58 protein-coding genes (2 of these 58 only partly in view) are annotated in these 56142 nt (G+C 56.9%); 29 read left to right on the top strand and 29 right to left on the bottom strand.

All coding sequences use genetic code 11. The features are described 5' to 3' along the window. Positions 1–835, bottom strand: the 5' portion of a protein-coding gene (locus U5K34_RS03125) for a histidinol-phosphate transaminase (RefSeq protein WP_322567063.1). The gene continues 167 nt to the left of window position 1, outside the view; only the first 835 of its 1002 coding nucleotides appear in the window; the start codon lies at positions 833–835; the stop codon falls past the left edge of the window. Between the two features lie 181 nt (positions 836–1016). Here U5K34_RS03125 and U5K34_RS03120 point away from each other — a divergent pair, with 181 nt between their 5' ends. Together U5K34_RS03120 and U5K34_RS03115 are read left to right on the top strand one after the other, a co-directional pair. Beyond that, positions 1017–1451 carry a hypothetical protein gene (locus U5K34_RS03120; protein ID WP_322567062.1) on the top strand — a complete coding sequence of 145 codons (435 nt, stop codon included), beginning with the start codon at positions 1017–1019 and terminating at the stop codon, positions 1449–1451. An 8-nt stretch (positions 1452–1459) separates the two neighbouring features. Beyond that, positions 1460–1960 (top strand): hypothetical protein, encoded by a 501-nt coding sequence (locus U5K34_RS03115; RefSeq protein ID WP_322567061.1) that lies wholly within the window; start codon positions 1460–1462, stop codon positions 1958–1960. Between the two features lie 194 nt (positions 1961–2154). Here U5K34_RS03115 and csrA read toward each other — a convergent pair whose 3' ends face one another. Beyond that, positions 2155–2364, bottom strand: a complete 210-nt coding sequence (gene csrA / locus U5K34_RS03110; protein WP_322567060.1) for a carbon storage regulator CsrA — start codon at positions 2362–2364, stop codon at positions 2155–2157. 392 nt (positions 2365–2756) lie between these two features. On the opposite strand from csrA, the gene U5K34_RS03105 reads away from it, so the two are divergent. Next, positions 2757–5327 carry an ATP-binding protein gene (locus U5K34_RS03105; protein ID WP_322567059.1) on the top strand — a complete coding sequence of 857 codons (2571 nt, stop codon included), beginning with the start codon at positions 2757–2759 and terminating at the stop codon, positions 5325–5327. A gap of 39 nt (positions 5328–5366) precedes the next feature. On the opposite strand, the gene U5K34_RS03100 is transcribed toward U5K34_RS03105, so the two are convergent. Further along, positions 5367–6299: a crotonase/enoyl-CoA hydratase family protein gene (locus U5K34_RS03100; protein ID WP_322567058.1), complete on the bottom strand. Its 933-nt coding sequence runs from the start codon at positions 6297–6299 to the stop codon at positions 5367–5369. 447 nt (positions 6300–6746) lie between these two features. Then, the gene (locus U5K34_RS03095) at positions 6747–7190 is read right to left on the bottom strand and encodes a universal stress protein (protein ID WP_322567057.1); all 444 of its coding nucleotides are present in this window, start codon (positions 7188–7190) and stop codon (positions 6747–6749) included. Positions 7191–7713: 523 nt separating this feature from the next. On the opposite strand from U5K34_RS03095, the gene U5K34_RS03090 reads away from it, so the two are divergent. After that, positions 7714–8100, top strand: coding sequence for a PilZ domain-containing protein (locus tag U5K34_RS03090; RefSeq protein WP_322567056.1), 387 nt, complete (start codon positions 7714–7716; stop codon positions 8098–8100). 63 nt (positions 8101–8163) lie between these two features. On the opposite strand, the gene U5K34_RS03085 is transcribed toward U5K34_RS03090, so the two are convergent. Next, complete coding sequence (locus tag U5K34_RS03085; protein WP_322567055.1) at positions 8164–10992, bottom strand: AMP-binding protein; 2829 nt, start codon at positions 10990–10992, stop codon at positions 8164–8166. A 485-nt stretch (positions 10993–11477) separates the two neighbouring features. Between U5K34_RS03085 and U5K34_RS03080 the strand changes: the two genes are divergently transcribed. Together U5K34_RS03080 and trhA are read left to right on the top strand one after the other, a co-directional pair. Then, entirely contained in the window at positions 11478–12833 is a 1356-nt protein-coding gene (locus U5K34_RS03080; RefSeq protein ID WP_322567054.1) for an ATP-grasp domain-containing protein, read from the top strand. 135 nt (positions 12834–12968) lie between these two features. Next, the gene (trhA, locus tag U5K34_RS03075; RefSeq protein WP_322567053.1) at positions 12969–13583 is read left to right on the top strand and encodes a PAQR family membrane homeostasis protein TrhA; all 615 of its coding nucleotides are present in this window, start codon (positions 12969–12971) and stop codon (positions 13581–13583) included. A gap of 76 nt (positions 13584–13659) precedes the next feature. On the opposite strand, the gene U5K34_RS03070 is transcribed toward trhA, so the two are convergent. After that, a complete protein-coding gene (locus U5K34_RS03070) occupies positions 13660–14112 on the bottom strand; it encodes a host attachment protein (RefSeq protein ID WP_322567052.1) in 453 nt (150 codons plus the stop codon). Positions 14113–14334: 222 nt separating this feature from the next. Between U5K34_RS03070 and U5K34_RS03065 the strand changes: the two genes are divergently transcribed. The 11 genes from U5K34_RS03065 (at position 14335) to U5K34_RS03015 (ending at position 23357) form a co-directional block, all read left to right on the top strand. Further along, a complete protein-coding gene (locus U5K34_RS03065; RefSeq protein ID WP_322567051.1) occupies positions 14335–14646 on the top strand; it encodes a DUF3301 domain-containing protein in 312 nt (103 codons plus the stop codon). Between the two features lie 702 nt (positions 14647–15348). Continuing rightward, the gene (locus U5K34_RS03060; RefSeq protein WP_322567050.1) at positions 15349–16188 is read left to right on the top strand and encodes a hypothetical protein; all 840 of its coding nucleotides are present in this window, start codon (positions 15349–15351) and stop codon (positions 16186–16188) included. A 21-nt stretch (positions 16189–16209) separates the two neighbouring features. Beyond that, positions 16210–16692: an adenylyl-sulfate reductase subunit beta gene (gene aprB / locus U5K34_RS03055; RefSeq protein ID WP_322567049.1), complete on the top strand. Its 483-nt coding sequence runs from the start codon at positions 16210–16212 to the stop codon at positions 16690–16692. Further along, positions 16692–18560: an adenylyl-sulfate reductase subunit alpha gene (gene aprA, locus U5K34_RS03050; RefSeq protein WP_322567048.1), complete on the top strand. Its 1869-nt coding sequence runs from the start codon at positions 16692–16694 to the stop codon at positions 18558–18560. Before aprB ends, aprA begins: the two co-directional genes overlap by 1 nt. Before the next feature lie 193 nt (positions 18561–18753). After that, complete coding sequence (locus tag U5K34_RS03045) at positions 18754–19089, top strand: hypothetical protein (RefSeq protein ID WP_416224005.1); 336 nt, start codon at positions 18754–18756, stop codon at positions 19087–19089. Positions 19090–19150: 61 nt separating this feature from the next. Continuing rightward, positions 19151–19675: a hypothetical protein gene (locus tag U5K34_RS03040; protein ID WP_322567046.1), complete on the top strand. Its 525-nt coding sequence runs from the start codon at positions 19151–19153 to the stop codon at positions 19673–19675. A gap of 29 nt (positions 19676–19704) precedes the next feature. Continuing rightward, positions 19705–20118 carry an HIT family protein gene (locus U5K34_RS03035; RefSeq protein WP_322567045.1) on the top strand — a complete coding sequence of 138 codons (414 nt, stop codon included), beginning with the start codon at positions 19705–19707 and terminating at the stop codon, positions 20116–20118. Positions 20119–20202: 84 nt separating this feature from the next. Continuing rightward, positions 20203–20364, top strand: coding sequence for a hypothetical protein (locus U5K34_RS03030; protein ID WP_310694128.1), 162 nt, complete (start codon positions 20203–20205; stop codon positions 20362–20364). A 276-nt stretch (positions 20365–20640) separates the two neighbouring features. After that, a complete protein-coding gene (locus tag U5K34_RS03025; protein WP_322567044.1) occupies positions 20641–21492 on the top strand; it encodes a hypothetical protein in 852 nt (283 codons plus the stop codon). Between the two features lie 75 nt (positions 21493–21567). After that, positions 21568–21906 carry an antibiotic biosynthesis monooxygenase gene (locus U5K34_RS03020; protein ID WP_322567043.1) on the top strand — a complete coding sequence of 113 codons (339 nt, stop codon included), beginning with the start codon at positions 21568–21570 and terminating at the stop codon, positions 21904–21906. A gap of 275 nt (positions 21907–22181) precedes the next feature. Then, positions 22182–23357 (top strand): mechanosensitive ion channel family protein, encoded by a 1176-nt coding sequence (locus U5K34_RS03015; protein ID WP_322567042.1) that lies wholly within the window; start codon positions 22182–22184, stop codon positions 23355–23357. Positions 23358–23450: 93 nt separating this feature from the next. Here U5K34_RS03015 and U5K34_RS03010 read toward each other — a convergent pair whose 3' ends face one another. Next, entirely contained in the window at positions 23451–24413 is a 963-nt protein-coding gene (locus tag U5K34_RS03010; RefSeq protein ID WP_322567041.1) for a magnesium transporter CorA family protein, read from the bottom strand. Positions 24414–24533: 120 nt separating this feature from the next. Between U5K34_RS03010 and U5K34_RS03005 the strand changes: the two genes are divergently transcribed. The 3 genes from U5K34_RS03005 to U5K34_RS02995 all read left to right on the top strand — a co-directional run bounded on the left by U5K34_RS03005 (position 24534) and on the right by U5K34_RS02995 (position 29620). Continuing rightward, complete coding sequence (locus tag U5K34_RS03005; RefSeq protein WP_322567040.1) at positions 24534–25385, top strand: flagellar protein MotY; 852 nt, start codon at positions 24534–24536, stop codon at positions 25383–25385. 436 nt (positions 25386–25821) lie between these two features. Beyond that, positions 25822–27039: an argininosuccinate synthase gene (locus tag U5K34_RS03000; RefSeq protein ID WP_322567039.1), complete on the top strand. Its 1218-nt coding sequence runs from the start codon at positions 25822–25824 to the stop codon at positions 27037–27039. A 214-nt stretch (positions 27040–27253) separates the two neighbouring features. Further along, positions 27254–29620, top strand: coding sequence for a bifunctional diguanylate cyclase/phosphodiesterase (locus U5K34_RS02995; RefSeq protein WP_322567038.1), 2367 nt, complete (start codon positions 27254–27256; stop codon positions 29618–29620). A gap of 12 nt (positions 29621–29632) precedes the next feature. Here U5K34_RS02995 and kdsB read toward each other — a convergent pair whose 3' ends face one another. The 16 genes from kdsB to metG form a co-directional block, all read right to left on the bottom strand. Next, complete coding sequence (gene kdsB / locus U5K34_RS02990) at positions 29633–30403, bottom strand: 3-deoxy-manno-octulosonate cytidylyltransferase (protein WP_322567037.1); 771 nt, start codon at positions 30401–30403, stop codon at positions 29633–29635. Then, entirely contained in the window at positions 30400–31488 is a 1089-nt protein-coding gene (locus U5K34_RS02985) for a glycosyltransferase family 9 protein (protein ID WP_322567036.1), read from the bottom strand. The genes kdsB and U5K34_RS02985 overlap by 4 nt, the downstream gene beginning before the upstream one ends. Before the next feature lie 16 nt (positions 31489–31504). Next, on the bottom strand, positions 31505–31999 hold the full coding sequence (locus tag U5K34_RS02980; protein WP_322567035.1) for an HAD-IIIA family hydrolase: 495 nt from the start codon (positions 31997–31999) through the stop codon (positions 31505–31507). Further along, positions 31992–32990, bottom strand: coding sequence for a 3-deoxy-7-phosphoheptulonate synthase (gene aroF / locus U5K34_RS02975; protein ID WP_322567034.1), 999 nt, complete (start codon positions 32988–32990; stop codon positions 31992–31994). The genes U5K34_RS02980 and aroF overlap by 8 nt, the downstream gene beginning before the upstream one ends. Then, positions 32987–33994 (bottom strand): CBS domain-containing protein, encoded by a 1008-nt coding sequence (locus tag U5K34_RS02970; RefSeq protein WP_322567033.1) that lies wholly within the window; start codon positions 33992–33994, stop codon positions 32987–32989. Before U5K34_RS02970 ends, aroF begins: the two co-directional genes overlap by 4 nt. A gap of 307 nt (positions 33995–34301) precedes the next feature. Beyond that, a complete protein-coding gene (locus U5K34_RS02965) occupies positions 34302–35096 on the bottom strand; it encodes a DNA-binding domain-containing protein (RefSeq protein WP_322567032.1) in 795 nt (264 codons plus the stop codon). After that, on the bottom strand, positions 35080–35937 hold the full coding sequence (locus U5K34_RS02960) for a DUF692 domain-containing protein (RefSeq protein ID WP_322567031.1): 858 nt from the start codon (positions 35935–35937) through the stop codon (positions 35080–35082). The genes U5K34_RS02965 and U5K34_RS02960 overlap by 17 nt, the downstream gene beginning before the upstream one ends. 18 nt (positions 35938–35955) lie before the next feature. Further along, the gene (locus U5K34_RS02955) at positions 35956–36324 is read right to left on the bottom strand and encodes a hypothetical protein (RefSeq protein WP_322567030.1); all 369 of its coding nucleotides are present in this window, start codon (positions 36322–36324) and stop codon (positions 35956–35958) included. A gap of 389 nt (positions 36325–36713) precedes the next feature. Next, positions 36714–37349, bottom strand: a complete 636-nt coding sequence (gene nth / locus U5K34_RS02950) for an endonuclease III (protein WP_322567029.1) — start codon at positions 37347–37349, stop codon at positions 36714–36716. Positions 37350–37607: 258 nt separating this feature from the next. After that, the gene (locus tag U5K34_RS02945; RefSeq protein ID WP_322567028.1) at positions 37608–38300 is read right to left on the bottom strand and encodes an electron transport complex subunit E; all 693 of its coding nucleotides are present in this window, start codon (positions 38298–38300) and stop codon (positions 37608–37610) included. Beyond that, positions 38297–38950, bottom strand: coding sequence for an electron transport complex subunit RsxG (rsxG, locus tag U5K34_RS02940; RefSeq protein ID WP_322567027.1), 654 nt, complete (start codon positions 38948–38950; stop codon positions 38297–38299). The genes U5K34_RS02945 and rsxG overlap by 4 nt, the downstream gene beginning before the upstream one ends. Next, positions 38947–39978 carry an electron transport complex subunit RsxD gene (gene rsxD / locus U5K34_RS02935; protein WP_322567026.1) on the bottom strand — a complete coding sequence of 344 codons (1032 nt, stop codon included), beginning with the start codon at positions 39976–39978 and terminating at the stop codon, positions 38947–38949. The genes rsxG and rsxD overlap by 4 nt, the downstream gene beginning before the upstream one ends. After that, a complete protein-coding gene (gene rsxC, locus U5K34_RS02930; protein ID WP_322567025.1) occupies positions 39975–41570 on the bottom strand; it encodes an electron transport complex subunit RsxC in 1596 nt (531 codons plus the stop codon). Before rsxC ends, rsxD begins: the two co-directional genes overlap by 4 nt. Beyond that, a complete protein-coding gene (gene rsxB, locus U5K34_RS02925) occupies positions 41567–42136 on the bottom strand; it encodes an electron transport complex subunit RsxB (RefSeq protein ID WP_322567024.1) in 570 nt (189 codons plus the stop codon). Before rsxB ends, rsxC begins: the two co-directional genes overlap by 4 nt. A gap of 9 nt (positions 42137–42145) precedes the next feature. Beyond that, entirely contained in the window at positions 42146–42727 is a 582-nt protein-coding gene (gene rsxA / locus U5K34_RS02920) for an electron transport complex subunit RsxA (protein WP_322567023.1), read from the bottom strand. Between the two features lie 172 nt (positions 42728–42899). After that, the gene (metG, locus tag U5K34_RS02915) at positions 42900–44930 is read right to left on the bottom strand and encodes a methionine--tRNA ligase (protein WP_322567022.1); all 2031 of its coding nucleotides are present in this window, start codon (positions 44928–44930) and stop codon (positions 42900–42902) included. A 203-nt stretch (positions 44931–45133) separates the two neighbouring features. Here metG and apbC point away from each other — a divergent pair, with 203 nt between their 5' ends. From apbC to U5K34_RS02900, 3 genes are all read left to right on the top strand, one after another. Continuing rightward, the gene (gene apbC, locus U5K34_RS02910) at positions 45134–46225 is read left to right on the top strand and encodes an iron-sulfur cluster carrier protein ApbC (RefSeq protein ID WP_322567021.1); all 1092 of its coding nucleotides are present in this window, start codon (positions 45134–45136) and stop codon (positions 46223–46225) included. 447 nt (positions 46226–46672) lie between these two features. Next, positions 46673–47239 carry a dCTP deaminase gene (gene dcd / locus U5K34_RS02905; protein WP_322567020.1) on the top strand — a complete coding sequence of 189 codons (567 nt, stop codon included), beginning with the start codon at positions 46673–46675 and terminating at the stop codon, positions 47237–47239. 80 nt (positions 47240–47319) lie between these two features. Then, a complete protein-coding gene (locus U5K34_RS02900; protein ID WP_322567019.1) occupies positions 47320–47604 on the top strand; it encodes a hypothetical protein in 285 nt (94 codons plus the stop codon). A gap of 158 nt (positions 47605–47762) precedes the next feature. Here U5K34_RS02900 and U5K34_RS02895 read toward each other — a convergent pair whose 3' ends face one another. From U5K34_RS02895 to purM, 3 genes are all read right to left on the bottom strand, one after another. Further along, on the bottom strand, positions 47763–48470 hold the full coding sequence (locus U5K34_RS02895; RefSeq protein ID WP_322567018.1) for a DUF3108 domain-containing protein: 708 nt from the start codon (positions 48468–48470) through the stop codon (positions 47763–47765). Between the two features lie 190 nt (positions 48471–48660). Continuing rightward, positions 48661–49332, bottom strand: a complete 672-nt coding sequence (gene purN, locus U5K34_RS02890; RefSeq protein WP_322567017.1) for a phosphoribosylglycinamide formyltransferase — start codon at positions 49330–49332, stop codon at positions 48661–48663. Continuing rightward, the gene (gene purM / locus U5K34_RS02885; protein ID WP_322567016.1) at positions 49329–50390 is read right to left on the bottom strand and encodes a phosphoribosylformylglycinamidine cyclo-ligase; all 1062 of its coding nucleotides are present in this window, start codon (positions 50388–50390) and stop codon (positions 49329–49331) included. Before purM ends, purN begins: the two co-directional genes overlap by 4 nt. A 154-nt stretch (positions 50391–50544) precedes the next feature. Here purM and U5K34_RS02880 point away from each other — a divergent pair, with 154 nt between their 5' ends. Genes U5K34_RS02880 through hda form a run of 4 tightly spaced genes read left to right on the top strand, consistent with a single transcriptional unit; the run spans position 50545 to position 53988 of the window. Beyond that, positions 50545–51678 carry a DUF2066 domain-containing protein gene (locus U5K34_RS02880; RefSeq protein WP_322567015.1) on the top strand — a complete coding sequence of 378 codons (1134 nt, stop codon included), beginning with the start codon at positions 50545–50547 and terminating at the stop codon, positions 51676–51678. Beyond that, on the top strand, positions 51675–52238 hold the full coding sequence (locus U5K34_RS02875) for a CDP-alcohol phosphatidyltransferase family protein (RefSeq protein WP_322567014.1): 564 nt from the start codon (positions 51675–51677) through the stop codon (positions 52236–52238). Before U5K34_RS02880 ends, U5K34_RS02875 begins: the two co-directional genes overlap by 4 nt. Continuing rightward, entirely contained in the window at positions 52235–53302 is a 1068-nt protein-coding gene (locus U5K34_RS02870; protein ID WP_322567013.1) for an AI-2E family transporter, read from the top strand. Before U5K34_RS02875 ends, U5K34_RS02870 begins: the two co-directional genes overlap by 4 nt. Then, entirely contained in the window at positions 53299–53988 is a 690-nt protein-coding gene (gene hda, locus U5K34_RS02865; RefSeq protein WP_322567012.1) for a DnaA regulatory inactivator Hda, read from the top strand. Before U5K34_RS02870 ends, hda begins: the two co-directional genes overlap by 4 nt. Here the strand turns inward: hda and U5K34_RS02860 are convergent. Genes U5K34_RS02860 through arsC form a run of 3 tightly spaced genes read right to left on the bottom strand, consistent with a single transcriptional unit; the run spans position 53939 to position 55294 of the window. Beyond that, on the bottom strand, positions 53939–54334 hold the full coding sequence (locus U5K34_RS02860) for a DUF2069 domain-containing protein (protein WP_322567011.1): 396 nt from the start codon (positions 54332–54334) through the stop codon (positions 53939–53941). The two genes, hda and U5K34_RS02860, sit on opposite strands and share 50 nt — an antisense overlap. Positions 54335–54338: 4 nt before the next feature. After that, positions 54339–54947, bottom strand: a complete 609-nt coding sequence (gene wrbA, locus U5K34_RS02855; RefSeq protein WP_322567010.1) for an NAD(P)H:quinone oxidoreductase — start codon at positions 54945–54947, stop codon at positions 54339–54341. Then, positions 54944–55294 (bottom strand): arsenate reductase (glutaredoxin), encoded by a 351-nt coding sequence (gene arsC, locus U5K34_RS02850; RefSeq protein ID WP_322567009.1) that lies wholly within the window; start codon positions 55292–55294, stop codon positions 54944–54946. The genes wrbA and arsC overlap by 4 nt, the downstream gene beginning before the upstream one ends. Before the next feature lie 120 nt (positions 55295–55414). On the opposite strand from arsC, the gene U5K34_RS02845 reads away from it, so the two are divergent. Both U5K34_RS02845 and U5K34_RS02840 read left to right on the top strand, forming a co-directional pair. After that, complete coding sequence (locus U5K34_RS02845) at positions 55415–55732, top strand: DUF4398 domain-containing protein (RefSeq protein ID WP_322567008.1); 318 nt, start codon at positions 55415–55417, stop codon at positions 55730–55732. A gap of 156 nt (positions 55733–55888) precedes the next feature. After that, a protein-coding gene (locus tag U5K34_RS02840) for a LysM peptidoglycan-binding domain-containing protein (protein ID WP_322567007.1) crosses the window boundary here: on the top strand, positions 55889–56142 show its 5' portion. The gene runs 205 nt beyond the window's last position; only the first 254 of its 459 coding nucleotides appear in the window; it begins with the start codon at positions 55889–55891; its stop codon lies off the right edge, out of view.

The following is a 56142-nucleotide window of genomic DNA, read 5'->3' as shown; positions in this document are numbered from 1 at the left end:
CGGCGAGAAAGAAATACGTCTGTGTCGGATAGGTGCGTACGCCCAGCGCGCGCAGTTCGCTGGCGAGTGCCTCGGTCCACTCGCGCAACTGCGCCACGCGCGTGCGGATCTTGTCCTCGTGTTGCAGGGTGGCCAGCGCCGCCGCGTGGCTGGGCCGCGCCAGCGGGTAGGCGTCGTTATGTGTATTGAGATCCTCGGCCAGGGGTTCGGGCAGGATCGCATAGCCGACGCGAAACCCCGCCAGGCTGTGCGCCTTGGACAGAGTGCGGGTCACCAGCAGGTTGGGATAGTCAGGCACGAGCCGCGCGACCGACTCGCCGGCCAGGCCGATGAAGGCCTCGTCGACCAGAAAGTGCGTGTGCGGATAACGACGCAGCAAATCGGGCAAGGGTGCCATGTCAAAGCTGCCGCCGTCGGGGTTGTTGGGATTGACGATGACCGCGAGCGTGGTGTCGTCGGGGAGCGCCAGTTCCCCCAGGTCGAAGGCAAAATCGTTTTCCGGTAGCAGGCGGGTCTCGGTGTAGCGCCGGGCGATCTCCGGGAACAGCGGATAGGTCGGTGTCAGCAGATGTACCTGTTGACCCAGCCGTTCGAACAGCTGGCGCAGGATCAGCTCCGAGCCCGCGTTGATGTGCACCAGCCGCTCGGGCACGCCGACACTGTCGGCGATAAAACGGCGCAGCGGCGCCGAATAGGGCTCGGTATAGTAATTGCTGCGCGGCACCTCGCTCTGGGCGGCGGTAATCGCCTCGTCCAGCGGCGGCAAGGGGTTCTCGCACAGCAGCAGCTTGATGCCCTCGAACGTGCTGCCACCTTTTTCCAGTATTGATGTCATCCTGTCTGGCTCCGGGAATTTATCCATGCAAGGCCGTTATTCGAATACGGGCTATTATGGTGGTCAATTCCCTGGCTGTTTACTCTGCGCGTGCGCAGCGTTGCCCGAAATCATCAACATCGTACTGTCTTTTGAACATGACAAATTTAATTGTAGACTGATGAGAGGAATAACGCAGGCAATGCAGATGCCGGAACACCATTTTAGCCACAGTCTCAAGAAGACAATCCGGGCATTTATCAATCTTCTGCCCGTCATCATCGGCATGCTGCTACTGACCAGCCTGGCGGTGAGTCTGTTTCCACAACAGCTGGCGGCCGATCTGTTCGGAGGTAATGCCATGCTGGACGCCACGGTCGGCGCGTCGGTCGGCGGTATAGCGGCGGGACATCCGATCGCCAGCTATGTGCTGGGCGGGGAATTAAGCCAGGCCGGGGTGAGCCTGATCGCTGTTACAGCGTTTATCGTCAGCTGGGTGACAGTCGGCGTGGTACAGCTTCCCGCCGAAGCGCTGATGCTGGGAATGCGTTTTGCCCTCTACCGTAATATTGTTTGCTTTTTAAGTGCTATCGCGATCGCGTTTCTGTGTGTCTACACGTTGCGACTTTTTAATTAGACCGGTCGATGAAACGTGTGAATAAAAAGCGGGGTTTGGGCGGCTGGTTGTTTCTGTTACTGGTGGTGGCTGCCTATGGTGTTGTCGCGCTGGTCGATGTCAATACGGCTGGCAGGGCAGTCGGCCACTTCGAGAAAGTGATGGGGAAGGTGTTGCCGGTACTGGCCATAGTGTTTGTCCTGCTCCTGCTAATCGATCTGTTGTTAAAACCGGAATGGATTAAACGCCAACTTGGCAGGGAAGCGGGCGTTAAAGGCTGGATGATTGCCGCTTTCAGTGGGATGCTGGCCGCCGGACCGATCTACCCGTGGTACGCTCTGCTGCATGAGCTTCGCGCAAACGGGATGTATGCGCCTCTGGCAGCGGTGTTCCTCTATAGCCGGGCTATCAAATTACCGCTGCTGCCATTTATGATCCATTACTTCGGCCTGGCTTATACCATTACACTGTGTGCGTACTTGCTGGTTTTTTCTGTGATCAGTGGATTATTAATGCGACGACTGTCATAAAAGGAGGCTGTAATAAACGATTCTCATTTGTAACTATCTGTTTTTGCGCTGCAGGCGTTCATACGAAACTCACGGTTAGAGAACAGTCAGTACTAATATTTAGAGAATACTGCGCCCTGACACCGGTTTAGATGATTCATATCCACAGCCCGAGTAGTGTTATACCTGCTTTTTTGAGAATCATTTGCGCTGAATTATTTCCTGGTACCGCTTTCGGCGCTCTTGCTTCCGGTTTGTTGTGTTTCCTTTTCAATGCGCTGATAGATTTCCTCGCGATGAACCGGGATATCCTTTGGCGCATTGACGCCGATGCGCACCTGGTTACCTTTGACGCCCAGCACGGTGACGGTTACATCGTCGCCAATGACCAGGGTTTCACCCACACGGCGTGTTAGTATCAGCATCGGTTGCCTCCTTGTTTGCATAATCTGTTCCCTGGTTTTCATGGCGGAAGGAACATGAAATCCTTTTAGACTATAATTTACCAGTTTAATACCATTTCACGAAAATCATAGTCTGATATCAATATTAGCAACCTCTGAATCTCAATAAAATCAGGCAATTATGATATGTGGTTGTACAGTGGCGCTTTATTTTTACCCACTCTCTCTCCGGTTTTATGTCCGCCTCTGGCACAGGCAGGATTCAAAAAATCGGATACATTTAAAGATAACTTCCCAAGGTTCGTTAAAGAAGACATAATTATTCCAACTATGTGAAATCCATTGCTGTTATTTCAGGTTCTCCTGATAGTCGATGGCAACCGCTGTAACCCAGGACTCGGTGGGGAGGTGTAATGATGAAATTGTATAAATGGGCAGCCTCCGCCGACTGGCCGGATCCCGCGGACCCCACCATCCTCACCCGGGAGCGGGGCCAGGCAATTGTCCGTATTGCCATCAGCGTGATTTTTCTTGTTTATCTGACGGGAATGGTCTATCCGATCAAGCTGGAGCAGGTAATACCGGTTTGGATTCCCTATCTGACAGGTTTTGTTGTATTTTCGCTGGTCGTCGCCTGGCAAATAAAGCGCTCGAGCCGCTCCCCGGGGATACGGCGTCTCACTACCAACATCGCGGACATCGGGACAGTCAGCTTTTTGATGATCACCAACGGCGAAAGTGGTATCCCCCTTTTCGTTCTTTATTTATGGATTACGCTGGGCAATGGTTTTCGGTTCGGTGTGCCGCCACTGATTGTCAGTACTGTGTTAAGCGTCATCGGTTTTAGTTTTGTTATTGGCCTGTCACCGACCTGGCAAGCGCATCCTCCGCTGATCGGTGGGGTGATGCTGGCGATTATTGTTTTGCCGCTTTATACCGGGCATCTGATTCGTCAGCTGAATGCCGCCCACGCCAAGGTCAAAGAGGCGAGTAATGCCAAGAGTGAATTCCTGGCCCGCATGAGCCATGAGCTTCGCACTCCACTCAACGGGATTCTGGGATCCTCCGAAATGTTACGTGATAGCCCGCGACTATCACCGGAAGAACGTTCGTTGCTGGATGTCATCGACGATTCGGTGAATGCCTCATTGCGCCAGATCAACAATGTGCTGGACTTCTCCAGGCTTGAGTCCGGCAAGCTTGCATTGGAGCAAACCGATCTGGATTTGCATCAATTACTGAACACCACGACTTCGATTATTCAGCCGGCCATCTCCAAGAAACGATTGCGGTTCTTGCTGCGCATCGCGCCGGATGTTCCCTACCATCTGCGCGGTGATGCGCACCATTTACGTCAAATTATTTTCAACCTGCTGGCGAATGCCGTACGTTTTACCGAGGAAGGGTCGGTACGCCTGGATGTCAGATTAAAGGAACAGCTCGGGTCGACGGCCCGGTTGCGATTTGAAGTACAAGACACCGGTATCGGAATTGCGCCGGAGGCAATGGATAAAATCTTCGACAGTTTTGCGCAGGAAGATACCAGCACCACGCGGCGATATGGCGGGACCGGTCTTGGGACCACCATCGCCAAGACCCTGGTGGAACTCATGGGGGGCGAAATCGGTGCAACCAGTATTAAACATGAAGGTAGCACGTTCTGGTTTGAACTGCCTTTTACTGTCGTAGCGGATGCTGAAGACGAGAGTATGCTGTCAGATCAGGCGAAAGTGTTGCTGGTTTCCAGAGATGCTCAACTCGTCAGTGCTTATCAGCAAATTCTCGGGGAGCGGGTGGTTCATTCAGAATCCCTTGCAGAGTCGACAGATTTTGTTATGCGGGCGCTTCGGATTGGCAATCCCTATCATGCGATTCTGGTCGATCAGGCCATTGTGAGGGAGCAGGAAGAAAAGGCGCTTTGTGAAGAACTTGTCAAGCAGTCTATTACCGGCAAGGCACTGATGGTTCTTGTCAGCGATCAGCCGCATGTGGCGCCATCGCTTTCTGAATGGGACTACAATACCATGTTGCCACGTAATCCGACGAAGCAACAAGTGCGTTCAGTTCTCCACGCCGCGCCGCGCCGTTTCATAACAGAAGATGCGAATTCAAAATTAACGAACGTACCCTCATGGTTGTGGGGGCAGCGCAACAATACGGGTAATCGTACGCGAATTCTGATCGCAGATGATAACCGTACCAACCTGATGATCACCCGCCGGATTCTTGATAAAGCCGGCTTCGACGTCGAGACGGTCGAAACCGGTGATGCGGCACTGGAAAAACTTCATGCCGGGGGTTACCGGCTGGCTATTCTCGATATGCATATGCCCGGTCTGGATGGGACCGAAGTGTTGCGACAGTATCGAATGATGCGCCCCAAATCATCGCTGCCAGTGATTGTACTGACCGCCAATGCCAGTTTCAGCGCACAGCAGGCCTGTGCCGAAGTTAATGCAAATGCTTATCTTGCAAAACCGGTTACGGCACAACAACTGCTGGACGAGGTTCAACGCTTGCTGGAAGAAACCCAGGTGGAAATACTTCCCTGGTGCAAACCTCAAAGTGACGCTGCCGGAAATTCATCCGGATCGGAACAGGGTGAAACACAGGCTGAAATCGATATTGCCGTTCTTGCTGAACTTGATCGTCTTTGCAGTAGCCCCGGTGAGCTTACATTGATGACCGAGGAATATGAACGGGAAGGCAGTGAAATCCTTCAACGGATTGCCAATGCTTGCCGGGCGCAAAATCACCCTGCATTTTGCGACGAGGTCCATGCTTTGAAATCCAATGCGACCAACGTAGGTGCACGCAATTTGATGCAGGCCTGCAGTGTTGCCGGTGCGGTTGATTTTGTTGATTTCAAACGCAACCACACAAGACTTCTGGCACAACTGCAGGATGCCTATATCACATCACTTTCAGCACTGCGCCAAATCGCAGGAGGATCACCACAAAGGGATCAGGATAAATCGGCCTGATCCCCCTGTGGTCAGCACAATTTCCAGACGTTGGTGATCTCAGGCGCGTACCAGCTCCAGGACATTGGCCTGCTCAGGCCGCTGTCTTGCAGCGGGTACCGCCTCGTTGGCCTCGAGGCGATTCTGGGCAGCCACAATCCTGGACATCATGCGCAGGTCCCGCGATGTCAGGCGTAATGCGGCATCCACCCAGAACTCGACGATATCCATCAGCTCCTCATGGGTCACCGGTGCAATACGCTGGCTTGCCTGCCGAATGGCCAGACGGCCGTTTGAGGCGCGCTGGTGCTGGCGAATGAACTGGTTGACTGCCTGTGTTCCTTCGCCATCGGCCGCCAGCTCATCGATCACACCCATTTCACACAACGCCCTGGCACTGTGCATTTTGCCATCCTGAACCAGGCGCTCGGCCTGTGACAGACCGATTTTACGCGAAAGCAAACTCAGCGCTCCCATGCCCGGAAACAGATTGAATAAAATTTCCGGAAATCCCATCTGCGAATCCTCTTCGGCAATCACGTGATTACACGAAAGAGCACACTCAAAGCCACCACCCAGGGCCGAACCCTGTATCAGCGAAATGGTGGTGAGATCAGGGACGCCAAACCCGGTGGCATTTGCATAGACCTCATCAATGCACAGACGCGCATAGTCGTACAGTGCATCCCGGTCGGCTGTGTTTATCAGCTGAATAAACAGGTCGACATCGCCACCCAGGTTGAAAACACCGCGCGTCGCGGAGGCGAACACAAAATAATGGATTGGTTCGGTGATGTTGCCTGAATTCATATAGGTGGCGACTCTGTTTTGCAAGTCGCCAATTTCGGTCAGCAGAGCCAGGTTAAATGATGGACGAGGACTTGGGTTCAGGTAACACCAGAGCGCGGTACGCTCGGCGTCGTAACAGCTCAAAAGCTGCTGGTAGTCCGGGGTTTCAAATGGCAGTGAATTATTACTATAAAAGGCAGTCATGACGCTCCTCCTTGCGGGATTGGATTGTGATTAGCCCGTCCCGAAGCTCGATGAGCTATTCGGGTGCTAATGTGTTCAATCTAGCCGTCAGACTCTGTTAGGGCAAGCCGGGTCTGACGGAGTATTGTCTCCAAAACCGTAGTCATAAAAAGCAGGGAAAGCGCTTTGTTCTTGCTGATATTTGAATAAAACACTGCGCTTTGATCCTGTGTAATTCTGGACAGGCGTAACTGCCACTGAATCAGGATCAAAACCCCATGATGGTTTTGTTGGTGCTGGAAAGGGAAGGGAAGAGAACGGCAACAGCAACAGGCCATGATTTTTGCCGGTTGAAGTTCATAAAGTAAAAAAAGATCAAAACCGGGTCACAGAAAAATTGTTGCTAATTTCAGAGAAAACGTTTTTTTTACGGCGATTCTTTCAATAAACGGCAAAGCCCGTTTGGGTTTATTCGCCGCGAATCAACAGTACCGGACTGGATGCGATGCGCATCACACTCTCGGCGATGCTGCCCAGTAACAGGCGGCGAATACCGCGTCGTCCGTGGCTGCCGATCACAATAAGGTCGGCTCCCCGGTTATCTGCTTCGGTCACGATCATATCGGCGGCATTTTGACCGAATTTATCGATCTCGAGCAGTATTGTCTCGGCTGTCACACCGTCCTCGCGGGCGTCCGACTCGGCCTGTCTCAGGATCTCGCGCCCGGACTCGCGGAACGCTTCTTGTATATCGGGGACATAGCCCCCCTCGGGCAAGCTCATGCTGATTTCATTGATGACATGCACAATCAGCAATTCTGATTGCTGCACTTTGGCGAGCCGGATTGCGGCTTTGAGGGCATGTTGCGCTGTTTCGCTACCGTCGATGGCAACCAGGATGTGTTTGTACATGACGCGGTCTCCTGAAGTAATAAGCCAAGCGTAGCAAACTACCCGGAATTTAGGCAGAGCCGGCAATAGTTCTCGTGCTATCGCCACTTTATACTATGAGAAATAGTGTCACCTTTTGCGCAAGATTATTGATTATTGACCTTTGAAAAGAGGTGGAAATACGCCGGGTTTTGCCTCCCCTTGAACAGATTTATTCAATAATCCAAAGCGCTTTTCTCCCCTGAAAATAAAAGTGTCGGCCCCTGTGTTTGATTGAGAATCAGAGGTGTTTGATACTTCTCCTTTTTTACTTTTCGCAATCTTTAGCAAAACGATATGTCTTTACTTCGAGAGCTGGTGGCCTGATTCTAAATTCATCTTTTTTTATCCCGGCGGACCAACTAGACTTTTAATGAAGCTATCAACATGGCAACGCGCCATGGAACAAAATGGCTGACATAAGATCGCCAATGGATGAGTAGCTAACCCGGCAAGCCACACCCCCGGGCCTGTAGCTGGGCTGCTGGATAAAAGGAGAGAAGATATGGAACACCGGCATGGTGAACGTGTTCGGGCCCTGGCCCTGGTTCGTGTTTGTCGAAGTGATCGTGCAGGCGAGTGTCGGGCCGGGCTGTTATATAATATCAGCCAGGATGGCATTTTCGTGCTGAGTAATATGCGCCCGGCGATCAATACGGGCCTCGATGTGTACATTCAATCTGCTGATAATCGTATCAATTTGTGCCTGCCGGGGCAGGTCGTGCACGCCAATGGTCACGGGTTTGGTTTGATGTTTCGCCGGTTAAACACGCAAAACCGGTGGTTGATAAGATTGTTTCACGAGAATTACCGAACAACGGCGAAGCGGCAATTGATTGACGACCGCCAGGGAGTCCCGGGTATAAGCGAAGCCGGCGCATCGTTTTTTTGACAATGGACGCTGTGCTTCGAGGTTCTGCCCCAGCGCAGAAATCTGCTCCGGAATGTCCGGCATTCAGGACATATCCCTCGCCAGATCCGGTTCGCCGAGTTGTTTGAGTATCCGGTTGCGCGCGGCATCGCGCAGGCGCACTGCCGCGGCCCAGTCATTGCCGTCCGGTATGATGGGTTCGCTAATCAACACGCTTACGGCCCCCTGGCGCGGGAACCAGGTGTTGCCGCGCAGGATCGAGCGGGTGCCCCGCAGGGTGATCGGCACTACCGCGAGGCCGGCTTCCGCCGCGGCGGCGAAGGCGCCCATGTGAAAGGCCATCAGCCCCGGCATGCGTCGCAGCGTGCCTTCGGGGAAAAACAGCAGGCTGCGTCCGCCACGTGCGAGCCCGGTAATCCGTCGGGCGTCGATCACGCCTTTTTGCTTGTCGAAGCGTTCGACAAATTGCGTGCCGATGCGCTTGAGAAACAGGCCGGCCAGCCATTGTGACTGCAGTTCCCCCTTGGCGACGAAGCTGAAGGGCTGATCCAGCGCCGCCACCAGCACCACGCCGTCCAGGTAACTCGCATGATTGGCGACCATCACACGGGCGCCATTGCCCGCCAGGTGTTCAGTGCCGTGCACCTGCAGCGGTACGCCGGCCAGGCGCAGCAGCAGGCGCGCGCCGCGCCGCATGACGGCCCAGCGCCAGGACTCGCGCGGCAGTATTACCACCAGCGTCCAGACCGGCGGGGCCAGCAGCCAGAACAGCAGTTGCACATAGGCGGCGTAGGTGAGATGGCGCAGGCCGCGCCAGACCCGGCGGGTTTCGGGCAGCAGGCTGGCGCCGACCAGGCGTACGATCTGCCACCAGACCGCACGGGGCTTGTCGCCGACCCGGCCCTGCTCGTACAGCTCGCGAGTGGCGGGACGACGGATTTTGCCGCTGGAGGTTTTGAGAATGGTGCGCGGCGGTGCCAGTACCACTTTGTCCGGCGGCAGCCCGAGCAGATCGTGGCTGGTGTGGCGGATGCGGGTTTGCAGATCGGCGCGCGCGGCGGAATCAGTGAGCCGGGTTTCGGCCATCACCACCAGCCGTTCGGTGCCGGAATCCGGATCCACGCTGCCGAATATCGCCACGCAGCCCTTGCGCACCCCTTCCAGCTCGCCGATGGCGTGTTCCGCCTCGTAAGGGTAAATATTGCGCCCGCCGCGGATGATGACGTCCTTGATGCGGCTGGTCAGGTACACCTCGCCGTCGGCGATATAGGCGAGATCGCCGGTTTCCAGCCAGCCATCATCGAACAGCGCGCGGGTGGCTTTGGGATTGCGATAGTAACCGCTGGTGGCGGATGGCCCGCGAAATTGCAGCCGGCCCTGCTGCCGATCGGGTAACTCGCGGCTGCTGTCATCGACGACGCGCAGTTCATAACCCGGTAGTGGCTGGCCGCAGGCGACATATTCCAGGGTATGGGGATCCTCTTCGGCGGCGGGTTGCGCGCGTGCTTCATCGACGAAAATATCGCGCACGATGCGATCGATTCGCGGGCCGCGCCCCAGGGGCGGAAAGGCCAGTCCCACCGCCGCTTCGGCCAGTCCGTAAACCGGCGCCAGGGCGGTCGGATGCAAACCGTATTGCGCGAAGCGCCGGTTGAAACGCCGGACGGTTTGCGGACTGACCGGTTCGGCGCCGTTGAACAGCATGCGCAGGGAGCCCAGATCCAGACCGGCGAGAGCCTCATCGGGAATGCGGGTCAGACACAGTTCATAGGCAAAATTGGGCCCGGCGCTGAGCGTGCCGCGATGGCGGTGCACGGCCCACAACCAGCGTTGCGGTCGGGTCAGAAACGTCAGCGGTGACATCAGCACCAGGGTCATCGCATAGTACAGACTGCCGAGCCAGGCACCGATCAACCCCATGTCATGATAAAGCGGCAACCAGCTGACGAACACGTCGGTGGAATCCACCCGGATGGCGCGGCCCATGGCACGGATGTTGGCCAGCAGATCCGCGTGGCTGAGCACCACGCCCTTGGGTTGGCCGGTGCTGCCGGAGGTGTATTGCAAAAACGCGATATCCTGCGACGTGATCGGCGGCAGCAGCTCGGCCGGTTCCCGGTGCAGGTCGTCCGGCGTGGCGATCGTGTCCAGCGTCTGCACCCGGGATTTGAGCAGGCGCGCCAGCGGCCGGGCTTCGCTGACGGTGATCAGCAGTACCGTCGCGGCATTGGCCAGGATGCCGGCATGGCGTTGCAGATGATCCTCCAGTTGCGAGGGCCGCGCCGGGGGGTAGATGGGCACCGGAATCGCCCCGGCATATAAAATGCCGAAAAAACAAAACAGATATTCCCGGCCGGTGGGCAGCATGATGGCCACGGTTTGTCCCGGTTTGACCCCATGCGCCAGCAGCCCGGCGGCGATGGCCAGCGCGCCGTCGCGCAGGGACCGGTAACTGATCGGTTGTGGATCCTCGGCTTCATCATACAGGTAGAGCTGCACCCGCTCGGGCTGGGTCTGCACATGCCAGTCAAGCACCTCGAGCAGGGTCGTGGCACGGTGTGGCGCGGCCCCGGCTTCCGTTCTGTTGGCGGGTGCCGCCGGCTGCGAGCGTTCCCGTTTTTGGGCTTGCTGCGGCGCGGCGCTGGTAACGGCCCGCAGCAGATCGCGCGGGGTTTCGGCGCTGGCCAGCAATTGTTCGGACAGGCCGATCTGAAATTCGCGTTCGAGACGTGTCAGCAATTCCGCGCGTGTCAGGCTGTCGAAGCCCAGCTCGCGCTCCAGTGCGGCGTCGAGCTGAATCTCGCTGTCATCGCGATCGGGATGCAGTTCGCGGCTGAGCGTGCGCACGATATCCAGCAGCCTGTGCCGGATGTCGACGTCCGTGTCCGGTTCGCTGTGGGGCGGGCAGGTCATCGTATTATTCAGAGTAAGATCTATTTGCACCTGGTGCGGTATGTGTGCGGGGCGGTATGAACCTTCAGCCAGTATTCCGGGCGGTTGGTGTCAACATGCTACTTTGAAGTTGATCGCGCAACAAACCCGGGAGTCTGAGCAGAGGTATCCGGCCTTACCTTCTGCTCTGATTATTGTAGAAGAACACAGAAGAAGTGCATCAACAATCGACGTTATTCGTCTGGTTGATAATTCTATATTTTGATTGCGGGTTAGCGGCGAGTGATTCCACGATGCCAATCACAGGCCGGGCCCGATCAAAAGTAAATCCCTCTATCCCCTTGCTTTATGTTATGTACTTTGAGGCGGCTTCAGGCCGTACAGGGTATGCGAAGCGGGACAGACCTGGCATCAAGGAAGAGAATGCTCTACCTTTCAATGGTGAATAAAATAGTATATCAACGACGCTTTTAGCGCATTGCATTGAATCAGGGGGCCATACTGGTATGGTGCAAAATATCTTTGTTCTCGGCGCGGACGATTTCAACTGCAAGTTACTTGACGAGATCCATGATGATCGCGGTTATGAATTTCATAGTCTGCTCACTTTTGATGAGGTCAAGGGGGTTGATAAGTACCCGTCTTTTAATGGCCTGATCGAGCAGGCCGAATCGGTGCTTGGCCATTTTGAAGGTCGCATCGATGCCATAGTCGGCTACTGGGATTTTCCGGTCAACTCCATGGTGCCTGTTCTGTGTGAGAAACATAACCTGGTATCACCTTCGCTCGAGAGCGAGCTCAAGTGCGATCACAAGTACTGGAGTCGTTGCGAGCAGAAAAAGGTTATTCCCGGACACACGCCGGCTTTTGAGTCCCTGGATCCTTTTGCTGAAGATGCGGCGGAAAAGATCCAGATGGCCTTTCCGTTCTGGATCAAGCCGGTGAAGTCCACGGACTCATTTCTGGCGTTTCGTGTTAATAATCGCCAGGACCTGGACGAGGCGCTGCGAAAGATCCGCGACAAGATCGACTATATTGGTGCCCCCTTCAATGAATTACTGGGCCATGCAACCCTGCCTGACTATGTCAGGGAAGTGGAAGGGCATCACTGCATCATCGAGGAGATGATCTCCGGTCATCAATGTACCGTGGAAGGGCATGCCTACGAAGGTGAGATAATTTCCCACGGCATAATCGATTCGTTTAACTATCCGGGCGGATCCTCTTTCTTTCGCTATGAGTATCCCTCGCAACTTCCGCAGGAGATCAAGGATGCGATGGTTGAGACTTCCCGGACGATTATGTCGCATATCGGCTTTGACAATGGCGCTTTCAATATTGAATATTTTTACGACATGAATACTGGCGATTATCAATTGCTGGAGATCAATCCCCGGATTTCCCAGTCTCACAGTGAAATGTTTCAGTTCGTCGACGGGACCTCAAATCATCAGATAATGGTGGATCTGGCCCTCGGAAATAAGCCGGATTTCAAGGCCCGGGCCGGACGGTTTGCTTGTGCCGCCAAGTTTTATTTGCGCCGTTTCGAGGATGGAAAGGTCAGCCATGTTCCGGGTGCCGATGAACTCGATCGCCTGCGCAACTCTATTCCCGGGGTTGATATTGATATCAATATTGAAAAAGGCACGCAGCTGTCCGCTCTGATTGAACAGGATAGTTACAGTTTTGACCTGGCAAACATCTATATTGGTGCCGGTGATACGCGGGAGCTGCTGGAAAAGTTTCGCAAGGTGGTCGAGGCTCTGCCGATTGAGATTGAGGGCGAAGTGAGTCGCGAATGGAAACAAGCCGCATTAAGGGCCAGCTACGAAATGGTTTTTCTCGGCGATGTTTTCAAATAAAATCATTCTGATGCGGCTGTAACAAACGATTCTCATTAGCGCGATGATCGGAGCAGATCCTGCCTTTGTTCCTTCCGTCTTTATAAAGTAAAAATCTGTAAAACACTTCGATCACTTCATAATTATAATAGTGGTATGAAAAAGGGCGAGCGTTTCAATACCATCTCTCACCTCGTTGGCGCCACACTTGCGCTGGCGGGTGTGGTCGTGCTGCTGGTTGTTGCGACAAATAGCGGTGATGGATTCAAGATCGTATCATTCAGCGTGTACGGCGGCTCGCTGTTCCTGCTTTATCTGATCTCGACGCTTTATCACGGGTTGCGTGGCCGGGCGAAGCGGGTGTTTCGTGTTCTGGATCACCAGGCCATTTATCTGCTTATTGCCGGCACCTATACCCCGTTTACGCTGGTGACGCTGGAAGGCAGCGTGGGCTGGTGGCTGTTCGGGGCCATCTGGGGACTGGCGGTGCTGGGTATCGTGATCGATGGTGTGTTTCGAAACGGGATGCGTATTGCCCCGTTTATTATCTATTTGCTGATGGGCTGGCTTATCCTGCTGGCGCTTGTGCCCTTGCTGGCCGGTTTGCCATTCAGCGGTTTTGTCTGGTTGCTGGCCGGGGGGCTTTTCTATACGGGCGGGATCGTCTTTTTTGCCCTGGACCGTCGTTATCCGTGGATGCACGGCCTGTGGCATCTGTGTGTGCTGGCCGGCAGCATCAGCCATTACGTGGCCATACTGTTCTATGTTTGAGGCACCGAACATTGTGGCGGGCAAATGACACGTTGTTCGTCCTCCCGGTTTGATGTGACCGGGAGGCGGTGCATGTTTATTCCTTCAGGTACGGACGCAGGTAGGGGAGGAGCGTATCCAGCATATCGCTATCCTTTACCTGGGTGTAATCTTTTTCGATGTTGTGGCTTACCTTCTCGCTGGATTCATCATCAAGATGCTGATTGATGAGGCCGTGAAAGTGGGGAGAGGCGACGATGACCAGTTCGTTGAACTGATTCTCACTGCGCGCCTTGTTAAGGACGTTTGCCAGTTCCCGGGCGAAACGGTCCTTTTCATACTCTTTGGGATTGGTCGGTTCCGCATAACTGCCATGCCCTTCACGGTTGACGTCGCTCTGGTAGGCGCCCGGGCGATCGCTGGCCAGGTCTTCGCCCTTCATGCGGCTTTCGTCGTGCGAGAAGCTGTTCACCCGTTCGAGATCGGACTTGATCAGGTTGAAAAGGCGGGCTTCGCTGGCGTTGGCAACAAGCACCCAGGTGTTATTCATGACATTTCCCCTAGTTGGTGTATATGTAATGGTTGTTTCAAATCATAGCCGGTTCGATGGGCAAGATGTACTGCCGAGGCCACAAACCGCGGCAGGTCTGGATTTTCCCGGGATTACTCATCAGTGTGCACTGCGTGCGGTTAATTGGCAAAATGAGGACATGACAAATGACACTACGAATCATTCTTACATGCGTACGCATCTGCTGACGGGGCGGGTCGAATGACGCTGACGGGATTGCTTGTCTTTATCCCCATCGCCCTGCTGGCAGTATTGTGGTGGAAGGGGATGGGCAGCAAGGAGATCGCGCGTCGTGCCGGCATCCGTGCCTGCCGCGAGGCCGGGGTCCAGTTTCTCGACGATAGTGTTGCGCTGCACAAACTGCGAGTGCGGCGCGGGCCGCGCGGTACGCTGGCGCTTTACCGGTTGTATGACTTCGAGTTCACCAGCAGTGGCGAGCGTCGCCACAATGGTTACATTCACATGCTGGGACATTACGTGCAAAAGCTGGAGATGGACCCTTATCCGGAATAGAGGCCGCAATCCGCTAACCGCTCGATTTCACTCGCCCGGCTTTGGCGGGTTAAAGATAAAGGGTTTTCCTGAGCTCCCTGATAAGGTATCGGGGATAAAGTATCGGGGATAAAGAATCAGGCGCATTTGTCTATTTTTTAATCACCGGCTCGCTGTTGCGTCTGAGTATGAACGACATCAGGCGAAGCGAGCGGCGCCGATTTGAGTCAACACCCCCGCCGCAGACCGGGCCACGATTCGGGGCGAGCAGATTCATGAACGGGCATAAGGGGCCATCCGCGGGTGAAAAAAAACCTTTAACCGCGATCATGCGGGACAAACCGACGCTCGGGGCCCTGGTTTGGATGTCGCGGGAATTTCTTCGAGATGGCCCATCTGCTGCGGCAGAGGGCGATTTAGAAAGAGTCTAAGCTTGTCGCCTATAATATTAATATATTAGGAAATACTGAAATAATTGATTTCTCGCGAGCCTGTTAATCGCGCTCGAACTATCCGCTGAACTGGCGTCGGTAGCGACTCCGCGCTACAATTGCGGGCCTCATCCCATCGGGCTGAGTCTATTATCAACTTTCGGAATGATGGATAAAAAACGTTTATCGTGTTTGTCTGGTCGAACCGTAAGAGCAATGTTAACCTTGGCCCGTTATTGCGGGTGTAACTACGGTTACAAATCATAAACAATAAATAGAGGAAGTGTCTCATATGCTGACCACCAACCCCTTCTCTGAACTCACAGCATTGATATCTCCCGAGATCATGCAGGGTTACATCATTTTGATGATTATCCTGGTGGTACTGGGAACAGTGCTGGATATGATGCACAAGAAAAGTGCCCAGTACTTTTTCGAAAATTCGAAAAAGTCGCAGAAGGCTGCCAAACGAACAGTCGGTGGTGGTGAAAAAGCATCACTGCTGGTCAAGACCGTAGCCAGTGAAGTTATCACTTCTTCCGAGTTCTGCAATATCCGTCGCAGAATCTCTCACTTGCTGACCATGTACGGCTTCATTATCTTCGTCGTGACAACCGTGATGATGATTTTCGGAGCAGACACTTCATCCGGTACCGTACCGCTGTTGTGGCACCTCGGTGCCCTGATGCTTATCGTCGGTGGTTACTGGTTCTGGTTCTTCATCCGCGTGGATGTTGCTGCAGAAGCTGTTAAATGGTATCAATTGCGTCAGGCCGATATCTTTATCCTTTCACTGCTCACCATGGCGACATTTGGCCTGATCTGGTCCATCCTGCAATCCAGTGGTGCTGCCGGCTGGGCTATGCTGTTCTTTGTTCTGTTCATCGTCGCTACGACTGTTCTGTTCAGCACCGTGCTGTGGTCCAAGTTTGCCCACATGTTCTTCAAGCCTGCAGCGGCATTCCAGAAACGGATGATTAAAGCGGATGGTTCCAGAGAAAACCTGCCGGCTGACTATGATCTGTCGGATCCTGCAGTACAGGCGAAATTCCCGGATATTCCTGAATACATGGGCAAGAACCCTTCACACATGGGTCTCGGTATCAAGCGTGAAGCGCCGCGCCACTACTAATTCGACAGCAGGAGAATAAAAATGCCTACTTTTGTATATATGACGCGTTGTGATGGCTGTGGCCATTGCGTCGATATCTGTCCGTCAGACATCATGCACATCGACAAGGTCACTCGTCGTGCATATAACATTGAACCCAACATGTGCTGGGAGTGCTACTCCTGTGTAAAAGCCTGCCCGATGAACGCCATTGATGTACGGGGTTACGCAGACTTTGCGCCGCTGGGGCACTCGGTCCGTGTGAAACGTGACGAGGAAAAAGGTGTTATTGCCTGGCGTATCAAGTTCCGCAACGGCGAAAAAGACATGGAACTGCTTGCACCTATTACAACCAAGCCATGGGGTAAACACATTCCCAAGCTCGCTTCAGTGCAAGGTCCTACCAAGGAAATGCGTGACAGCCAGTTGCTGTTTAACGAACCGAAATATATTCGTCTTGATGACGGGGATATACACACCTTGAAATCAAACGGGTTAAAAATGAAAGCAGGGGTGTACTACTGATGGCTTACAAAACAATAATAGAAGACAATATTGATGTCCTGGTAGCAGGTGCGGGCCTCGGTGGCACCGGTGCTGCATTCGAAGCCAGATACTGGGGGCAGGACAAGAAGATCGTAATCGCCGAAAAGGCAAACATCGATCGTTCCGGTGCGGTTGCACAGGGTCTGTACGCCATTAACTGCTACATGGGTACGCGTTTCGGTGAAAATAACCCGGAAGATCACGTACGTTATGCGCGTATCGACCTGATGGGCATGGTGCGCGAAGATCTGTTGTTTGATATGGCGCGCCACGTTGACTCGGCTGTGCATCAGTTCGAGGAATGGGGTTTGCCGCTGATGCGCGATCCCAAGACCGGCGCCTATCAGCGTGAAGGTCGCTGGCAGATCATGATTCACGGTGAGTCCTACAAGCCGATCGTGGCTGAAGCCGCCAAAAAATCCGCGGATGAGGTCTTCAACCGTATCTGTGTCACTCACCTGCTGATGGACGAAGCCAAGGAAAACCGCGTTGCCGGTGCTGTTGGCTTTAACGTGCGTACCGGTAACTACCACGTATTCAAGTCCAAGACCGTGATTGTCGGTGCCGGTGGCGCCTCCAACATCTTCAAACCGCGTTCCGTCGGTGAAGGTGCGGGTCGTGTCTGGTACGCGCCGTGGTCATCCGGTTCAGCCTATGGCTTGTTAATCGAAGCCGGTGCCAAGATGACCCAGATGGAAAACCGTATCGTACTGGCCCGTTTCAAAGACGGTTACGGTCCGGTGGGTGCTTACTTCCTGCATCTGAAGACCTACACCCAGAACTGCCTGGGCGAAGAGTATGAGTCCAAGTGGTGGCCCGGTCTGCAGGAAATCGTCGGTAAAGAATACCTGGATCCCGATGCTTCTCACGTCACGCATCGTCCGATTCCGACCTGCCTGCGTAACCACGCCCTGATCTCCGAGGTGAATGCCGGTCGTGGTCCGATTCACATGGTCACCATGGAAGCCTTCCAGGATCCGCATCTCGAAGAGATCGGCTGGCATAACTTCCTGGGCATGACCGTCGGTCAGGCGGTACTGTGGGCGGCCACCGACGTGGATCCCAAGAACGAAAACCCCGAGCTGACTACCTCCGAGCCCTATGTTATGGGTTCACATGCGACTGGTTGTGGCGCATGGTGTTCAGGTCCCGAGGATATCTCACCGGAAGAATACTTCTGGGGTTATAACCGCATGACCACCGTTGAGGGTCTGTTCGGTGCCGGTGACGCGGTGGGCGGTACGCCGCACGCCTTCTCCTCCGGTTCCTTTACCGAAGGTCGTCTGGCTGCCAAGGCCGCCTGCAAGTACATCGACGACGGCAAGGCCGAAGGTATCGTAGTCTCCGAGAAGCAGATCAACGACCGCAAGACGCAGATCTTCAAGCCGATGGAGCACTACAAGGTTTACCGGAACGAGATCACTGCCGGTGATGTTAACCCCAACTACATCAATCCTCGCCAGGGCCTGGATCGTTTGCAGAAATTGATGGACGAGTACTGTGGTGGCGCCAGCGTCAACTACATGACCAACGAGAAGCTTCTGCATATCGGTCTGAAGAAACTGGCCATTCTGGAAGAGGATCTTGAGAAGGTTGCCGCAAAAGATTTCCATGAACTTTTGCGTGCATGGGAACTGAAACATCGTCATCGCGCTTCAGAATCAGTAATGCAGCATACGCTGTTCCGCAGGGAAACACGTTGGCCCGGTTATTACTACCGTGGTGATGCACTGAAGCTGGATGATGAAAACTGGCATGTGCTGACCGTTTCTCGTCGTGATCCCAAAACAGGTGAATACACAATGGAGAAAGCTCCTTGTTATCACCTGGTAGACGAAAACGAATAAGATCTGCCTTGAAGGCCGTAAAGCACCAGCAACCTCTTGTTTTTAAAGGTGTTGCTGGTGTTTCTTTTCCTGTTGGAAAAGTTTTAAGGCCAAGATTTGCTTAACTGGAAAACTGATTATTGGTAGCAATAGAAGCGTGACTATGACAACTGAAGCATCAATCGAGACACAAAACCAGCAGAATATTATTAATATGCCCGATGAGGAGTTGCTGGCTATTGCACATCCCATGTGGGAAGACCTGATCAAATATTCCAATAAAGGCCAGTACGGTAAATTCATCAAAAAATTCTCTTACAACCTGCTGTTCGGCCTGAATGAAGTCGAGGTCGGCAAGCAGTTTGCCAAAAGCGAGCTGACGAGAAGCTTGTCCGAAGATTATGACTATCTGGGGACGATTCGCCGTGGCGAACATGTCACGATTCTCTACCGGGTTCGCAGCAAAAAGAAAGAAGGTGAATGGCTGGGTCGCATGGTACTGGGTTATGAGGATGGTGAAGTCAGAATCTTTGGTGCCTCCATATTCTGAGTTCTGTTCACCTGACCCTGTTTTTTAAAACCTTAATCAATACAGATTGAAAGCTTGTAATATGAATCAACAACTCGAAGACGCTATCGCTGACAACAAGTACGTCGAACTCATGTACAAGGTCATCGATAAAAAGTCAGGATCTGTGCTGACCGAGATCGAGTACCCCCTGGGTTATGTTCACGGGGTAAGTGAAGTCCTGGCACCCGCTGTTACCGCCGAGCTGGAAGGCAAGCTCTCGGGTGATGTGATCGAGGTGCCGATAGACTGTAACGAGTTGTATGGTCCCAGAGACGAGTCCCTGGTCATTGTCGAGCCCATCGAAAATGTGCCCGAGGAATATCGCGAAGTCGGCACGTCCATCCTGATGGAAAATGAGAGGGGGCAGACCAAGACGTTTCTGGTCACAAGAGTGGATAAAAAGACCGTCACTATCGATGGCAACAACCCGCTGTGTGGCAGGGAAGTCATTTTCAAACTGGAAATCAAGGAAGTTCGTGACGCCAGCGAAGAAGAAATCGAGTTCGGCGGCAAGGTCGACGACGTTCCGGACGTTGAAGGGACTACCAAGGTGCCTGTGCAATAACCGGGTGCCAGGCGAACGGGAGTAGAAGTTTGTCGTCTGAAGTAAAAGCAGAACAAAAAAGAGACCCCAATAATCCGTGCCTGTTTTGTAAAGATCCACGCGGGGTATCACTGGAAAATGAACTGGCTTACAGTGCTCGTGACACCTACGCGGTGAGCCCGGGGCATACCCTGGTGATTCCGCGTCGCCATGTTGCCAGCTTTTTTGACCTGACCTCCGAAGAGATCAATGCCTGCATGGCGCTGATTACCGAGGAGCGCAGGTTGCTGGACGAGGAGTTCAAGCCTGACGGCTACAACATCGGCGTTAATATCGGGCCGGCGGCCGGTCAGAGTATCTTCCATGTCCATATTCATGTTATTCCCCGCTACACGGGGGATGTTGAAAATCCCCAGGGGGGTGTGCGGCATGTGATTCCCAAAAAGGGACATTACACGCGCTAGAGAGTATGATTTACGTCAGTTAAGTGGGAGGGGCTGACATCCCCGTTTTAATTCCTCCCGTTTCAACCATTGAGGAGTGATGATATGAGCGATGCACCAAAAACCCGGCCCAAGGTTCCCGATGGCAAGTCACGTTATCTGACAACCCGTCAAATGCAGGCCAATGAAAAGGGCTATGTGGGTTATGACACTATCTGGGAATCCTTTCAGAAAGAAGTCCCCTACACCACCCCCAAGAAGCCCTGAGGCGATCAGCCGCGTTACCCTCAACGGTCGCGCGGCTTCTCCTACAATAAAAACTGCTGTTTGACCCCAACATCCCTGGCGGTATAGCAGTTCGTATCTCCGAATTCTTCGTATTTTTCAGCTGACGGCAGTGCATGCGGTCAGTGCCCCCCTCCAGTACGATTGATGGCTTGCCTTCATGGCGCGCGGCCTTCCTGTCTGCGAAAAAACTGGCCATGGCGCGCCCGCTGGTGGCACAGTTGGCGGTGTCGTCAGCTGAATATTCGTGTTTCGTAAATGACCCGTTTGTACTCCAAAAAACTGCTCTTGCCCTTTGTCGGGGTGATCCAGGTTGCCGAACTGGGCTGGGGGCGAGCCCTGAGCCTGGACGGAAAGAACTGGGCATTGCGCTACGCGCAGAACGACAACGAGCCCGTGCGAAACGGGCCATTCCGGGACGATCCGCGCGTGAATTTTTCCCTGGTGGTGACCATCGACGGGAACCGGACACAGACCCGCGCCGTCCACCCCTCGCTGGAGCCGGGGCGGGTCCATGCCGATAGCCAGCGGCTTTTCGAGGCGATCTGCGACGCCCGGGTGCCCTTTGAGGCGGCGGACCGTTATGAGTACTGGCTGCTGGACGGCCGCGACGACAGTCCTCTCGCGCTGCTGCATTCCTGCGTCGATGAGGCGGAGACGCAACTGCCGGTTCCGCCCCCGCAGTGGCTCGCAATGCCCGCGGCGGAACTGGCTGTGACGGATCCGGATCCCCCGGTGCAGGCGACCTACCTGCCGCCGGTCAACTATCGCCTGCAGCAACAGATCGAGGCGCGGGCCGGCAACAGACCGCGCGCGGTCTGGTTCGAACGCCCGGCGGCGACGGACGAGTTTCCGCCCTGTCTGATCCGGGAGGAGTGGCTGGACCCGGAATCCCGGCGACTGTGTGATCTCTATTTGCAGCGGCTTGCCCCACGCTTGCTGATGATGGGCGGGCTGTCCCGTGCGGTGCGCCAGCGTCTGGAGCAGGCCGCGTGCGCACATGTTTTCGAGGTGGAACGGTTCTATCCTCTGTATCCCGAAGTGGTCGACGACAGCCTGCTGAATACCGCCCGGGTCGAGGCCCGATTGCGCCGGGCCAACGATGTGTAATCGCGGCTCTGTCCAGTATAGAATCTGAATATGCTTTGCCAGATGCACGTCCGGCCTGCAGCACAAAGGTGACCCATGATTGCGGTGATATTTGAAGTGATTCCCACTGCCGACGGCAAACAGGAGTACCTGTCCATCGCGGCGCAGCTACGGAAAGATTTAAAAGAAATGCCCGGGTTTATCTCTATTGAGCGATTTCAGAGCCTGAGCGATGACAGAAAGATACTGTCGCTTTCCTTCTGGGAAGATGAAGAGGCGATCTGCCGGTGGCGAAATCTGGAGCAACACCGGATCGCGCAAGGTAAGGGGCGCGGTAGCCTGTTCCAGGATTACCGGATCCGCGTCGGTGCAATAGTGCGTGATTATTCACTGGACGATCGTACCCAGGCACCGGAAGATTCGAAGAGCGTGTAAATGCGCAGCTGTCTGGCGGCAACGTCTGTGCTTTGCTTTCGATAGAGCGAAGCAAATACCTGGTCGGGCAATTGTCAGGCAAGTGCAGGATAACGCGGCATGGGCATATTCTCTGCCGCGGAATTAATGACAGGCTTGCCCGGTAAGCCTGACTGAGTGATACGGGCAACACGATGGAATTGATTTCAAACTGGTGGGCCGAGTTGCTGTTCCGGGCCTCCGATTTCAACTAGTCCGATAACTGGTGGCAACTGGCGATTATAGCGCTTTCGCTTGTGCTGGCATGGACGATTGCCCGTGGTATTCGCCGTCGTCTGGATGCCAGCCAGGGCGCGGATCTGACCGGCTTCAGAAAGTTCACCCTGCGCAGCATCGAGCGGATTATCTATTCCCTGGTGGCTCTGCTGATCATCATCATTGCGCGCAGCGTCTTCAGATATCTGGAACAACCGACCCAGCTGCTGGCTCTGGCCAATCTGCTGCTGTCCCTGGCCGGAATTCGCCTGCTGGTGTATATGTTGCGCAAGGGATTTGCGCCGACACCGATGCTCAAGGCCTGGGAGAACATTCTTTCCAGTACCATCTGGATTATTGTTGCCCTTTATCTGCTGGGTATTCTGCCTTTCGTTTTACAAACCCTGGACAGCTTTGCCTTTACCCTGGCGGGTAACCGGATCTCCGCCTTGTCGGTGATTAACTTCCTGTTACTGGTGGCGCTGCTGTTTACCCTGGCGGTGTGGGCGTCGGCGATTATCGAGCGGCGCATGCAGCGGGCCACCTATCTGGCCTCCGGGCTGCAGGTGGCGCTGGGTAAAATCGTTAAGGTGGTTCTGATCGCCCTGGATGCGGTAGGGCTTGATCTGACGGCGTTGACCGTGTTCGGTGGTGCGCTCGGTGTGGGCCTTGGATTTGGTCTGCAACGCATTGCCAGCAACTTCATCAGCGGGTTCTTGCTGTTGTTCGATCGCTCCATCAAGCCGGGGGATGTGATCAGCGTGGGTAACAAGTTCGGCTGGGTCCACGAGCTGCATGCCCGCTATATTGTAGTGCGGGATCGTGACGGGGTGGATACGTTGATTCCCAACGAGAACCTGATCACCACGGAGGTGATCAACTGGAGCTATGAGGATCGCAACGTGCGGGTCAAGCTTCCGGTGCAGATCAGCTACGGCGATGATCCGGAACTGGCCATGCAACTGATGGTGGAACTGGCCAAACAGCATCCGCGTGTGCTGCCGGATCCCGAACCGGTCGGGCGCTTGCTGGAATTCGGTGACAACGGCATCGGTCTCGAGTTGCGTATCTGGATCAGCGATCCGGAGAAAGGAGTTAACAGCATCCGCTCGGAATTGAACCTGGGAATCTGGCGGGCCTTCAAGGAACACAATATTACCATTCCGTTCCCGCAGCGGGATGTGTATATCAAATCAAACCCGGATTCAGCACGATAGCATTGCTATTTGCCGGACACCGCTTCGCTCTGTCCGGCCTACCCGGATTGTAGGCCCGATATAGCGTGAACGGTATCGGGCAATTCCGCCTATTCACAACCACTTCTTGATCTTGAACAGGAACAGCAATACCAGAGCCAGCGTACCCATGCCGCCGAGGGCGAAGAAGTAGGCGTACTCCAGTTTGAGTTCGGGCATGTTCTCGAAGTTCATACCGAAAATTCCGGCCAGGAAGGTGAGCGGTAAAAAGATCGCCGAGATCACTGTCAGCACGCGCACGATCTCGTTGGTGCGATGGGAGACAGCGGAGAAGTGTAACTGTACCAGGGCTTCAGCTTCGTTTTTCTGGTCCTGCGCGAAGCGAATGACGCGCTGAATATGCTCGACCAGATCGTTGAACCGGACCGTGAGGTGATCATCGAATTCGGTATCGGTGTCCTCACGCCAGGCCTGCAGCGCGGTGATCTGTTCGTCACACAGGCGCTCCAGTTTTCGCAGGTCACTGGTGTAATCCATTACCGCCATCCAGTCGCTGAAGTCGCGACGCGGATCGAGCAGATCTCGCCGCCATTCATCGTAACGATCGAGCAGGGGTTCGCGCAGGGCCAGGTAACGGTCTACCATGTAAGTCATCAGCTGGTGCATCAGTCCGGCCGGCCGGCGCGGAATACGCACGGTTTTGTCCAGCAGGCGCGGTTTGACGAGGGAGACCGAGACGCTGTCAGCAGAGCGAATGGTCAACAGCAGGTGCTCGAGTACGAAAAATACCGTCGGGCGGGTCTGAAAATCACTGGTCTGATCCGCGGGGGAGAGACCGCGGAAGATCAGCATTTCGTAGTCCTGAGTGCCGTCGTAGAAGGAGGGGTGTTCCAGGTTCTGGCTGTCGCGGATGTGTCGTTCGTGGATGCTCACACCGCTCAGACGTTCGACCTGTTGCGGCCAGTCACTCTCCTCGCCGCGGATAATATCCAGCCAGAGAAAGCCGGTTTCGGGCACTGACTCGGGTAAGGTTTCCAGCTGTCTGACCCGCTGGTGATCGATGATGAGAATGTCCATGCCATGGGTTCCGTACTGGGCTGTTTGTCAGGCTACTGCATTGGCCATGGCGGATTCAAATTCAATTTGTCAGGCTGGCCCGGTAATTGCATTTCAGGTCGTATGATGCGTGTTTTCTCCATGATTTTAGTGAGTTTCGGGTTGCTGGCGGCCTCCTCGAGCTGGGCGGGCCTGCGGATCTATTCGACCCCGCTGGCCGAAGCAGACTGGCAGTTGCAGGGGACGGCATTGATTTGCCGTCTGACGCACGAGATTGCCGGTTACGGCGTCGCCGAATTTCGCCAGCAAAGCGATGGTCAGCTGGTGTTCCGGGTACGGGTCGAGCAACCCGCCACGGCCACCGCCGGCGAGGCGCGCCTGTTGTCACTGCCGGCCAGCTGGCAGCACTATGATGAGGGCCGGGATCTGGGTGACCTGCCGGTGGTTCCGGGCGAGATACCCTTTTATCTTGGAGAGTCGGGCGCGCGCCGGGTAATGGCGGAACTGGAAGCAGGATTGTTTCCGACGCTTATCTACCAGGACTGGGTCGAGCCGCAGGATGTTGTCCGGGTCCGGCTTTCCCCGCTGGGCTTTGCGGCGGTTGTGGGCGAATTTCGCGCCTGCGTCGAGGGGTTGCTGCCGTACACCTTTGAGGATGTACGCCAGACCGTGCTGGTGTACCAGAGCAATCAGACCCGTTTGTCGCGGGCCCAGCGCAATCGGCTCGACCGGCTGGTTCGCTATCTGCGTCAGGATCGAGAGGTTGAGGGGGTGCGCATCGAAGGCTATACCGACAGCCTGGGTCTGTCGCGGGTGAACCGGGTGGTGGCCAATCAGCGGGTCGATGCGGTGCGGGCCTATCTGCTGGAGCAGGGGGTGGATGCCAAGTTGATTACGACCCGGGCCTACGAGGAGACCGAGGCGAAGTTCGACAATCGGACCGAGGCAGGCCGGCGCAAGAATCGTCGGGTGGAGATTATTCTCAGTCGCTGATACTCAGCGTCGAGGAACGTCTCCACATGCTACGGCAGGCGCAGCCTGCGTTTTGCCGGTGTCAGCGCCAGGGGCGGCTGCCGCATTGGCCTCGCTGTAAATGGCGGTCACTGAAAACAGAACCAGAATGATCAGAGTCAGTCGTCCCATACTTGTCCCTGTAGTTGCTTATTATCTAATCCCCTTTTATAGCATGATTTTTCGTGCGGGCTAAAGGGGAAAACGCCGGTTTGTGACGGATCCCGCGATTTAGAGGCCATTTCGCCGCTGTTCAGGCTTAAATAACACCCTGACGCGCTTTTTGCCGGGGCCCGGGGAGGCGCCGGCGCGGCGGAGCCCGTCGGCTTGCTAGCACGTTTTTTCTTGTCGTTTCCGGTATAATGCGCGGCGTTTTACCGAATCTGGCGTAATTTTCCTCGCGACGGAGCCGAATTTCATGAGCGATATCAAGAAAGTAGTGCTGGCCTATTCCGGTGGCCTGGATACATCCATCATTCTCAAGTGGCTGGAGCAAACCTATGGCTGCGAGGTGGTGACGTTCACCGCCGATATCGGCCAGGGCGAGGAGGTGGAGCCGGCCCGGGCCAAGGCCGAGGCCATGGGGGTCAGGGAAATCTATATCGAGGATCTGCGCGAGGAATACGCCCGCGATTACGTCTTCCCCATGTTCCGGGCCAATACCGTCTATGAGGGCGAATACCTGCTCGGCACCTCCATCGCCCGGCCGCTGATCGCCAAACGGCTGGTGGAGATTGCCAACCAGACCGGCGCCGATGCCATCTCCCACGGCGCCACCGGCAAGGGCAACGACCAGGTCCGCTTCGAGCTGGGGGCCTATGCGCTCAAGCCGGATGTGACGGTCATCGCGCCCTGGCGCGAGTGGGATCTCAACTCCCGCGAGAAGCTGATGGCCTACGCCGAGCAGCATGATATTCCGGTGGATTTCAAAAAGTCGGGCAAGAAATCCCCCTATTCGATGGACGCCAACCTGCTGCATATCTCCTACGAGGGCGGGATTCTCGAGGACCCGTGGGCCGAGCCGGAAGAGGACATGTGGCGCTGGAGTGTCTCCCCCGAGGCGGCCCCGGACAAGCCCACCGAGCTGACATTGCGTTACGAGCGCGGGGATATCGTGGCCATCGATGGCAAGGCCATGAGCCCGGCCCAGGTGATGAGTATGCTCAACGAGGTGGCCGGCGCCAATGGTGTCGGCCGCGACGACCTGGTCGAGAACCGCTATGTGGGCATGAAATCCCGCGGCTGCTACGAGACCCCGGCCGGCACGGTAATGCTCAAGGCCCATCGGGCCATCGAATCCCTGACTCTGGATCGGGAAGTGGCCCATCTCAAGGACGAGCTGATGCCCAGATACGCTTCGCTCATCTACAATGGCTACTGGTGGTCGCCGGAGCGCGAAATGTTGCAGAGCATGATTGACGCCTCCCAGGAACACGTCAACGGCGAGGTGCGGGTGAAGCTCTACAAGGGCAATGTGATCGTCACCGGCCGCCAGTCCGACAGCGACTCGCTGTTTGATGAGAAAATCGCCACCTTTGAAGAGGACGCCGGCGCCTACGACCAGAAAGATGCCGAAGGCTTTATCAAGCTCAACGCCCTGCGCCTGCGGATTGCCGCCAAACGCCGTTCCGGCTGAATATCGCGCCCTTCCTCTGCCCGCCCGGGTCGCCGGGCGAAAAACCTCATAAAATATAATGGGTTGGAATAACTTTACCCGCATTGCGTCTATTCACCCAGACGGCGCAGGGTAAAGTTTCACCGTCGTCGACCGACAACCTGCTACGTAGCTGAAATCCGGGAGGATTTCACTCATTCAACGCCAGGGATCGGGCACGGCAAAAAGTTAATGTATGGCATTGGTCCCCGGGGCGTTGGCACTCGATACACTTTCGAACGGCTGGAAAACGGCACTCGATTTCCTGGATGAGCCGATTTGCCTGCTCGATCTGGATGATCGGGTGATGCAGGCCAATAAAACCTTCTTTGCCCGCATGGGATGTCCGCCCGAAGACGTGATCGGTCAACCGGTTACCCGTTTTTTCCACCCTGAAGGGGAAGAAGAACCCTGTCCGATCTGCCGGGCGCGTCTGGCGCAAAAGGACACGGTGGTCACCATGGAGGCCGACGATCCGCGTAATCATGCCGGCCGTTCCATTCAGGTGCGCATCGGTGTGATTCGCGACGCGCAGGGTAATCCGAGCGGGATTATTCAGCACATCCAGGATCTGAGCCTGATCCGCGCGGCGGAAAACAAATACCTCGATACCCAGAGACAGTTTCGTGAGCTGTTCGAAGCCTCCCCCGATCCCCAGATCATCGTCAATGGTGACGGCTTTATCGAGCAGGCCAACGCCCAGTGTTTCGGTGTTTTCGGTTACAGGAATATCGAGCTGATAGGTGAGTCGGTGGAGATTCTGATACCGGAAGCATTGCGCGATCGTCATGTTGGCCTGCGACAGATGTTCACGGATGCGCCGAATCCCAGAGCCATGGGCTGCGGTGAACTGTGCTGTCGGCGCAAGGACGGCACGACCCTGCCGGTGGAAGTCAGCCTGACGCCAATCAGTGCCAACAATGAAGTTTCAGTCTGCGCGGTAATCCGGGATATCAGCGAGCGCAAACAGGCCGAGCGTGAACTGCAGCGTCTGGCCAGTTTTCCAGAATTGAGCCCGACACCTATTATCGAGGTCACGCTAACGGGAGAGATCACTTACGCGAATTCCGCGGCAAATGAGAGCTTTGTACGTTTGCAAGTACTGGGTTCCGAGCATCCTGCTTTGCTCAATCTGAACGAGATGATAGACAAAGTCAGGCAAAGTGACCGCGCTGTTTTGCGCAGTGTTGAAGTCGGCGCGATGGTCTATGAACAGCAGTTCTCCTATGTCCCGGAGAATAAAGTGGTGCGGATCTATTCCTGGGACATCACCGAGATCCGCGACATGGCGGATGAAATGGAATACTTCGCCACGCACGACAGCCTGACCGGACTGGTGAACCGCAGCGAATTCGATCGCCGCATCAATCAGTTGATCGATCAGAGCTGGCGGGAAAACAGGGAGCATGCGTTGTGTTATATCGATCTGGATCAGTTCAAGATTATCAATGATAAATGCGGTCACAATGCCGGCGATGAGTTGTTGCGTCAGCTCGGTTGGTTACTCCAGGAAAAAATCCGCGACACGGATACCCTGGCGCGGCTGGGTGGTGATGAATTCGGATTGTTGTTGACTGGCTGCAGCGTGGATAAGGCCCGGGAAATTGCCGAACAGATTCGAAAAACCATTGCCGAACACCGCTTCGTCTGGGAAAGTAATGTATTTACCGTCGGTGCCAGTATCGGTCTGGTACCTGTCACACGCCACAGTGGCGGGGTCAAGGATTTGATGAGTGCCGCGGATACCGCCTGTTATGTTGCCAAGGATACCGGACGGGATCGGGTGCATGTCTATCAACAGGATGACTATGAACTGGGTCGGCATATCAAGAATATCGAATGGGCTCACCGCCTGCAGCAGGCTCTGAGTGAAGATCAGTTTTGTCTGTACAAGCAGAGTATTCGTTCCACACAGAACCCGAGTGACGAGCGCTATGAATTACTGGTCAGAATGGTGGAAGAAGACGGCAGCCACTGCTCCCCTGGAGCCTTTATTCCGGCGGCGGAGCGCTTTAATCTGATTAAAAATGTAGATAAATGGGTTATTAACGAGGCATTTCGCCTTATCAGTACCGGCTGTCTGAATACTCATGAGATCTCTATCAATCTCTCCGGGGACTCGCTGGGCGATACCGACATGATCAATTATGTCGTCAATAAGATCGAGGAATACCGGATCGATCCCTGTGGGCTGATTTTCGAGATTACCGAAACCGCGATGATCACCAATCTGGCCAATGCCCAGAAATTCATGTCCATGATGCATGACGTGGGTTGTCGTTTTGCACTGGATGATTTTGGCAGTGGCGTCAGTTCATTCACCTATCTGCAGAATCTGCATGTGGATTATCTGAAGATTGACGGCGATTTGATCCGCAACAGCGTGGTCAACAAGATCAATGCGTCAATGATCAAGGCGATCAATGATATTGGCCACGCCATGGGCATCAAGACGGTGGCTGAATTTGTCGAGGATGAGGTGATTTACAAAAAAATGGTCGAAATCGGCATCGATTATGTGCAGGGCTATCATATCAATCACCCGACGATGGTGGAAAAGTAAGCAGTAACCGGCTCAGGCCGGCTGTTGACCCGACAGTATGGATGCAACCCGCTGCAATTCCTCTTCCGTATTGACGCCCGGCCCGGGTATCTGTTCGGCGGTGACGACCTTGATCCGGCGCCCGTGATACAGCACCCGTAACTGCTCCAGGGATTCTATCCGTTCCAGCGCGCAGCTGCCCCAGGCGATGTATTGTTTGACGAATCCCGCGCGGTAGGCATACAGACCGATATGCCGGTGAAAATGACCGAAGTCATTCAGCGTTGGCGTTGATTCGCGAAACGCCTCGCGATCCCAGGGGATCGGGGCGCGGCTGAAGTAGAGGGCATTATCCTCGTGGTCGCGGACCAGCTTGATCACATTCCAGTCGAACAGTTCCTCGACACTCTCCGCCGGCGTACTGAGCGTGGCCATTTCGGCCTGGCTGTCCCGGGCCAGGGCATGTCCCACCTGATTCAGGCAGGCACCGGGCATCAGCGGCTCGTCCCCCTGCATATTGACGATGATGGTCTCATCAGCCAGATTGAATTTCTCGATGACTTCATGAATGCGTTCGGTACCGGAATTGTGGCGCTCCGAGGTCAGACAACTTTCAACCGGAAAGTCCGCCGTCGCCTCGAGAATACGCTCGTCGTCGGTGGCCACGATAATCCGCTCGGCATCGCTTTGCAGGGCGTTATCGATGACGTGGGCGATCATCGGCTTGCCGGCAATCTCGCGCAGCGGTTTGCCGGGCAGACGACTGGAGGCGTAGCGGGCGGGAATGACGATATGAAAGCTCATGCGTTGTTATCTTTATCGGAAGTGTTGTTTTTATGCGCGTCGAGTAATCGGTCCAGCGTCGATTCTACTTCCTCGACCGTGATCAGGTCCATGGTGCCGGGGTCGCGCACCCGGATCCCCCAGGGTAATTCCGACACCGGCTTGTGGTACTTGTCCTGTACGGCGTCGGGGTAATGGTTGATCGTCCATTGTTGGCTCAAATAGGGGCCGGTGCGGTCGGGGTTGGCACAGGCATACAGGCCGATGACCGGGGTATTCACCGTGGTGGCCATGTGGGCCGGTCCCGAATCCGGTGTGATCAGGGCCGTGGCATGTTTCAGAATCGCCAGTAACTGTTTTAACGAGGTTTTGCCGACCAGATTGGTGATATTGGGATTGTCTGCCTTCGCTTCGATGGCAGCGGCCAGCGCTTGTTCGCTGGCGCTGTTGCCGCCGGTAAGATAGACCGGCAAGCCGTGTTGTTCGACAGCATACCCGGCCACCCGGGCATAACCGGCCACATGCCAGTTGCGATAGGCACTGCTGGCGCTGGGGCTGATGACCAGATACGGCCGGGCCGGGTCGGCGAGTTGAGCGGCTGTCTGGCGATCGGTCGCCGGGATCGGAATATTCCAGCGCAGTTGCCTGTCCGCGATACCCAGGGCTTCACTGAAACCGAACAGCCCGTCCATGACATGCTGATGCGCTCTGGCTGCGATCCGGTGGTTGCTAAACAGCCACTGCAGATCCCGGGCCCGGGCGCGATCGAAACCCAGCCGGATCGGGGCGCTGACCAGGCGACTCAACAGGCTGGCCCGCAGGGCGACTTGCATGTGCAGCAGGGCGTCGAAACGGCGGCCGTTCAGTTGCCGACGTACCTCGCGGTAGGCGGCAAGGCCGCGAGCCTTGTCGAACACAATAAACTCGATATCGGGGATACCCTGCAACAGGGCATGTTCGGTCTTGCCGATGATCCAGGTCAGCCGGGTTTGCGGCCAGGCTTGCTGGATGGTGCGCACCACCGGCAGGGTATGACAGATATCGCCGATGGCGGAGAGGCGCAAAATGCACAGGCTGGACGGGGGCGTGGTAAAGGGCAGAGGCATACCGTTGTTTTGTTGTTTAAAAGTGATAGCCCAGCTGCTCGTCGATAAACTCACGAATACAGCCATAGCCACCGTTTTTCTCCAGCACGACATCGACGATCTTTTTGATTGAACCAACCGCGTCGGCGGGGCAGGCGCTGAAGCCGACGGCATGGATAATATCGCGATCGTTGATGTCGTCGCCGATATAGGCGACCTGGGCCAGTTCAATGTTCAATTCGGCGCAAAACTGCCTGAGAATATCCAGTTTCGGCTCGGTACCCACATAAAACTTTTCAATCCCCAGCGTCTTACAGCGCTCAGCGATGATCGTGCTTTTGAAGCCGGAACTCAAAACCGCCACCGGCACGCCCTCGCGCTGCAGGTGAATAATACCGCGTCCGTCCTTGGTATCGAAGCGTTTAACTTCTTCACCCCCTTCGGTGTAATACATACCGCCGTCGGTCATGACCCCGTCGATATCCAGGGCCAGCAGTTTGATATCAGCGCGAATCGCCACAGGCTCAGACAATATGATAGCCGATGGCGTCGGCGATGGGGCGCAGGGTACCGATCAGCTGCCGGAAGGCATCGTGATCCAGCTGTTGCGAGGCATCGGACTTGGCGACGGACGGATCGGGATGCACTTCAATCAGCAGGCCATCGACGCCCATGGCAGTGGCGGCGCGGGCCAGATCCGGTACGCCGTAGCGATAGCCCATGGCATGACTGGGATCGACGATGATCGGCAGGTTGGTGTATTCCTTCAGATAGGCTACGCCGCACAGATCCAGCGTGAAACGGGTCTTGGTTTCAAAGGTGCGGATACCGCGCTCGCAGAGAATGACGTTATCATTGCCGCCGGAGAGCACAAACTCGGCCGCCTGCACGAATTCCTGCAGCGTGGTGCCGAAACCGCGCTTGATCAGGATCGGCTTGTTGCTGCGGCCACAGGTGCGCAGGATCCCCTGGTCGTACATGGCCTTGGCGCCGATCTGGACGATATCGGTGGTTTCGATCACTTCGTCTACATGGGTGGAATCGCGCACTTCGGTAATGATGTTCAGACCGTATTCGCCGCGCATCTTGTCCAGCAGGCGCAGTCCCTCGTCCCCCAGGCCCTGGAAGCTATAGGGCGAGGTACGCGGCTTGTAACAGCCGGCGCGCAGGGTGGAAATGCCCAGTTCCTTCATCAGTTTGGCCGAAGAGGTGATCTGCTCTTCAGATTCCACCGAGCAGGGGCCGCCGATGATCATGGTGTTGCGGGTGTTGCCGCCGATGCTGATATCGCCGATGTCAATCCGGCGTTTTTCCGGCAGGTATTCGGCGCTGGATAACTGCATGTCGTTGGGGAAGACAAAGCTTTCCACGACCATACTTTGATATTCTTTCGGCACTTCCTGCAGGGCCGAGGGGGTGACCATCACATGATAGTCGGGCTTTTTGATATGAAACGCGTCCAGTTCCCAGCCGATCTTGTCGAGTGTTTTCTGGTCGGTATTTTTGTCGAAATGGATAATCATACTTCACCTTTAACGAGATTCATGAATGTGACTGAACCGGTCACCTCATGCTTGCTATTGACGACGGGTAAATAATTGACGGGGAACGTCTGCTCCTGAATATAGGCCAGCAGTTCCTGCACGGTAAAATCCTCGCGCGCGGCAGCGGGCGACGGGTTGATCATGTCCGCGACTTCCAGGGCATTGAGATTGTCGATGTGTTTCAGTAGCCCTTTGCGCACATCGGCATTGGTGATCATGCCGAGCAATACATCACTCTCGTCGGCCACCAGGGTAAATCCGAGCTTGTTGTCCTCAATAGATTGCAGGATATTGCGCACACTCAATTCATCGGGGCGCAATAGTGGCGTCTCATCCAGCTGGCGCATGAAATCCCCGACCAGATAGTGCGAGCCGATGTCATGGGTCTTGAGATTCAGCATCGCTGCGCCGATGGAGTCGCTGTTCATCAGGTAAGAACCTGAAACGGCGGCATACACGCCCATGTTGCGCAGGATGAATGAGACTTCGTGATTCACCCCGCCATCGACGTGAATCCGGGTTTGTGGAAACCGCTGGCGGAACTGGCGTATCTTGCGGAAATTGTGTTTGTCGAAAGTGCCGCCGCTCTTGCCCGGCGTGGTGGCCATGATCAGTACGAAATCAAGTTGTTCCGCGTAGGGTGCAAAGGCATCAATATCGGTGCTGGAACTGATGGCCAGGCCGGTTCGGGCACTAATCGTTTCCGGTATCGCGAGGGGTTCCTGAAGATTTTCATACTGGAAACAAACGGCGTGGATCTCGTGTTTTGCAATCAGATCGTAATATTTGCCGGGTGTCGGGGTAATGATGTGCAGATCGATGGGCGTACGGCTCAGTTGCCGGATCCGGGCAATGTCCTCGAAAACCGAAGGGTCGTCGTTGCAGTCGATATGAAATAAGTCCGTCCCGTGCGCGTCCAGATCGGTAACGATGTCCTTCAGTGTCTTGTGCTTGTTGGAATAAATCGAGGCGGAAATTTTCATAGTAAACGTCGTTCAACTGTCAGCTTACGGCCGACATGGTGGTGGATGCGGTGTCCGAAACGGATTCTGGTACCAGATAGCGGCCCAACCCCCTCTTCGGGGGCCGTTGCAGTGTATTACAGCCGGCCGGGCAGGTACAGTCGCGCCAGACTTACGGGTGCGCCGAGCGGCGTATTCAGACCGTATTATACCATTAATGTCAGTGAGTTATAGCACCCAAAGCGTGACCGGCGTCCGGACAAAAAGAAAAGCCGGCCCAACATTGGCCGGCTGCAGACCACAGGAGGAGATCTGGAAAGAAAAACGGTTAGCTGGCCGGTGAATGACCGGGTAACCGGATACCGGGTATGACACCGCGCTGGTGCAGATCGTTCAGAATTTGCTGCCCGCCCTCGATGACCACCGCGGGATCGGGGTGATTGAGTTCCGCGGCAATCTGCTCGAGCATCGCCTCGCCGGTGGCATGTTCGCTGTTGTCGATCAGCTGCAACAGCCGGGCGGTGACCGGGTTGAGTTCCATGAAGGTGATCTCATCGCGCGCATCGCGGTAGACCAGCAACCAGGTCGGCTGCTCGGAGGGCTGGTCGGGACGAAAATCGGGGCCAATCAGATGGACAGGGTAGTGATAGCTGAGCGGCCAGGCCAGGGGGGAAAGCTGCGGCCGGCCTTTGAGCAGATCGCCCTGGGTATCGATTCGGGGCCAGTCCGGCTCCTGATCGGAGAGGCTCAGTGCCAGCTCGACCCACTCGTAATGGGCAAGCTCGAACATGAACGGCGGGTCGTCAGCTTCGGCGGTCCGTTCGTGCTCCAGGTAATGCAGGAACTCCCGGGGCATTTCCGGAAACAGCGGGGTGGTGGCCCTGTGACTGGCAAAATAGTGGCGAATCAGCCGATGCCATTTTTCATCATTCAGTAGCTGGCGCAGGACGGGGAAACTGTCGGCCATGAAGCCTTCGACATTGTTGTAAAACAGCTCCCGGTAAATGGCCATGCGCCGATCCTCGACATCGGCCGGGGCCGGGCTGGCCTGCGGATCGCGGATGTGCGCCGCAAAGCGATATTGCTGTTGTTGAAAATCCGTCATCTCAGTTCGATTGCTCATGCAACGCCTGTTGCGGCCGGGCCTGCTGTTGCAGGGCGCTGATGGTGTCAACCTCGTCCAGCAGTTCCTCGATCGGCGGCAGGTTAAAATCCCGCTCCAGCATGGTCGGGATTACGCCAAAATGCTGATAGGTCTTTTTCAACAACTCCCAGACCGGATCGATCACCGGGGCGCCATGGGTGTCGACGATCAGATCCTCGGCTTCATTGTAGTGCCCGGCAACATGGATATAGCTGATACGTTCGGCAGGGAGTGCACGCAGGAATTGTTCCGCGTCATAGCGGTGATTGACGCTGTTGACGTAAATATTATTCACATCCAGCAACAGCCGGCAGTCGGCTTCTTCGAGCACCGCATTGATGAATTCGATTTCTTCCATCTGTTTGCCCGGGGCGGCATAGTAAGAGACATTCTCCACGGCGATCGGCTGCTCCAGGATATCCTGCACGCGGCGGATACGCCCGGCAACATGATGCACGGCTTCCTCGGTAAACGGAATCGGCATCAGATCATAAAGATGTCCATCGTCGCTACAATAGCTCAGATGTTCGGTGTAAATGCGAATATTGTGTTGTTTGAGAAACCGTTTGAGGCGTTGTAAAAAGGCCTCGTCCAGCGGTGCGGGACTGCCCAGCGACAGGGACAGGCCGTGGGTCACAAAGGGATAGCGTTCGGTAAACGCGCGTAACTTGCGGCCGTAACTGCCGCCGACGCCGATCCAGTTTTCCGGGGCGATTTCCATGAAATCGACCTGCGAAGGAAACGGGTCCGCGAGCGGTTCCATAATGGACCGCCGCAGACCCAGTCCGGCGCCATGAACAGGATAGCTTGTCGTGTTCATGTCAGTTCCTTTGGCCGCTTACTTGCTGCCGCCGCATTTACCTTCGCCGCACTTGCCTTCCTTCTTGGCTTTGGCCTTGTCGCCGCCGCATTTACCTTCGCCGCACTTGCCTTCTTTCTTGGCTTTGTCCTTGTCGCCGCCGCATTTACCTTCGCCACACTTGCCTTCTTTCTTGGCTTTGTCCTTGTCGCCGCCGCACTTGCCTTCACCACATTTGCCTTCCATATGGCTGTCGGCCAGCTGCATATAGCCGCTGGACAGCTCGCTCATGGCGAAGGGGTTGCTGCCGGCTTCGGCCGCTGTGGCGACGTTGCTGGCGGCCATGCTGGCGGCAAAGGCCGTACCCAGGGCAAGCGTCAGGGTTTTCGATGATTTACGGTTAGACATAATCTGCATTCTCCATGTGTGTCATTGTTGGTTAGTTATTTAGTCGTGGTATCGCGCTCAACCTTACAACAGAAATGATATAAAAAAACCACGCCATTCCTGAATTGTGACCCTGTCAGGACCCAATGGTTCCTGGTCCGGGCCTCTATATAAGTTTCTGCTAATATTCTATCTTTGCCGGGGCTTGCTCACCGGCTGCTGGGAATAACGCCAAGAACGCGAAGACGCAGAGAACGCAAAGAGAGTTAAATTATTTTATTTTTCCGGTTCAACGTTGAGTACTACCTGAATTGATTTGCGCTCGAGACGGTCTGTAAATACTTATTTTCTTAGCGCCCTTGGCGTCTTTGCGTTCTTGGCGTTTATTCCACCAGTCATAAAAAAAGGAATCAGTCGGCGGTCTTGTCTTTGTACTCGCACAGGTCCTCGATGACACAGGCCCCGCAGCGCGGTGTACGGGCCACGCAGATGTAGCGCCCGTGCAGGATGAGCCAGTGATGGGCGTCTTTTTTGTATTCCTCGGGGACCATCTTGAGCAGTTTTTTCTCCACCTCCAGCACGGTCTTGCCCGGCGCCAGGCCGGTGCGATTACTGACCCGGAAGATATGGGTGTCCACGGCGATAGTGGGGTGGCCGAAGGCCGTATTGAGAATCACGTTGGCGGTCTTGCGCCCGACCCCGGGCAAGGCCTCCAGCGCGGCCCGATCCTCGGGGACCTTGCCAGCGTGCTGCTCGACCAGGATCTGGCAGGTCTTGATGATATTTTTGGCCTTGCTGTTGAACAGCCCGATGCTCTTGATGTGTTCCTTCAGCCCGGATTCGCCGAGCTCCAGGATCTTTTTCGGGCTTCGGGCGACCTTGAACAACTCTCTGGTGGCCTTGTTAACCCCCTTGTCCGTGGCCTGCGCCGAGAGAATCACCGCAATCAATAGTTCAAACGGCGTGCGGTAGTTCAGCTCGGTAGTGGGGTGCGGATTTGCTTTTTTCAGCCGCTTGAAAATCTCACGTCGCTTCTCGGGGTTCATTTTTTATTCTTTTTTAAAGGCTGCTGTAAAAAACGTTTATGCCCGTTGTGTGGGTGCAAAGGTCGCAAAGTCGCCAAGAACGCAAAGTTATTATTAATGTATTTATGTTGCCAAGGCTCATTGATTTTGAAATTGCCTAATCAAATAGAAGATATGGTAAAAATAAATTCAGTTCCTTTGCGTTCTCTGCGCCTTGGCGTTCTTGGCGTAATTTCCAGTACGTTGAAAGGAGAAAGTCATTCGCTTGCCTCCTGCCCATTAAGTGGCGGCACTGGCGGGTTGTTCTGTAGCGATGGCTGCTTTGCGGCTTTCGGCGCGGCGCTGGTCGATCAGGTTTTTGACGGCGATCAGCAATCCAAGACCGATAAAGGCGCCGGGGGGGAGGATGGCCAGCAGGTAGCCGCGGTAGTCTTCGAACAGGACCAGAGTCATCCACTCGGCGCCCTGGCCGAACATCAGTTCGGCCTGGCGCAGCAGGGTGCCGAAGCCCAGGATTTCACGCATGGCGCCGAGGGTGACCAGCACGGCGGTGAAGCCGAGTCCCATGAACAGGCCGTCGGTGAAGGCCTGCGGGACCGGATTTTTCGAGGCGAAGCTTTCGGCACGCGCCAGAATTGAGCAGTTGGTGACGATCAGCGGAATGAAGATCCCCAGGATTTTGTACAGCTCGTGAAACCAGGCATTCATGCTCAGTTCAATCACGGTGACCACCGAGGCGATGATCATGACAAACACCGGTACCCGGATTTCGGGGCGCACCCAGCGGCGAATCAGCGAGACGGTGGTATTCGACACGACCAGCGTCAAAATGGTGGCCAGTCCCAGGCCCAGGCCGTTGATCATGGTGTTGGTGACCGCCAGCAACGGACACAGGCCCAGTAGCTGGACAAATGCCACGTTGTTGGTCCACAGGCCGTCGCGGATCAGGGTGCTGTAGGGATTCGTTGTCATGCCGGGTCGTCCGTCGTCGGGTTGTCGGTTGGGCGAAACAGTTGTTCGCGATGTTTGTCGTAATATTTAAGCGCGTTATGCACCGCTTTGACAACGGCGCGCGGGGTGACTGTCGCGCCGGTGAACTGATCGAACTGGCCGCCGTCTTTTTTGACCTTCCAGCCGGCCGGGCCGGGATTGTCCAGGGATTTGCCGCTGAAGCTGTGAATCCAGTCGGAGCGGTCGGCGTCGATGGCATCGCCCAGTCCCGGCGTCTCGCTATGATTGATGACCCGCACCCCGGCCAGTTCCCCATTATAGCGAATGGCGACCAGCAGGTTGATGCGGCCGCTATAGCCGTCGGGGGCGATGACGTTGAGAATCGCCGTGACCGGCTCTCCGTTCTGGCGTGCCCGGTAGACCGTTACCGGTTCGGGGGTGCCCAGCAGGGTTTCATCGCGGACCTGGATGGTATCCCGGGTCAATTTGTTGTCATGCGTCTCTGGCGGAACCAGGCTGTGGAGGTTACGTAACAGGGCGGCCTGTTCGTTCGCCTTGATCGTGGGCGCAGTCTGTTGCTGGATCCAGGCGACCAGCCCGGCACCGATCACGGCAAAACCGCCCAGCAGGACCGCGCTGATCGTCATGTGTTTGATCAGTGCCCGCATCATGACTGCCCCTCACCAAAGACCGGCGGCCGGGTATAGTAATCAATCGTGGGAACCGCCATGTTCATCAGCAGCACGGCAAAGGCGACGGCATCGGGATAACCGCCCCAGGTGCGGATGATATACAGCAACAGGCCGATCCCGATGCCGTAGATGATCCGGCCACGGTTGGTGGTCGCCGCCGTGACCGGATCGGTGGCGATGAAAAACGCACCGAGCATGGTGGCGCCACCGAACAGATGGAACAGCGGCGAAGTAAAAGCGTCGGGATCGTTCAGATGAAACAGGCCGGAGACCAGAAAAAGGGTCGCCAGCATGGCCAGCGGGATATGCCAGCTGATGACGCGCATGTAAATCAGCACCAGCCCGCCCAGCATGAACAGCAGATTGATCCACTCCCAGCCATGGCCGGAGAACATGCCGAACAGCTCGGTACTGCTGTTATGAATTTCGGTCAGGGTCAGATTCTGTGACAACGCGGTTTTGATGGCATCCAGGGGCGTGGCGGCGGTCAGGGCATCCAGGTTTTGCCCGGCGGGGAGCTGTTCCAGGAAGGTATAACGCAGCGTGTCGAGCAACGTGATGTCATGCACTTCGGGCGTCAGCCACAGGGTCATCTCGCGCGGGAAAGCGATCAGCAACATGGCATAGCCAACCATGGCCGGGTTGAAAGGGTTGTAGCCCAGCCCGCCGTATAAATGTTTGGCAATGATCAGGGCAAAGCCGGCACCCAGAACAGGCAACCACCAGGGTGTCAGTGAGGGCAGGGCCACGCCAAGCAGAATCCCGGTCACCACCGCGCTGCCATCCATCAAGAACGGCTTGATCGGCCGCTTGCGCAGGCGCAGCATCAGCGCCTCGGCGGCCAGCGCCGTGACGACCGCCAGCGTGATATTGATAATGACGCCCGGGCCGAAAAAGTGCATATACGCCAGCACGCCGGGGATCAGCGCATAGATCACCGCCAGCATCATCCGGTTGACCTGGTTACCGCTTTGTAGATGCGGCGAGCTATGTAACGACAGGTTCATGATTCTTCCTTGTCATTGTTCGGGGCGGTCGCATCGTCCGCGGGGGTGTCCGCTTTTGACGACTCCGCCCGGCGTGCCCTGGCGCGCGCCTTGGCCGCTTCAATGGTGGCTTTTTTGTTATCGTCACTTTCGCTTTTGTCGCCCTGGCTTTTTTTGAGCATTTCTTTTTTGCGCTGCTTGCGTTCCTCGTCCTCACGTTTCTTGCGTTCGAGACGTTCCTGGCGAAACTCATGCCGTTCGCGGGCCAGGTCGGCTTTGCGCTTTTCCCGTTCCTGGGCCCAGATTTCCGTCTTGGCAAAGCGGTAATACTGCACCAGCGGAATATGACTGGGACACACATAGGCGCAGCAGCCGCATTCGATACAGTCGAACAGATTGAAATCCTGCACCCGGTCGAAATTTTTCGCCCGCGCATACCAGTAAAGCTGTTGCGGCAACAGTTGCGCCGGGCAGACGCGCGCGCATTCACCACAACGGATACAGGGCATGGGGGTATGTTGTTCTGCGGAACTCGGCCAGGAAAGAATACAGTTAGTCGTTTTGATGACCGGGACATCGGGCGAGGCGACATTGAAGCCCATTAACGGACCGCCCATGATCAGCTCATGATCCTGATCGTCGCGCCAGCCACATTGTTCGAGCAGGGCGGAGAAGGGCGTGCCGATCAATACATCCAGATTGGAAGGTTGGCCGATCGCTTCGCCGGTGACGGTGACATAACGGGAAATCAGCGGCTGGCCACGATGGATGGCATCCGCCACGGCCGCGGCGGTGCCGACATTGTGACAGACCACGTGGATATCCAGCGGCAGGCCATGACTGGGTACTTCCTTGCCGGTGAGCACCTTGATCAGCTGTTTTTCGCCCCCGGTGGGGTAAATGGTCGGGACCTGCACCAGTTCGATAAAGGTTTTTTCCTCGTCACTGAGGGCCTCGCGCAGGCTTTCATAGGCCCGGGGCTTGTTGTCCTCCAGGGCGATGATGCAGTGTCTGGCCTGGACCGCATGGCGCATGATCAACAGGCCATCGATAATGCGCCGCGGTTGTTCCTGCATCAGGATCGCATCGCAGGTGATATAGGGCTCACATTCGGCGCCATTGAGAATCAGCGTATCGACGACATTGCCGGGACCGGCATTGAGTTTGATAAAGGCGGGAAAGCCGGCGCCACCCAGACCGACAATCCCGGCCTCGCGAATCACATTGCGCAGGGCGCTCGGTTCCAGCCCGGCATAATCGGGGCGGGGTGTCAGCTCGGTCCACGCGTCCTCGCCGTCGCTGTCGATCACGATACAGGGCGCCTGCAAGCCCGAGGGATGGGGGATCGGGTGTTCCTCGATGGCCCGGACCGTGCCGGAGGTCGGGGCATGCACCGGGACACTCACGTATTCGGTGGCGTGGGCCAGACGCTGGCCTTTCAGGACCCGCTGGCCGACTTCGACTTCCGGCTCGGCCGGCTCGCCAATATGTTGCTGCAAGGGGACGATCAAGCGCGGCGGGATGCTGGCGCTATGCACCGGCTCCTGCATGGATTCGGCCTTGTGGCCGGGCAGGCGCAAGCCGCCGTGAAAATGCCACAGCCGGCGCTTCATGAGGAGCTGGCCTCGTGTGGGGGTTTTTCCAGCGGCAACGGTGGCGCCGGCCATTTCCAGGTTTGCGGGGTCTCTTCCAGCGGCTTGATGTGAATGCAATCCACCGGACAGGGTTCGATGCAGAGATCGCAACCGGTGCACTCGGATTCGATCACCGTGTGCATCTGCTTGGCGGCGCCGACGATGGCATCCACCGGGCAGGCCTGGATACAGAGCGTACAGCCGATGCATTCGTTCTCATCGATGTAGACGACGGTTTTCTCGCCGTGTTCGCCATGTTCCTCGTTCAAGGGCTTGGGATCGACGCCCAGCAGATCGGCCAGTTGCTGGATCACCGCCTCGCCACCGGGCGGGCACTGATTGATATCGGCCTCACCTTTGGCCATGGCTTCGGCGTAAGGGCGGCAGCCGGCAAAACCGCACTGGCCGCACTGGGTCTGCGGCAAGATGGCATCGATCTGATCCACCACCGGATCGCCTTCCACCTTGAAGCGTACCGAGGCAAAGCCCAGCAACAGGCCGAAGATGACGGCAAGCAAGGCGAGAACGATAATGGCTTCAAACATGGCGGTGGTTTATCCCCTGACCAGTCCGGCAAAACCCATAAAGGCCATCGACATCAGCCCGGCGGTGATCAGTGCAATGGAGGGACCGCGGAAGATCGTCGGCACATCGGCCACGGCCAGACGTTCGCGCATGGCGGCGAACAGGATCAATACCATCGAGAAACCGAGTGCGGCGCCAAAACCGTACAGGGCCGATTCGATAAAGCCATGCTCGGTCTTTACATTGAGCAGCGCGACACCCAGCACGGCGCAGTTGGTGGTGATCAACGGCAAAAAGATCCCCAGTACCTGGTAGAGCAGCGGACTGGTCTTGTGCACCAGCATCTCGGTGAACTGCACCACCACCGCGATGACCAGGATAAAGGCGATGGTGCGCAGATATTCCAGCCCCAGCGGCATCAGCAGGTATTCGTTGACCAGATAACTGGAGATGGAGGAGAGCGTCAACACAAACGTGGTGGCCAGCGCCATGCCCGTGGCCGTCTCCAGCTTGCGCGAGACTCCCATGAACGGACACAGCCCCAGAAACTTCACCAGGACGAAGTTGTTGACCAGGACGGTACTGACAAGAATCAGGGCATATTCCATCATAACATCACAGTGACGAGGGCCGAGGGACGAGTGACGAGGTATAAGCGTACTCCGTCAGGATGAGAATTTTAAGCATAGCGTGCTTCAACTCGCTTTGAGGTCGATCAAAGTCCTTGCAGGTTATGTGCATGCTTCGATGAGGAACTGAGGTTTTCCTCGTCCCTCGTCCCTGTTATTTCACGCGCATCCCCGGCTGCGCCCCCGTATGCGGCTCGAGAATCCACAGGTCCCGACCGCCGGGTCCGGCGGCCAGGACCATGCCTTCGGAGGCGCCGAAGCGCATTTTGCGCGGTTTGAGGTTGGCGACCATCACGGTCAGCTTGCCCTCGAGATCGGCCGGTTGATAGGCTGACTTGATACCCGCGAAAACGTTGCGGGTGCCGTCGCCGATATCCAGCGTCAGTTGCAGCAGTTTGTCGGCGCCTTCCACGTGCTCGGCCCTGACGATACGGGCGATGCGCAGATCGATTTTGGCGAAATCGTCGAACTCGATCGGCTCGGCGATCGGTTCGATGTTGGCGGCCGGTTTTGGTGCGGCGGGCGCGGTCTGTTGCAGATCCTGTTTCGATTCATCGATCATGGCGTCGATGTGCTCCTTTTCAATCCGGGTCATCAGCGGTTTGAATTTGTTGATGCGCTGGCCGGTCAGTGGCGTGGCCACGTCCTCCCAGTGCAGGGCCTCGATATTGAGAAACGCCTCGGCCCCCGCGGCCAGCTTGGGCAGCACCGGCTTGAGGTAGGTGACCAGCACGCGGAACAGGTTGAGGCCGACGCTGCAAATGTTTTGCAAGGCGTCGTCACTGCCCGCCTGTTTGGCGATGACCCAGGGTTTTTCCATATCGATATACTGGTTGGCCTGATCCGCCAGCGCCATAATCTCGCGCATGGCATGACCGAATTCGCGGTTCTCATACAGCTCGGCGATCGATTCACGCGCCTCGACAAACTGTTGATACAGTTCGGACTCGCTGCAGGTAGCGGACAGCCGGCCTTCGAAGCGCTTGTGAATGAAACCGGCGCAACGGCTGGCGATGTTGACCACCTTGCCGACCAGATCGCTGTTCACCCGTTGCTGGAAGTCCTCCAGACTCAGATCGATGTCCTCGATGCCGCTGCCCAGCTTGGCGGCGAAGTAATAACGCAGGTATTCGGGATTGAGATGTTTTAAATAGGTGCGCGCCTGAATGAAGGTGCCGCGCGACTTGGACATCTTCTGGCCGTTGACGGTCAAAAAGCCGTGGCAGTAGACCGCGCTGGGGGTGCGAAAGCCGGCACCGTGCAGCATGGCGGGCCAGAACAGGGTATGAAAGTAGGCGATGTCCTTGCCGATGAAATGGTACACCTCGCAATCGCTCTCCCTGTCCCAGTAACGATCGAAATCGAGATTATCCCGTTTGTCGCACAGGTTTTTGAAACTGGCCATGTAACCGATGGGCGCATCCAGCCAGACATAGAAATATTTGCCGGGGGCGTCGGGGATCTCGAAACCGAAGTAGGGCGCATCGCGGGAGATGTCCCAGTCCTGCAGCCCGGCGTCGAACCACTCATGCAGCTTGTTGGCGATCACCGGCTGGACGTGATCGCCCCGGGTCCAGTCGCGCAGCATGGCCTCGAAATCGCCCAGCGCGAAAAAGTAGTGTTCCGATTCCTTTTCTATGGGCGTGGCGCCGGACAGGGCGGAGACCGGATTTTTCAGTTCGGTCGGGGTATAGGTCGCACCGCACGCCTCGCAGCTGTCGCCGTACTGATCCGCCGCCCCGCAGCGGGGACATTCCCCCTTGATGAAACGGTCCGGCAGGAACATCTGCTTTTCGGGGTCGAAGGCCTGCTTGATCACCCGGGTGTGGATATGGCCGGCATCGCGCAATCGATTGTATATCAGGGACGCCAGCTCGCGATTTTCGTCCGAGTGGGTCGAGTGATAGTTGTCGAAGCCGATGTCGAAGGCCGCGAAATCGGCGGTGTGTTCGTCATGCGTGCGCGCGATCAGCGCCTCGGGCTCGATCCCTTCGCTCTGGGCACGCAGCATGATCGGGGTGCCGTGGGCGTCGTCGGCACAGACGTAGATGCAGTGATGACCTTGCATTTTCTGAAAGCGGACCCAGATATCGGTCTGGATATATTCCACCAGATGACCGAGATGGATCGAGCCGTTGGCATAGGGCAGGGCGCTGGTAACAAGGATGTGACGCGGTGTGGGCATGGTCTCTGATCGCCGAAATCGTAGGCTTGCAAAAGCCGCATACCCTAGCAGGAATGGGCGTTTGCGACCAGTTACAAATCATTTCCCTTGCAGTTAAGAGGGATTTGAGGCCAAATTCGCACTCCGCCCCGAATTTGTGTACCATACTCCTCCCGAGTATTTTACTCGGTTATTCAGCCACATAAACTATCAGGAGAAACGAGATGGCAGACGTCTCCCAGACACAGATTGAAGAAGCACTGAAACAGGTTACCGATCCGAACATGGAAAAGGACCTGGTCAGTGCCAAGGCGGTCAAGGACATCCAGATTGACGGCGACAAGGTGAGCGTCGACATCGTGCTCGGTTATCCCGCGGCCGGCTACAGGGACAAACTGGCCGCCCAGCTCAAGGAAAAGGTTGAAGCGGTCGACGGCGTCAGCAGCGCCGAGTTCAACATCAGCTGGAAGATCGTTTCCCACAGCGTGCAAAAAGGCGTTGAGCCCCTCAAGGGCGTCAAGAACATCATCGCCGTGGCCTCCGGCAAGGGCGGCGTGGGCAAATCCACCACGGCGGTCAACCTGGCCCTGGCCCTGTCGGTCGAAGGTGCCAGGGTGGGTATCCTGGACGCGGACATCTACGGCCCCAGCATGCCGCGTATGCTGGGCGTAACCGGTCAGCCCGAGTCCGAGGACGGCAAGACTCTGCAGCCGATGAAAAGCCATGACATCCAGTCCATGTCCATCGGTTATCTGATCGACGAGGAAACCCCGATGATCTGGCGTGGGCCGATGGTCACCCAGGCGCTGGAACAGCTGCTCAACGACACCCAGTGGGATGAGGTCGATTACCTGGTCATCGACCTGCCGCCGGGCACCGGCGACACCCAGCTGACCCTGGCGCAGAAAGTGCCGGTCACCGGCGCGGTCATCGTCACCACGCCGCAGGACATCGCCCTGCTCGACGCCCGCAAGGGACTGAAGATGTTCGAGAAGGTCGAAGTGCCGGTGCTGGGGATCATTGAAAACATGAGCATCCACATCTGCTCCAACTGCGGCCACGAAGAGCATATCTTCGGTGAAGGCGGTGGTCAGCGCATGGCCGAACAGAATCATGTCGACCTGCTGGGCTCCCTGCCGCTGGAAATGTCTATCCGCAGCTCCACCGACGAAGGCAAACCCTCCGTAGTGGCCGATCCGGAGGGCCGGGTCGCGGAAATCTATCGCGACATCTCTCGCCGGGTCGCGGCCAAGCTGGCGCTCAAGGCCAAGGACTACAGCGCGAGCTTCCCCAAGATCGTGATTCAAAACAACTGAATCACGATCTCAGGGCCGAGGGACGAGTTACGAGGGACGAGGCAAAGCCACCCCGGCTTTGCCTCACTGGTAAGTCGTCCCTTTTTCGTTTTCGGGGCGGCGGCCCGCTTGTCCTGTCTGGCCCGCTACCTGCCATTTATAAAATTTACTGAAAATAACGCAAAGAACGCAAAGGCGCGGAGGACGCAAAGTTCAGTGTTTTCTGTCAACAGCGGCCTCACTTCTGGTGATGTTCGCAATCAACCCGCCTTGTTCAATTTTGGATTCCGTCCTTACTCCCATTCTTTGCGTCCTTGGCGCCTTTGCGTTCTTTGCGTTTGTTCCCGCGTGCCTGAATAGTGGAATGGCAGTACCTTGCCAATATCCTGTCCAGAGGGCCTATCGGCGTACCCGTTCCCGCCCATTTTCTATTAGAATGTGCCTCACGTATTTGAGGAGTGGGGCAGCATGAGTATCAAGGCGGACAAGTGGATCAAGCGCATGGCGGAGCAGGAGGGGATGATCGAGCCCTTTGAACCGGGCCAGGTGCGCGAGGTAAACGGTCAGAAGATCGTCTCCTACGGGACCTCGAGTTACGGCTATGATGTGCGCTGTTCGGACGAGTTCAAGATCTTCACCAATATCAACTCCGCCATCGTCGATCCCAAGGACTTCGACCACCAGAGCTTCGTCGATTACAAGGGCGAGGTCTGCATCATTCCGCCCAATTCCTTTGCCCTGGCCAGCACGGTGGAATACTTCCGCATCCCGCGCAGTGTGTTGACCATCTGCCTGGGCAAGTCCACCTATGCCCGTTGCGGCATCATCGTCAACGTTACCCCGCTGGAGCCGGACTGGGAAGGGCATGTCACGCTGGAGTTTTCCAACACCACGCCATTGCCGGCGAAGATCTACGCCAACGAGGGCGTGGCGCAAATGCTGTTCCTCGAATCCGATGAGGTGTGCGAGACCTCCTACAAGGATCGCGGCGGCAAGTACCAGGGCCAGCGCGGGGTGACCCTGCCCAAAGCCTGAGGGCGCCTCGAAGAGTGACGGATTTCTCCAAATGAGAATGATTCCTATTGCAATGCCGGGCGGGTCTGGTAATATTGCGAATGAGAATTATTATCATTATGGAGGATCGCATGCATCTGCAACTGGAATCCCGCCTCGGTGACGCACACCCGAGCCTGCGTATTCGCGCGGCCGACAGCGGCCGTGTCCTGCTCGAGCTGGAACGAGCACGCCTGCAGGCGCTGCTGGAACGGGGCGCGTTGACGCCCGTCGAGCTGGACGCCTGCCACGAGTCGGATCGGCAGATCATGGCGCTGGTGGACCGGCTCGGCTGCTGGCGGGATTTTGTGCGGGGCTGTCTGGATGACCCGGCCGCGGCCAATTAAGAACGTCGAGTGCCCCCTCGTCATTGCAGGTAACATGTGGCGATTACCTGTCTGCCAATACAGGGCCGATGGACGAGGTACGAGGTTGCCCGATACCGCGCAAGACCTTTTACTCGGCCCTCGTCACTCGTACCTCGGCACTGCCCGTAAGGGCTGGGCTAAAGAGACTTGCCGTTGTAACGGCGCAATTTTAATTCGATGGTATCGCCGTCGGCTTCAAGGCGGCGGGTCTGATAGGGCAGGTAACCCAGCTCTTTCGCGCACCAGAAGGTGTAGGTGCGGTTGCGTTGCTGGTCGTAATACTCCATGACCACGGTGTGCAGTTTGCCCATGGCTGTGTCGAAGGTTTTTTCGCCGCGCGGGATCAGGGTGTATTCTTCAATCCGTTTTTTATCGGCAATGCGGTATTCCAGCTTGCGCACGCCTTGTTGCAAATCAAGCATCATGGCGAGCTGGAAAGTTATCAGATCCTGATCGTTCTCCTGCAGGGGCGGGGTTTCATCAAGCCGGCTGTGGCGCAGCAGTTGTGCCTGGCGATCGTAGTCGACTTCGAAGGTTTCCGGCTCTTTGCCGTTTTTATGATAGCGGTAGTGCAGCGGCTGAACCTGGCCGTCGACCAGGCGAAAACGACTGGTTTCCTGCACGGTGTCGGAAACAAACAGGGCCACGATACCTTCCGCCTCGGTGACGGCCCGCACGGTATATTTTTCATCGCCGGTCTGGCGCAGCTGGCGCCGGTTACTGCCCAGGTTGAAACCGTCCTTGCTGACGCGGTACTCGATATCCAGCGCCGACAGTTCGGCGTCTGCGGCGAGGGGTAAACCGACCAGCAGACTGAGGATCAGGATGCGAAGTATGGGGCTCAAGGTCTCACCACTAAAGCAGGTTGGTTGTTAATCTCTTGCCAGGACGCGAAGTCAAATATGCTTCCTGGCAAGCCCGCGGCTTTGCGAGAGCGCCGCTTATTAGTCAGACAACGCTGTTGCGACAGGTTCATTTTTAATCTTCTCGCCAGGGGTTATGATAGCGCTGTGAGCCAATTTTTCTTTGGGAGCGTTAATTTTTGGCCCGATACCGGCGTTGCTGCTCGCTGATCGGCTGGCCGTCGAATAACACGTTATCGTCTTCCAGGCGCACACGGCCACGGGCGATCCATTCGACCGCCTGCGGGTAGATCCGGTGTTCCTGAACATGGACTTTCTGCGCCAGACTCTCGGGCGTATCGCTGGCGTCGATCGGCACGCTGGCCTGCAGGATGATGGGCCCGCCGTCCAGCTCCGGGGTGACGAAGTGAACGCTGCAGCCATGCTCGGGATCGCCGGCCTCCAGGGCCCGCTGGTGGGTATTGAGCCCCTTGTAGCGCGGCAGCAGGGAAGGGTGAATGTTGATCATGCGTCCCTGGTAATGGCGCACAAACTCATCGCTTAATATGCGCATGAACCCGGCCAGGACGATCAGGTCGGGCCGGTACTCGTTGATCTGCGCCTGCAGGGCGGTGTCGTAGGCCTCGCGGGAAGCATAGTCGCGATGACTCAGGACCCGGGCGGGAATGCCGGCCTGTTCAGCGCGCCTGAGTCCATAGGCATCGGCCCGGTTGCTGATCACCGCGACAATGCGCGCCGGGACCTCACCCTGATGAATCTGATCGATCAGTGCCTGCAGATTGGTCCCGCTGCCGGAGATCAACACCACGATGCGCAGCGGGTTCGAGGTCACAGACTCGCTCATGCGATGTCGCGAATGCGGACCCGCGGCTCGCCCCCGGCGGCCTCAATTTGACCGATGACCAGCGGGGCTTCGCCCTGTTCCTGCAAGACCCCCAGGCAGGCGTCGGCATCGTCGGCCGCTACCATCAGCACCATCCCCAGTCCGTTATTGAAGGTACGGAACATCTCTTCATCGGCGATGTTGCCCTGTTCCTGCAGCCAGTCGAACACCGGCGGGCGTTGCCAGCTTTGCCGGTCGATGACGGCGACCGTGTCGGGTGGCATGACGCGCGGCAGATTCTCGAGCAGGCCGCCGCCGGTGATGTGTGCCAGGGCATGGACGTTAATCTGTTCGAACAGGGCCAGCAACGGTTTGACGTAAATCCGGGTGGGGGCCAGCAGCGCCTCGCCCAGGGTGGTGTCGCCAAACGGGGCATTCAGCTCGGCACCGCTGACTTCCACGATTTTGCGGATCAGCGAATAACCGTTGGAATGGGGACCGCTGGCGGGCAGACCGATCAGCACATCGCCGGCTGCAACCCGGGTGCCGTCGATAATGCGGCTTTTTTCCACCACCCCGACACAGAACCCGGCCAGATCATAATCGTCGCCCTGATACATGCCGGGCATTTCCGCCGTCTCACCGCCGCTCAATGCCGCACCGGCCTGGCGACAACCTTCGGCGATGCCTTTGATAACATCGGCGGCGGCCTCGATATTGAGGCGCCCGGTGGCGTAGTAATCGAGAAAGAACAGCGGTTCGGCACCCTGCACGATCAGATCATTGACACACATGGCGACCAGATCGATGCCGATGGTATCGTGGCGTTGCATCTGCATCGCCAGTTTGAGCTTGGTGCCGACCCCGTCGGTGCCCGCGACCAGCACCGGCTCACGGTAGCGGTCCAGTGGCAGTTTGAACAGGGCGCCGAAGCCGCCCAGCCCGCCCATGACTTCCGGACGCCGGGTGCTGGCGGCATAGGGTTTGATCCGCTCGATCAACTGGTTGCCGGCGTCGATATCCACGCCGGCATCACGGTAGCTCAGGCCACCGGACGGTGGGACACGGTCATTGGACACGAAAGTCTCCTGAAATTAGAGAATAAGGGCGCACCTTTTCGGGGCCGCTTCAAGGCATAATATGCCTAGTCTATCAATTCGGTCGTCGGCTTGGAATCCACGGCAGTTCGACCGGTACAATGGGACCGCATCAGGTCAGAGGAATGGCAAGCGCATGAAGTATGACAAGCAACTGGGGATTCTTTTAGCCGGGCTGATATGGCTGGTGGCGACGCCGCTGTCGGCGGAAGAGGTGCCGGGACTGTACGAGGCCGAGGTGCCGGTCGAGTCCCAGGACCGGGAGGTGCGTGAAGTCGCCCTGCGCGTGGCGCTGCAACAGGTGCTGGTGCGGGTCACCGGCCGGCGCAGGGTCCTGACCATGGCCGATATGGAACCGTTGCTGGAACAGGCGCCGCGCTATGTTCAGCAGTTTCGCTATCAGGCCCGGGAGGCGAACGGGAAGCAGGAGCCGACCGAACTGCTCTGGGTCCGGTTCGACAAACAGGCCGTGGATCGTCTGCTGCGCGAGAACCGCCTGCCGATCTGGGGCCGGACCCGACCGGCGACCCTCATCTGGCTGGTGGTCGACGATCGCCGGGAACGCGAACTGCTGAGCAACGATATGGATACCCGCGCCCGCCAGGCCATCGAACAGCAGGCCCGCCTGCGCGGCCTGCCGCTGCGTTTCCCGCTCATGGATCTGACCGATCGCAGTGTTATCAGCGTCAGCGATGTGTGGGGAAATTTCGAGGACAATATCCTGCAGGCCTCCGCCCGCTATGATGCCGAAGCGGTGCTGGTGGGGCGCGTGGCCAAAACGACCTCGGGGGGCTGGAGCGGTCGCTGGAACCTGTACCAGGAGGGGCGCAGCCAGAACTGGAATGCGGCCGGGCAGGCGCTGGAGGAAGTGATTGTCCCCGGCATTAATCGCCTGGCCGATCTCCTGGCGGAACAGTTCGCCCGGCTCGGGCAAAACGATCAGCATGAGCAACTGCGCGTGCGGGTGAGCGATGTGAACGGGCTGGCGGATTTTAACCGGGTTATGAATTACCTCAAGGATCTGGCGCTGGTTAAAGAGGTCAGCATCGAACAGATCGAGGCCAACAACCTGACCCTGATGCTCAGTTCGCGCCACGGACGCCTCGCCATTAACCAGGCTGTCTCACTGGGGCATACCCTGAAGGCCGAAACCGTGTCGATGACGCCGGCGCTATCCAACCTGCCCATGACAGGCCAGGTCATCGCGCAGGATTCCCCGGTGGAGCCGCAAACCCGCCCGGTTGATCTGCAGTACCGTCTGCTGCCGTGAATCTGCGCCAGCTGCCCAATCTGATCAGTCTGCTGCGTATCCTGCTGGTGGCGCCGGTGGTCTGGAGCCTGTTGCAGGGTGCCTATACCACGGCATTGATCCTGTTTCTGGTTGCGGGGCTGTCGGACGGGCTGGACGGCTATCTGGCCCGACGCTATCACTGGATTACCCGCCTGGGCGGGTTTCTCGATCCGCTGGGCGACAAGCTGCTGATGGTCTGCGGGTATCTGACCCTGGGCTGGATCGGCGCCTTGCCGGGCTGGCTGGTGGGCACGGTGATCGCCCGGGATGTGATCATCGTGCTCGGGACCCTGTCGTATCGCTGGCTGATCGCCAACGTGACGGCGCAGCCGCTGTTAATCAGCAAGCTCAATACCGGCTTGCAGATTGTGCTGGTGCTGCTGGTGATTCTGTCCCTGGCCGGCTGGCTGGATCTGCCCATGCTGGTCAAGGGACTCATGTATCTGGTGTTCATCACCACCGTCATGAGCGGGGCCAGCTACGTGGCCCTGTGGGGTTATCGGGCCTGGCAGCAGTGGCCGACAAGGAGACGCACATGAGCGTACAACAACGATGGTGGGTGCTGGGGGCGATCGCCCTGACCGGAACGGTGCTCTATCTGCTGGGGCCGGTGCTGGTGCCGTTTATCGGCGCGGCGATACTGGCCTATGTGGCCGATCCGCTGGTGGATCGGCTGCAGGGCTGGAAACTGCCGCGCACCCTGGCGGTGGTGCTGGTATTTATAATCTTCATTATAGTGGCGCTGTTGTTGCTGCTGGTGCTGATCCCGCTCATTGAGGAGCAGGTTCGGGTGCTGGTGCAGAAATTGCCCCGCTATATCGACTGGCTGCAGGCCGAGGGCCTGCCCTGGCTGACGGCCCGGCTGGGCATGACCGAGACGACCCTGGATCTGGCGACCCTGAAAAACGCGGTCCAGCAGCACTGGCAACAGGCAGGCGGGTTGGCCCGTGAGATGCTGGCGCAGGTTTCCCGCTCGGGACTGGCGCTGGTCGGCTGGATCGCCAACCTGATGGTGGCGGTGGTGGTGACTTTCTACCTGCTGCGCGACTGGGACAAGGTGATCGAGCGGCTGCACGTCCTGCTGCCGCGCCGCAGCGAAGCGATCATCGTCCGTCTGGCGCGCCAGGCAGATGAGGTGCTGGGCGCCTTCCTGCGCGGCCAGTTGCTGGTGATGCTGGCGCTGGGGTTAATCTATTCGGTGGGATTGTCGATTATCGGGCTGGATTTCGCCCTGCTGATCGGTCTGGTGGCGGGCCTGATCAGCTTTGTACCCTATCTGGGCACTATCGTCGGCGTACTGGCCGCGTTGATCGCCGCCCTGTTGCAGTTCCACGATCCGCTCTATCTGGTCTTTGTCGGCCTCGTCTTTGGCATTGGCCAGTTGCTGGAGGGAACCGTACTGACTCCGTTGCTGGTGGGTGATCGCATCGGCATGCACCCGGTGGCGGTGATTTTCGCGGTGCTGGCCGGTGGTCAGTTGTTCGGCTTTATCGGGGTGCTGCTGGCGCTGCCGGTGGCGGCGGTGGCGATGGTGCTGTTGCGCTATGCCCACGAGCAGTACCGGCAAAGCGATCTCTACACGGACGACTCGGAGTCGGCATGATCCGGCAGCTCCCGTTAGGCGTGCGGCTGCAGGATACGGCCACGTTCGAGAATTTTCTGCCCGTCGGCAACGAGCGGGTACTGGATGCCCTGCACACGGCCGAGGCCCCCTCGATCTATCTGTGGGGCGCCGCCGGTACCGGCAAATCGCATCTGCTGCAGGCGGTCTGCCATCAGGCGGCGGCGCAGAATCAGCGGGCCGCCTATCTGCCGCTGGCCGAACCCGGCCTGGAACCGGCCATGCTGGAAGGCATGGAGCAGTTCGATCGGCTCTGTCTGGACGATCTCGAGGCGGTGGCCGGCGATCCGGCCTGGGAGACGGCGCTGTTTCATGTCTATAACCGCCTGACCGCCGCCGGCCATCAATTGCTGGTGACCGCCACGGGCTCGCCGACGGCGCTGGGGATCCAGCTGCCCGATCTGCGCTCGCGCCTGGGCTGGGGGCCGGTGTTTCAGTTGCAACCGCTGGGCGATGCGGCCAAGCGTCAGGCGCTGCAACAGCGTGCCGCGGCCCGGGGGCTGAGCCTGGATGATGAGGTGGCCGCCTATCTGATGAGCCGCTGCCCGCGGGATATGAACTCGTTGTTCGCCCTGCTGGATGGGCTGGACGAGGCGTCGCTGGCCGCCCAGCGCCGGCTTACGATTCCCTTTGTCCGGGCGTATCTGACCCGTCAGTCTCCAGCCTGAGCTGGCGTCCGCGGTAGCGCGCATAGAGCAGGGCGCCAGTATAAAGAAGCACGCTGAACAGGATTTCCAGGCCGGCATACAGGCGCACGTCCGGACTGCTCCAGGCTTCCACCGTCCCGTGTATGAAATAGATCAGCACCAGAAAACTGGTCCAGGCGTGGGTGTAGGGCCGGCCATGAAGCAGGCCGCGCAACGGGAACAACAGCGGGCCGACCAGCAACAGCAGCACCAGCGAAATCGGCAGCAGTTGCGGGGGCGCCAGCACGGTTTGCCACAGCATCAGCAGGATCAGCAGGGCAAAATAGGCGCCCAGTGTCAGCCAGCGGGAAAAAGTAATAATATTCAATAGCCTATGCCTTGATCAGTCCGGCATCCAGCTGCGCCCGGCTAACCTGGGCCAGGCGTGTGCCCAGCGCCCGGGCGAGCTGTTCTTCTTCCTCGCTGAGGGGCCGATCGCTGTCGGGTCCCGCCAGATGACTGGCGCCGTAGGGCGTCCCGCCGCTGCGTGTGGTGTGCAGGGCGGTCTCGCTGTAGGGCAGGCCCACCAGCAGCATGCCGTGATGCAACAGCGGCAGCATCATGGAGGTGAGCGTGGTCTCCTGGCCGCCGTGCATCGAGGCGGTGGAGGTGAACACCGCTGCCGGCTTGCCCGCCAGCGCGCCCTGCAGCCAGAGGGGGCTGGTGGTATCGAGGAAATATTTGAGCGGCGCCGCCATGTTGCCGAAGCGGGTCGGGCTGCCCAGTGCGAGACCGGCGCATTCCTGCAGATCTTCCAGCCGGGCATAGGGGGCTCCGCTGTCCGGGACCGGCGGGTCGACGGCCTCAGGCGTGGGGGAGACCGGTGCGACACTGCGCAGCCGGGCCTGCAATCCGGCCTGTTCAACACCGCGGGCCACCTGGCGGGCCAGCCCGGCGGTGGCGCCGTGGCGGCTGTAATAGAGCACCAGAATCTCGCTCATGGGAGGATCTCCAGGACCTGTTCGGGCGGGCGACCGATGGCGGCCTTGTCCCCGGTCACCACGATCGGCCGTTCGATCAGTTTCGGGTAAGCAAGCAGGGCCTCGATCAATGCGTCTCGACCAAGTGATTGATCATCAAGGTTATTTTCCCTGTACTCGGGTTCGTTTTTGCGCATCAGATCGCGCGGCTCCAGCCCCAGCCAATCCAGGATCCGTTCCAGCGTGGCGCGATCCGGCGGCGTCTTGAGGTATTCGACCACCTGCGGGTCATGGCCCTGTGCTTTTAATAACTCGAGCGTCTGCCGCGATTTGGAGCAGCGGGGGTTGTGATAAATCGTCGGTTGCATAGCGTTTTGTGCGTCTTTGATGATTGCCTGACTGGCTTTGTATTCTAGCGGTTGTTGTCTTGACAGCCTATAGGGGCGGGGATACATTCGTTTGACCCTGTATCTACCCGAATTGGTTTAATGCGCCTGATCTCTTTGTCTCTCTTTTTTGGCTGGTATGTTGCGATACTGGCGTTGACCGGCTGTGCCATCTCGGCCCCTGTTCAGGAAATGAGCAATGCGCGCCAGACGATCCAGGCCGCCAGGGATGCCGGTGCGCAGGAGCATGCCCCCGAACTGTTGTCGATCGCGGAAAAATTGCTGGATCGGGCCGCGCGCAAACTGGAACAGGGGGATTACCCCATTGCCCGGGATTTCGCACTCGAAGCCCAGGAGCAGGCGATGCTGGCCCGGCAAAAAGCCGTCGACAAAACCGGAAACAGACCTCAAAACGATTGATATTGGCTTGCTATATGCGACCAAATCACTAAACTTGCCGGAACAAGGGTGGTTTGTAAGTTGCTGCCTTGACAGGCATTTACGGCCAGTGCTAGGTTGCAACGTAGAGAACAAATTGCCCTTTATCGAATTCAAAACCAACTGGAGTCCATAACAATGAAAATAGTTAACTCGCTGAAACTTGCAGGACTGCTGATCACTGCGGTCAGTATTTCTGTCGGTTGCGCGGGCACTACTGAGGAAGCACAGGAACCGGCTCCGGCGGCTCCCGCCGAAACCACCGCCCCCGAAACCCAGCCTGCCGATACCCAGACCGGTGCGCTTGGCCCGGATATGGGTGATATGTCGGACTACACCGTGGTGCGCGGTGACAACCTGTGGGACATTTCCGGCAAATCGGAAATCTACGG

Origin of the sequence: Thiohalophilus sp., from assembly GCF_034521165.1 — a bacterium.
In the GTDB taxonomy this organism is placed as follows: domain Bacteria; phylum Pseudomonadota; class Gammaproteobacteria; order UBA6429; family Thiohalophilaceae; genus Thiohalophilus.
The sequence above is the reverse complement of the archived record's forward strand: the minus strand, read 5'-3'. Positions and strand labels throughout refer to the sequence as shown.

What these genes read in the sequence shown, in the direction of transcription:
- U5K34_RS03120 (WP_322567062.1), top strand. Translation starts at nt 1,017, where the DNA reads ATGCAGATGCCGGAACACCATTTTAGCCACAGTCTCAAGAAGACAATC.
- U5K34_RS03115 (WP_322567061.1), top strand. Translation starts at nt 1,460, where the DNA reads ATGAAACGTGTGAATAAAAAGCGGGGTTTGGGCGGCTGGTTGTTTCTG.
- csrA (WP_322567060.1), bottom strand. Translation starts at nt 2,364, where the DNA reads ATGCTGATACTAACACGCCGTGTGGGTGAAACCCTGGTCATTGGCGAC.
- U5K34_RS03105 (WP_322567059.1), top strand. Translation starts at nt 2,757, where the DNA reads ATGATGAAATTGTATAAATGGGCAGCCTCCGCCGACTGGCCGGATCCC.
- U5K34_RS03100 (WP_322567058.1), bottom strand. Translation starts at nt 6,299, where the DNA reads ATGACTGCCTTTTATAGTAATAATTCACTGCCATTTGAAACCCCGGAC.
- U5K34_RS03095 (WP_322567057.1), bottom strand. Translation starts at nt 7,190, where the DNA reads ATGTACAAACACATCCTGGTTGCCATCGACGGTAGCGAAACAGCGCAA.
- U5K34_RS03090 (WP_322567056.1), top strand. Translation starts at nt 7,714, where the DNA reads ATGGAACACCGGCATGGTGAACGTGTTCGGGCCCTGGCCCTGGTTCGT.
- U5K34_RS03085 (WP_322567055.1), bottom strand. Translation starts at nt 10,992, where the DNA reads ATGACCTGCCCGCCCCACAGCGAACCGGACACGGACGTCGACATCCGG.
- U5K34_RS03080 (WP_322567054.1), top strand. Translation starts at nt 11,478, where the DNA reads ATGGTGCAAAATATCTTTGTTCTCGGCGCGGACGATTTCAACTGCAAG.
- trhA (WP_322567053.1), top strand. Translation starts at nt 12,969, where the DNA reads ATGAAAAAGGGCGAGCGTTTCAATACCATCTCTCACCTCGTTGGCGCC.
- U5K34_RS03070 (WP_322567052.1), bottom strand. Translation starts at nt 14,112, where the DNA reads ATGAATAACACCTGGGTGCTTGTTGCCAACGCCAGCGAAGCCCGCCTT.
- U5K34_RS03065 (WP_322567051.1), top strand. Translation starts at nt 14,335, where the DNA reads ATGACGCTGACGGGATTGCTTGTCTTTATCCCCATCGCCCTGCTGGCA.
- U5K34_RS03060 (WP_322567050.1), top strand. Translation starts at nt 15,349, where the DNA reads ATGCTGACCACCAACCCCTTCTCTGAACTCACAGCATTGATATCTCCC.
- aprB (WP_322567049.1), top strand. Translation starts at nt 16,210, where the DNA reads ATGCCTACTTTTGTATATATGACGCGTTGTGATGGCTGTGGCCATTGC.
- aprA (WP_322567048.1), top strand. Translation starts at nt 16,692, where the DNA reads ATGGCTTACAAAACAATAATAGAAGACAATATTGATGTCCTGGTAGCA.
- U5K34_RS03045 (WP_416224005.1), top strand. Translation starts at nt 18,754, where the DNA reads ATGCCCGATGAGGAGTTGCTGGCTATTGCACATCCCATGTGGGAAGAC.
- U5K34_RS03040 (WP_322567046.1), top strand. Translation starts at nt 19,151, where the DNA reads ATGAATCAACAACTCGAAGACGCTATCGCTGACAACAAGTACGTCGAA.
- U5K34_RS03030 (WP_310694128.1), top strand. Translation starts at nt 20,203, where the DNA reads ATGAGCGATGCACCAAAAACCCGGCCCAAGGTTCCCGATGGCAAGTCA.
- U5K34_RS03025 (WP_322567044.1), top strand. Translation starts at nt 20,641, where the DNA reads ATGACCCGTTTGTACTCCAAAAAACTGCTCTTGCCCTTTGTCGGGGTG.
- U5K34_RS03020 (WP_322567043.1), top strand. Translation starts at nt 21,568, where the DNA reads ATGATTGCGGTGATATTTGAAGTGATTCCCACTGCCGACGGCAAACAG.
- U5K34_RS03010 (WP_322567041.1), bottom strand. Translation starts at nt 24,413, where the DNA reads ATGGACATTCTCATCATCGATCACCAGCGGGTCAGACAGCTGGAAACC.
- U5K34_RS03005 (WP_322567040.1), top strand. Translation starts at nt 24,534, where the DNA reads ATGATTTTAGTGAGTTTCGGGTTGCTGGCGGCCTCCTCGAGCTGGGCG.
- U5K34_RS03000 (WP_322567039.1), top strand. Translation starts at nt 25,822, where the DNA reads ATGAGCGATATCAAGAAAGTAGTGCTGGCCTATTCCGGTGGCCTGGAT.
- U5K34_RS02995 (WP_322567038.1), top strand. Translation starts at nt 27,254, where the DNA reads ATGGCATTGGTCCCCGGGGCGTTGGCACTCGATACACTTTCGAACGGC.
- kdsB (WP_322567037.1), bottom strand. Translation starts at nt 30,403, where the DNA reads ATGAGCTTTCATATCGTCATTCCCGCCCGCTACGCCTCCAGTCGTCTG.
- U5K34_RS02985 (WP_322567036.1), bottom strand. Translation starts at nt 31,488, where the DNA reads ATGCCTCTGCCCTTTACCACGCCCCCGTCCAGCCTGTGCATTTTGCGC.
- aroF (WP_322567034.1), bottom strand. Translation starts at nt 32,990, where the DNA reads ATGATTATCCATTTCGACAAAAATACCGACCAGAAAACACTCGACAAG.
- U5K34_RS02970 (WP_322567033.1), bottom strand. Translation starts at nt 33,994, where the DNA reads ATGAAAATTTCCGCCTCGATTTATTCCAACAAGCACAAGACACTGAAG.
- U5K34_RS02965 (WP_322567032.1), bottom strand. Translation starts at nt 35,096, where the DNA reads ATGAGCAATCGAACTGAGATGACGGATTTTCAACAACAGCAATATCGC.
- U5K34_RS02960 (WP_322567031.1), bottom strand. Translation starts at nt 35,937, where the DNA reads ATGAACACGACAAGCTATCCTGTTCATGGCGCCGGACTGGGTCTGCGG.
- U5K34_RS02955 (WP_322567030.1), bottom strand. Translation starts at nt 36,324, where the DNA reads ATGTCTAACCGTAAATCATCGAAAACCCTGACGCTTGCCCTGGGTACG.
- nth (WP_322567029.1), bottom strand. Translation starts at nt 37,349, where the DNA reads ATGAACCCCGAGAAGCGACGTGAGATTTTCAAGCGGCTGAAAAAAGCA.
- U5K34_RS02945 (WP_322567028.1), bottom strand. Translation starts at nt 38,300, where the DNA reads ATGACAACGAATCCCTACAGCACCCTGATCCGCGACGGCCTGTGGACC.
- rsxG (WP_322567027.1), bottom strand. Translation starts at nt 38,950, where the DNA reads ATGATGCGGGCACTGATCAAACACATGACGATCAGCGCGGTCCTGCTG.
- rsxD (WP_322567026.1), bottom strand. Translation starts at nt 39,978, where the DNA reads ATGAACCTGTCGTTACATAGCTCGCCGCATCTACAAAGCGGTAACCAG.
- rsxC (WP_322567025.1), bottom strand. Translation starts at nt 41,570, where the DNA reads ATGAAGCGCCGGCTGTGGCATTTTCACGGCGGCTTGCGCCTGCCCGGC.
- rsxB (WP_322567024.1), bottom strand. Translation starts at nt 42,136, where the DNA reads ATGTTTGAAGCCATTATCGTTCTCGCCTTGCTTGCCGTCATCTTCGGC.
- rsxA (WP_322567023.1), bottom strand. Translation starts at nt 42,727, where the DNA reads ATGATGGAATATGCCCTGATTCTTGTCAGTACCGTCCTGGTCAACAAC.
- metG (WP_322567022.1), bottom strand. Translation starts at nt 44,930, where the DNA reads ATGCCCACACCGCGTCACATCCTTGTTACCAGCGCCCTGCCCTATGCC.
- apbC (WP_322567021.1), top strand. Translation starts at nt 45,134, where the DNA reads ATGGCAGACGTCTCCCAGACACAGATTGAAGAAGCACTGAAACAGGTT.
- dcd (WP_322567020.1), top strand. Translation starts at nt 46,673, where the DNA reads ATGAGTATCAAGGCGGACAAGTGGATCAAGCGCATGGCGGAGCAGGAG.
- U5K34_RS02900 (WP_322567019.1), top strand. Translation starts at nt 47,320, where the DNA reads ATGAGAATTATTATCATTATGGAGGATCGCATGCATCTGCAACTGGAA.
- purN (WP_322567017.1), bottom strand. Translation starts at nt 49,332, where the DNA reads ATGAGCGAGTCTGTGACCTCGAACCCGCTGCGCATCGTGGTGTTGATC.
- U5K34_RS02880 (WP_322567015.1), top strand. Translation starts at nt 50,545, where the DNA reads ATGAAGTATGACAAGCAACTGGGGATTCTTTTAGCCGGGCTGATATGG.
- U5K34_RS02870 (WP_322567013.1), top strand. Translation starts at nt 52,235, where the DNA reads ATGAGCGTACAACAACGATGGTGGGTGCTGGGGGCGATCGCCCTGACC.
- hda (WP_322567012.1), top strand. Translation starts at nt 53,299, where the DNA reads ATGATCCGGCAGCTCCCGTTAGGCGTGCGGCTGCAGGATACGGCCACG.
- wrbA (WP_322567010.1), bottom strand. Translation starts at nt 54,947, where the DNA reads ATGAGCGAGATTCTGGTGCTCTATTACAGCCGCCACGGCGCCACCGCC.
- arsC (WP_322567009.1), bottom strand. Translation starts at nt 55,294, where the DNA reads ATGCAACCGACGATTTATCACAACCCCCGCTGCTCCAAATCGCGGCAG.
- U5K34_RS02845 (WP_322567008.1), top strand. Translation starts at nt 55,415, where the DNA reads ATGCGCCTGATCTCTTTGTCTCTCTTTTTTGGCTGGTATGTTGCGATA.